The following is a 57,671-nucleotide window of genomic DNA, read 5'->3' as shown; positions in this document are numbered from 1 at the left end:
AGTCAATTCCATATTGATAGCCTCCTCTAAATATTCTTAGTTCAGTATGTTCATAATTTAGTAAATCTGTCCAATCATTTACATTTAGGTTTGTCTAATTATAGCGTTACACCCCTGGTAAGAGGTTAATTAGAGAAGGGAATAATCCCTCATGATGAAAGTCTGCCTTTATCAGTATTATTTTAACCTTCTGTCGTAACCTTTGCGTTTATAAACTCTTCTTCTATTAATTCTTCATGAGTAAAATCATTTATTTTCAATCTCCTTTAAACATTTTCTACTCCATCTGCAGATTATTGAACTTTAACGATTTGTTTATTTATACCCCTTACAAGTCTAAAAATGCGATGAAATGCTTCTTTAGTATCAAATACAGCTTTACTTCCTAAGTTTTCTGTAGAAGGGTCCTCAAGAAAGCTTTGTTCCGCTATTATCATTTCAAGAAGCTGAATTTCCAAGGTTGGCACTCAGCCGATTCCATAAGGTCTGTTGATTTACCATTCGATTCATTAATGCACTTCATCATCCCTTAATTTTCTGTGAAGCCGAGTAATTCAAAGCTGCTTACGTGAGATTCAAGTTCTTTCTCATTACCTCTAGCTCTATCGGAAATTTGGTTGAATAGACTTGTAATTTCATGATGTTCATTGAAAGATTCATTATATGTATTTGCTGATTCTATAACTTTTTATATGGATGCAGTTGTTTGTTCACAATGTTCTTCACTCGGTTCGTAAAAAAGTTTTGTTGGTCTCAGACATTAAATATTTCAAGGCTTCACTTGCAGCCACGGCTTCTTGCACATTTTTACTTTTCTTAGCCACGTCGACTTGCCCATTAAAAAAATAGACTGAAAAACTGATAAGAACTAGAATACTGACTAAAGGTAAGGTGACTATAAAGTGTATTCGATTCTTAATGGTTTCAATAGATACCCCCCAGTAAATGGTGTTTTTAAAAGTTAAGTGCATCTAAAGATCTACTATAAAAGCGGAATTAAAATTAAATAAGTCTAAGGAACGGCAAGATTTATCATTGAAACGCAACTAGTGTATTTACACATGTAAAACTATAATGTAATATGTATACGTCGATAAGGAGGAGAGGTTACGCTATGAGAAGATTTTTAGAAAGAAAAGGAGTACATATTTCCGTACATGCATATTTCATAACTGCGCTTAGTTATATGGCCTTAGGTTTGTTTTCATCTTTGATTATAGGGTTAATTATCGAAACCATCGGAAACCAGACGAATTTAGATCACTTAAAAGAGATGGGCGAATTCGCGATGGATACTAAAATATGGGGCGGGGCGATCGGTGTAGCGATTGCTTATGGGTTGAAAGCTCCTCCGCTCGTCATTTTTGCTGCATTATTCAGTGGCGCTTTCGGTGCGGAATTGGGAGGTCCTGCAGGAAGTTATGTGTCGGCATTAATTGCAACAGAATTCGGAAAAATCATCAGTAAAGAAACGAAAATTGATATCATCCTTACGCCTTTTACAACCATAGTCATTGGTTTTATAGTAGGGTCATTTATCGGGCCTCCTATTAACAGCTTCATGACAGGATTGGGTGAAATTATCAATTGGGCCACTTTTCAACAGCCATTCATTATGGGAGTCATTGTAGCTGTTTTGATGGGACTTGCATTGACAGCTCCAATATCAAGTTTAGCCATAGCATTTATGCTTTCAATAGATGGCATAGCTGCCGGCGCAGCGACAGTAGGCTGTGCGGCACAAATGATCGGGTTCGCAACGATCAGCTACCGGGATAATGGGATTGGAGGCGCCATCGCTCAAGGCATTGGAACTTCTATGCTTCAAGTTGCGAACGTTGTTAGAAAACCGATCATCCTTATTCCTCCTACTGCGGCTGGTGCGATCCTCGCTCCTTTTGCAAGCGTATGGCTTCAGTTAGAAAATAACGCGCCTGGAGCTGGAATGGGGACAAGTGGTCTAGTTGGTCAGATTATGACTTTTGAAACCCTTGGTTTTTCTATGGAAGTAGCGCTGGCTATATTATTCCTTCATTTCATCGGTCCAGCTGTTATTAGTTTTCTTATTGCCTTATGGTTCAGAAATAAAGGGTGGATTCAACCTGGAGACATGAAAATTGATTATGAATAAAGTTGTGCTAAAATAGCAGGCGGAGGTGATTCCATGATTACTTTAGAAACAGATGGCCAATTAAAAGAATTGATTAACGAGAAGAAAACAGTGCTGCTATTTTCGGCACAATGGTGTCCGGATTGCCGGGTTATTGAGCCGATCCTTCCAGAAGTTGAAGGTAAATTCAGCGATTGGACATTTGTATATGTAGATCGAGATCAGTTCATTCACATATGTGCGGAAAATGATATATTCGGAATACCGAGTTTTCTGGCTTTCGACGAAGGTGAAGAAGTAGGGCGGTTTGTAAGTAAAGAAGCAAAAACACAAAAAGAAATAGAAGATTTTATGAATAGCATTAATCTGTAACAAGCTGTGGAACCGCAGCTTGTTTTCTTGTTTCTAATATAAAACACGCTTACTTTTAGTCTCTGTCTTGAAGATGTGCTAAAATAGACAGCGGAATAAACTTCTTCCATTTATAAAGGAGGAACATCAGCAATGAAAATGACTAGTATCAAAATGAAAAAAATGCTTGAGGATCGTCTTCAAAACGATGAATGGAAAACAATCTTCAACCGTGATAAAGATACCTTCCGTATCGAATGGAAGGAATCAGGTAAAGGAATAACGATTACGCTTCCTAACGTAGTAGCTAAATATGAAAATCGCGGTGAACCTGCTTTGGACGAATTGGAAGACCACGTTCAGGAAGCGCTGCGCATTATGAACGAAACTCACCAATTGACTGGCAAAGAGAAAAACATAATCCCTGTCATTCGAGCGGGTTCCTTTCCTACTGAAACAGAGGACGGTAAAAAGCTTGTTCATACGGAGCATACTGCAGAAACAAGAGTTTATTACGCGTTAGATTTAGGTAAGTCTTATCAACTGATTGACGAAAAAATGGTTGAAAAAGAGAACTGGTCCATAGAACGTATGAAGGAAATTGCGAGTTTTAATGTGCGTTCTCTTCCTGTAGATATGAAGAAAGATACGGTGTATGGCAACGATTTTTATTTCCATTCGACTCAAGATGGGTATGACGCCAGCCGAATATTAAACGAAGTACTTCTTGAAAAGCTTAAAGCTGAGTGTGAGGGAGAACTTGCGGTCAGCATTCCTCATCAAGATGTTATTATCTTTGCGGATATCAAAAACCCTGAAGGCTACGATATTTTAGCTCAAATGGCAATGAAGTTTTTTGCGGAGGGTACCGTGCCGGTCACTTCTTTATCCTTCTTATATGAAGACAAAACGTTAGAACCTATATTTATACTTGCTCAGAAAAAACCAAAGGAAAAAGGAAAGGAAGATTAAGAAATGGACGTATTTTATAATCCTCAAGGTGTAGGCGATGTGCTTATCGTACCTGTGAAACAAGGCGACCGTTTGACTACGACTTTTGAAAGAAAAGGCGATATTGTCAGAATTACCGATCAACAAGACGGATCTATTCTTGGTTACAATATTTTTAATGCATCATCTCACTTCCAGCTTGCAGAACATGGGAAGATCCAATTGACCGAAGACTTGTTGAGCAAAGTGAAGCGTTTATTCGAGGAAAACAACTTGGAAGACTCTTTAAACTTTGACCTTACACCTAAATTCGTGGTTGGTTACGTCAAAGAGAAAGAACAGCATGAAAATGCAGATAAACTGAGCGTTTGTCAGGTGGATGTCGGAGAAGAGACATTACAAATCGTTTGTGGCGCGCCTAATATCGATAAAGGACAATATGTGGTCGTAGCAAAAGTTGGTGCCACGATGCCAAGCGGCATGAATATTAAAGACGCTGAATTGAGGGGAGTACCTTCAAGCGGGATGATCTGCTCTGCTAAAGAGCTGGGTCTGGACAATGCCTCTGAGAAGAAAGGGATTCTTGTTTTAGAAGGTAATCAAGAGCCTGGGAAGCCGTTTGAACTTTAGCTGATAGAAGCAAAGAGAACTTATGAACTAAGTCCTTTGCTTCTTTTTATTTATTTTAAATAGAATGTAAACCAATTATTCTGCCAAACCTGTTAAAATGGTATATAACAATACTTATATAGAGATAAAAGGAAAGTGTGAGAAAACATGTGGAATAATTTTAAGAATAAATTCAAAAATCTTTTTGACGATCAGGAAGAAACTAATTCAGACAACCCGAAGAATGTGTCCAAGGAGCAAGAGACTAAAGAGTCCCATGCTAATACAAGAATGACTTATAAATATCCAAAGCAGGGGAATTTCCGTTTCCCTGTCATTCCAGACAGAATCACTCAGGAAGAACAAAGTGATTCGCAGGAGCATGAATCCAGGAGTATAAAACGTGCTCAACCTATGGATGACGATGATCAATTCAAACCATCTTATCGCAGAAAAAGGAACAGGAGTTGGGAGAAGGAAGAAGAGAATCATAAGAAAAAAGAGAAACCGGCCGTTTCTCCTGAACCATTTACACCGTCGGATGTTCCTTCCCCTGTATACGGCTATCATCCAAGAGCTAAGCCTGCTACTAACTTTGAGGAACTTGCAGAAATGAACGATAAGTCTACCCATACTTCAATTATGGAGCAGGCCAGATACGACGAAGAGCATTGGCAGAGAGTACGTCAGCGGGTATTGGGTAAAATTGAGTCGAGCAAGCAAGTCGATAAAGGAAGTCAGCGTGAAGAAAACGAAGATTCAAGTTCTAATTCACAAATGGAAAGCGAAAAAGAAACTTCTATTGAAAAACACCCCTTCGCTAATGAAGCAGTAGAAGAACGGCCTGAAGAATCAGAGGAAGTTACATCTTTTTCTCAAAAAAAAGTTGAACTAGAAGAGGGAAGAGGTGAAAGAGAACTGCCGGCTATGGAGCCGACTGCCGAGGAATATGTAGAAGATGTTGATGCTCAGCCTACTGTGGAGGAAGAGATAACTGCAGAGGGTAAGGCAGCAAATGTTGTCCCGTTACCTGAGCCGGCGGAAGCCTCTACATCAGACCAAGAAAGTAAGACTGCAGTTGAACCTGTAAAGAGAAAAGAGAACAAACCTAACCGACCTTCATTAGGGCGGAATTCGGAAAGGAAAAGTGTTCCGTTTAATGTGGTGATGACACCCCGAGATAAGCGAACGCGCGATCAAAAAAAAACTCTAAATAAGGGTTCTGAAACTGAAAAAAGCAAAATCCATCAACAAGCTGAAGTAAAACGGCAAACTTATGCCACTCCTCTTCATTTGCTGAATGATAAGGCCAAACGATCCAGTGATGACGATCAATGGGTTCAAGAACAGATGGAGAGACTTGAAACTACCCTTCGTCAATTCCATGTAAAAGCAAAAGTAGTGCATGCCATGAAGGGACCATCTGTAACCAGGTTTGAAGTTCAGCCTGAACCGGGCGTGAAGGTGAGTAAAATCACTAATTTGTCTGATGACATAAAACTGAGTATGGCTGCTCGCGATATTCGAATTGAAGCGCCTATTCCAGGGAAGCAGGCGGTAGGTATCGAAGTACCGAACCGTCACCCTGAAATGGTAGGCCTTCAGGAAATTTTTGAATCTGACAAGTTTACGAAAGAGACCTCTCCTCTTTCCGTGGGACTTGGACTTGACATCGGCGGCGATTCCGTCGTGACCAATCTGAAAAAAATGCCTCACGGCCTTATTGCAGGTGCAACGGGATCAGGTAAAAGTGTATGTATAAATACTATTCTTATTAGCATGCTCTATAAAGCTCATCATGATGATGTGAAATTCCTGCTTATAGATCCAAAAATGGTCGAACTGGCTCCTTATAACGGACTGCCGCACCTTGTTTCTCCTGTGATCACAGATGTGAAAGCTGCGACCAGTGCGTTGAAGTGGGCTGTGAAAGAAATGGAAGAACGTTATGAGAAATTCGTAGCTGAAGGCGCAAGAGATGTTGAACGCTTCAACGAAAAAATGATTCAACAAGGAAGATCATCAGAGAAGCTCCCTTATCTCGTCATCGTCATTGATGAACTGGCCGATTTAATGATGGTGTCACCGCAGGATGTGGAAGATGCCATATGCAGGATTGCTCAGAAGGCCAGGGCTTGTGGCATTCACTTACTGCTTGCTACCCAGCGTCCATCAGTTGATGTAATTACAGGGTTAATTAAAGCGAACATTCCTACGCGTATTGCTTTCAGTGTATCTTCTCAAGTCGATTCTCGAACGATTATTGATACGGGCGGTGCAGAAAAACTCTTAGGAAAAGGCGATATGCTCTTTATTGAGAATGGTTCAGGGCAATCTGTGAGAATACAAGGAGCTTTCGTATCGGATGAAGAAATTGAAAGAATTACAGGGTATGTTAAAAAAATAGCTCCGCCTAATTATTTGTTCGAACAGGAAGAGTTACTCCAGCAAGTCTCTAGTGAGGAAGATACGGACGAACTTTTTGATGAAGCGGTCCGCTTTGTCCTTGAGCATAACGGAGCAAGTGCTTCTCTACTTCAACGCCGTTTCAAAGTCGGATACAATCGAGCTGCCCGTTTAATCGATCAAATGGCTGACTACGGTATCATATCCGAATCAAAAGGCAGTAAACCTAGAGATATCCTATTAACGAAGCAGCAAGTTGATGAAATGATGGTGCGTTAAAGCCGAATAGAGGTTAGGGCTTGTTAAATACCTCCCGATTCTATATGATAAACAAAGAATATATTAATGGGCGATTGAACCTAAATGTCTAAGGAGTTACGTCATGAAGGAAATAGAAAGAAAGTTAAATGGAGAAATATCTCGTTTAACGAATACCACTTTCAAATTTGATGAACGAGTAAAGGAAGGCTGGTTCTCAGCGGTTTATTTTTTAAAGACTAAAGAAATCGTTGAGAATCATTTAGAGGACAATATCGTTACAATGCAGTTTTTCCAGAAAGATCATGGAGTGCTGTGTGGTTCTGATGAAGCGATAGCTTTGATTCATGAGTTCTCGGACCATCCCGAGGAACTGGAGATTCATTCTCTTAAAGATGGAGATAAAATCGAACCTTACGAAACCGTATTGACTATAACTGGGCCGTACCAGTATTTCGGTTATTTAGAGGGAATCATAGATGGAATTTTAGCTAGAAGGACTTCTGTTGCTACGAATGTGTATAATGTCGTTAAAGCTGCAAGGGCCTCTGGCAAGCAAAAGCCGATAATTTTTATGGGAGATCGTGACGACCACTTCACCCAGCAGGCTGGCGATGGTTACTCCGCTTTTATAGGAGGTTCTACGGCACAAGCTACTCAAGCTATGAACGAATGGTGGGGAAAACAGGGTATGGGAACGATGCCTCACGCCTTGATCCAAATGTTTAAGGGAGACGTAGTGGCTGCTTCCAAAGCGTATCAAAGCCAATATCCTAATGACAGCTTGATGGCGCTGGTTGATTATAATAACGATGTGATCACAGACTCTTTAAAGGTAGCCAGGGAGTTCGGAGACGAATTAAAAGGCGTTCGACTCGACACGTCACGTAATCTTGTCGATAAATACTTCTTAAGAAACCAGCATCTGATGGGGACTTTCGATCCGAGAGGTGTCAATCCTGAACTTGTATTCGCTTTGCGACGTGCGCTGGATGAAGAAGGGTTTACACATGTAAAGATCGTAGTAAGCGGCGGATTTACAGAAGATCGCATACGTTCTTTTGAAAAGCTCGGTGTACCTGTAGACATGTACGGCGTAGGAGGGAGCCTTCTTAAGATCGGTATCGGCTTTACTGGAGATAACGTGATTATGAACGGAGATCATGAGGCTAAGGAAGGACGACGTTACAAACCGAATCCTCGATTGGAAAAGGTACCTTATCTTAGTGGAAATTAAAGAATGTTATAGAAGAAGCTTGCTCTTTTTGGAATCTTTAAAGGGAGTAAGCTTCATGTCGTTTTGCGCTTTTTCTTGAGCGGAGAACATGGTAAAATAAATTATTGATTGACGAAACTATGAATATGTATAAGAAGCATTCGCATGCTAAGAATCAATACATATAATACGTAAAGTGTTCCACTTTATTTTGGAGGTTCGGTTTTTATGACAACTTACCATTTTGTTGGTATAAAAGGAACAGGAATGAGTGCTTTAGCACAAATATTGAATGATTCTGGAGAACATGTGCAAGGTTCAGATATAGATAAATATTTCTTTACACAGGCTGCTTTAGAGGCTCAGAACATCGAAGTGATGCCTTTTTCCGCCGCAAATATCCAAGAAGGTTTAACGGTCATCGCCGGTAATGCCTTCAAAGACGATCATGAGGAAATTGTTAAGGCGAAGGAATTGGGTCTACCTTATTATCGTTATCATGAATTCCTTGGTGAATGGTTGAAGCAATACACAAGTATTGCTGTAACAGGTGCTCACGGTAAAACATCAACGACCGGCCTGCTTTCTCATGTGCTTAATGAAAATTATCCTACATCCTACTTAATTGGGGACGGAACAGGCAGAGGAAATGAAAATAGTCAATATTTTGTTTTTGAAGCTTGCGAATACCGCAGACATTTTCTTGAGTATTATCCAGATTATGCAATCATGACAAATATTGATTTCGATCACCCTGATTATTTCACGAGCATAGAAGATGTATTCCAGGCTTTTCAGCAGATGGCAAAGCAAGTGAAAAAAGGAATCATAGCTTGCGGCGATGATGAACATTTGCAGCATATTCAGGCGAATGTACCTGTCTTGTATTATGGATTGGCTGATACAAATGATTTCCAGGCACAGAATATTACAGAAGATGAAAATGGCACTACCTTTGATGTATTTGTGAGAAATACGTATTACGCAACCTTCACTATTCCTCAATTTGGAACCCATACTGTGTTGAATGCTTTAAGCGTAGTGGCTATTTGTCACTATGAGGAGATGACGATCGAACAGATCAGTAAATTATCATCTTTCTCTGGTGTGAAACGCCGCTTTACAGAAAAAAATTGGAAAAAACAAGTGTTAGTAGATGATTACGCTCATCACCCTATTGAAATTACAGCCACAATTGACTCTGCCAGAAAAAAATATCCAGGGCGTGAAGTCGTAGCTATTTTTCAACCGCACACTTATACGAGGACTAAAACTTTCTTGAAAGAGTTCGCTGAAAGTTTGAAGCTTGCTGATGCCGTTTACTTATGTGATATTTTCGGCTCTGCACGTGAAGATAGCGGAAAGCTTACGATAGAGAACCTTCAGGAACTTATTCCTCAGGCACAAATTTTGGACGTAGCTGAAACAGATCACCTTTCAGAGCATGAGGAAGGTATCATGTTGTTTATGGGTGCAGGTGATATACAGAAATTCCAGAACGCTTATGAAGAAATAAGCTGAGGAATAGCTGTTAAACGATTATAGTCTATGAAAAAGCGCGAGGATGTTTCCCGTGCTTTTTCTTAATTATTTATAAACGCTGACGTAATGTTCCAATAGAGTGTTATTCTACAGTATGGCAGGATAGCGCAAGACTCGGTTTCGAGATAGTCTGGGTTCGTTGCCGTATTGAGAGTCAGAGGTGGTTGAGAATCTACTCGCTTTCCTGTGGGGGAAGTGGCGAGATTCCTCGGGCTTGCAGCCCTGTGGGATCTCACCTACATCCTTCTCCCACGGGAGTCTCGCAGCTTCCCAATCACCCCATTCGATGAAGATGAGAAACGAACCTCCCGTTAAAAATTGAGCGACTTAACCGATTCCTATCCGATGAAAATATTGTATTCTGCCTCAAGTTTATTAATAATAGACCAATGTTAAGGCAATCAGTATGCCACTATCAAAGTTCACTTATCATGAAGTTGCAAGGACGTAAATAATTGGAACATACGAGGTACTCATCTCTAAAGTTTCCATTTACTGATTATGGCACGCTACATGGACGGAGGGGATGTATCTCACTACCTAGCCATGTTCTGGGTGGAAAACTTCATTATTAATTTTTTCTGTGTTCTTAGGTACTGAATTCCTGTCATAAGAGTTTCCGTTTTACTAATGATGGTAAAGAGCTCCGGGAAATCGCGAGACTCCTGTGGGAAGAGAGTGCTTGGTGAGACCCCGGAGAGCGAAGCTCGAGGATGCTCACCGCTCTCCCACGGAAAGGGAGTGATTTCCCGGAGCTCTTCCCGCTGTTAAAAATAACGGAAACAGTCCAAACATCTCGAAACTGAGTCTTCCGCTAAAGGGAGCTTATATGTGATAAATTACAAAATGGTAAAAAGAGTTAAAAATAAAAAGGATTTCTTCTTTTCTTATCGAATATTAAATTTAATACCCAAATAAGTTTATAATTTACTGTTTTGGGTAAATACTAATGTGGTAAATACATATGTGGAGGAGTGTATTACCATGGATATGGTTATCATCTTGTACGTTTCAGCTTTAATTGCGGCTCTTGCATTTGGTGTCTTAGTTATATTTCTTGCAAGAACGCTCGTGGCGGTCCGCCGCACAATGAATAATGTAGCCGATACTCTTGAAGGGGTGGAAAAGCAAATGGAGGGCATCACCCTGGAAACGACCGCATTACTAAATAAGACGAACAAATTAGCAGAAGATGTTAGTGTAAAGTCACAAAGTTTGAACCCTTTAGTAGACGGTGTGAAAGGAATCGGTGAAACTGTTCAAGAATTTAACCACTCCATACGCTCCATATCAAAAGGTTTAACTCGTTCTGCTCATAATCACACAGATTCGGCGGCTCAAGCCATGAAGTGGGGGCAGGTAGCGATTAACTTGTGGAAAAAAGCTAGGAAAGAAGACGTAAATCAAACAGGAGGTAAGGTATAATGAGTACAACTAATCAAGTAACTAAAGAAAACCAGGAGAACAGTACTGCAGGAAGAGATTTTGTTTTAGGTTCCCTTATTGGAGGTATAGTAGGTGCGGTAGTCGCTCTACTTGTTGCACCTAAATCAGGCCGTGAACTTAGAGGTAATATCAACGAAAGTTCAAGCGAGTGGAAAGCGCGCGCTGGTGAGTGGAAAGACCGCGCGGTTGAATCTTCTTCACAACTTTCTAAAAACGTCGGCGAAAAATCCCAAGAACTTGGTTCTAAGGTGAAAGAATCTACAAAAGGTATACAAGAGAAGGTTAAAAGCTATAAGAGCAATGAAGATGAAGAAGCTGAAAAAGCTGCCCAAGAAGTAGCCGAAGCAATTGAAGAGGCTGCTCAGGAGCTTGAAAAACAACAAAGCTCGACATCATCCTCCAATATTTAATCTTACGTCAGAGGCTTACGGGCCTCTGTCTTTTTTAATATCAGTAAAGGAGCTGGAAAATGAGTATTTTATTAAATAGCAAGGAAGAGTTTAATAAAGTGAATCAATCGGAAGATAAATTTTTTTTGATGAAACATAGTCTCACGTGCCCGATTAGTGCCATGGCGAAAAAAGAGTTCGATCAGTTCAGTGAACAAACCTCTGCTGTCTGTTATGTCCTTCATGTGCAAGAATCGAGAGAACTCAGTCATTTTATTGCTGAAGAGTTTAATGTACGCCATGAATCTCCTCAGGCTCTATATTTTGAAGACAAAGAAGTGAAATGGCATGACAGCCATAACCAAATAAAAACCGATGTATTAAAAGCCGTATCAAGTTAATAGCCGTTCATTTTTGAACGGCTGATCTCTTTTGTAGGGTAGAGCAGAACATCCTGCCAAAGAAAGCTTTTATACTTTTAAAAAAATAAATCTCAATGAATATCCTTTAAAAGGGTGACAACTTCCATTATTTTAGCTATAATTGTCCCTAATTATCTTTGAATTATAAACATAATATTATTACACACATCTTTTAGGAGGACTAAATATGAGTAATCAACAATTAGACGAGCTGCGCGGCCAGCTTGAAGAGGTTAATTTGCAGCTTTTGAATTTAATCAATAAACGCGGTGAACTGGTAAAGGATATCGGTCAGATCAAGGAAAAACAAGGGATGAATCGTTTTGACCCAGTTCGTGAGCGAGTCATGTTTGATCAATTGACAGAGAAAAATGACGGTCCTTTTGAGGACTCTACGATTACTTCTCTATTCAAGGAAATTTTCAAAGCAGGTCTTGAACTTCAAGAAGACGATCATAGAAAAGCATTGCTTGTATCACGTAAGAAAAAGCCTGAAGATACGATCGTTGACATTAAAGGAGATCGTATCGGTGATGGCAACCCTCACTTTGTTATGGGACCTTGTGCGGTTGAGAGCTATGAGCAAGTATCTCAAGTAGCTGAAGCAGTTAAAAAACAGGGAATCAAGCTGCTTCGTGGAGGAGCCTTCAAACCGAGAACTTCTCCTTACGACTTCCAGGGCCTTGGATTAGAGGGCCTCAAGATATTAAAGGAAGCAGCGGATGAACATGACTTAGCAGTAGTGAGTGAGATAGTAAACCCTGCAGATATAGAAAAAGCTGTAGAGTACCTCGATGTTATTCAAATTGGTGCAAGAAATATGCAGAACTTTGAATTATTGAAAGCGGCAGGTTCTGTTAACAAACCCGTGCTTTTAAAGAGAGGACTTTCTGCAACGATTTCTGAATTCATCAACGCAGCAGAGTACATCATTTCAAGAGGTAACGAGAATATCATCCTGTGTGAAAGAGGAATCCGCACTTACGAAAAAGCGACTCGTAACACATTGGATATTTCAGCGGTTCCAATCCTTAAACAAGAAACTCACTTGCCTGTCCTTGTGGATGTAACACATTCTACTGGTAGAAGAGATTTACTGCTTCCGACAGCAAAAGCAGCATTAGCTGTAGGTGCAGATGGTGTAATGGCTGAAGTACATCCTGATCCAGCCGTCGCATTGTCCGATTCAGCTCAGCAAATGGATATCCCAACCTTTGAGAATTTCATGAAAGAGCTTAAGAAATAAGCATTTATTTCAAAGTCAGGCTATTAAATCAGCCTGACTTATTTTTTTGTTGAATGAAAATCCGTTATAATAGGTAAGGTATGCATATAGAAGTATAAATAGTCGAACATTGCGGAACGAGAATAACTATCGTATGATTATTTTATCAAATATGTAGTCTGTCAATCGACGAAGGAGGATGCAGTATGAATGTAACAATATATGATGTAGCAAGAGAAGCAAATGTTTCCATGGCTACTGTTTCTCGTGTAGTAAACGGAAACCCGAATGTAAAGCCTGCTACGAGAAAGAAAGTACACGAAGCCATAGAACGTTTGGGTTATCGACCAAATGCAGTAGCGAGAGGGCTTGCTAGTAAAAAAACTACAACCGTAGGTGTAATAATACCTGATATTTCCAGCATATTCTTTGCCGAACTGGCTCGGGGAATTGAAGATATAGCTACTATGTACAATTACAATATTATTCTGAGTAATTCAGATCAGAATAAAGATAAAGAGCTGCATTTGATTAATGCCATGCTTGGAAAACAAGTGGACGGCCTTGTTTTCATGGGAGGAAAGATAACGGAGGATCACACTCGTGAATTCAAGAACGCCTCAGTACCTTTGGCTTTGGCAGCAACTATCGATGAGTCGGGAGAAACGCCCTCTGTGAATATTGATTATGAAAAAGCTTCTTATGAAGTTACAGAACTTCTGCTTTCCCACGGTCATACCCGCATAGCTTTTGTGTCAGGACCAGAGAATACGGAAATTAATTATCAAAAAGAGGAAGGCTACAAAAAAGCTTTGCGTGATAAAGGCCTGAAGGTTGATGATAATTTGATTACAACAGGAGACTACTCCTATGATTCAGGACTAGAAGCATTTGAACAGCTGTGGAGTGCTGAAGAGAAACCACAGTCTATATTTGTAGCTTCAGATGAAATGGCTCTGGGTGTTATCCATGGTGCTCAGGACCGTGGTTTAAACGTTCCAGAGGATGTCGAAGTATTTGGTTTTGATAATACCCGACTGGCAACGATGATTCGCCCGACATTATCAACGGTGGTGCAGCCGATGTATGATATAGGAGCGGTAGCTATGAGACTGCTGACGAAATTAATGGACAAAGAAGAAGTAGAGGAACAAAATGTGACATTACCTCACCGAATTGTCGAGAGGAACTCAACTCAAAGAAAATAGTGCCGATATAAATACTATCATGGTATTTATTAATCGGGGAGAGAGATAAATGAGGAAACGAGATCTATTGACTCCAATTGGTATAACTCTTGGATTTATTATGGTAATGTTCGGAATCGTAGCTAACGCAGGAGTTGGGGGCGCGGTTTCATTTATAGATATAGCATCAATTTTTATCGTAATAGGCGGTCTTATAGCTGCGCTGTTAGTCAACTTCAACTTTGCAGAATTGAAACTGAGCTTCAAAGTGATCAGAGAGGCCTTTAAGAGAAGTGATGCTAACCTAGTGCAGTTGATCCAATTGTTTGTCAAACTGTCTGAGAGAGCTCGTAGAGAAGGTCTGCTGGCATTAGAAGTTGAAGTAGAAGAAGTAGACGACCCTTTTATTAAAAAAGGTGTACTGCTGGCAGTAGACGGTATAGAGCCGGAAGTTATTAATGAAATTATGTCTGCTGAGATTACTGCAATGGAAGAACGACATTATCGTGGGCGTTCTCTTGTAGAAAAGGCAGGGGAGTATGCACCTGCCTGGGGGATGATCGGAACTTTGATCGGATTGGTATTGATGCTCGAATCATTGACCGACCCCGAGACACTTGGTCCAAAGATGGCAGTAGCTTTGCTTACAACATTATACGGGACGCTGCTGGCTAACCTCGTATTCATTCCGATGGCCGGTAAGCTTGCTAACAAAACGGATAAAGAAATTTTCTCTAAACAAGTCATAATCGAAGGCGTCATTGGAGTCCAATCTGGTCAGAATCCTAAGTTGTTAGAAGAAAAGCTGAGCGCATTTTTATCTGAAAAAGATAAAAGAGAAGCCGCAAAGGAAAAAGAGAAAATCGAAGAAGAGCAGATGAAGGAAACAGCAAATGAAGCTTAGAAGAGGCCAGCCTAAAAATTCAAAGGGGTCTCCTAAGTGGATGACGACATACGCCGACATGATAACTTTAATATTAGTATTTTTCATATTATTGTTTTCGATGTCCCAAATCAACTTAGTTAAATTCGACGCGGTTGCAGAATCCTTTCGAAACCGAATGATCTTCGATTCTTATCCATCCACAGTCGAAAATGACTACCCTACTGAACAAACTAAAATTCAGGAAAATGGCGAAGAAAGTAATGAATTTGAAGAACCAGCTGAAACACCTGATAATGTAGCAGCCGATGAAAATGATGAAGAAGATGAGGAAAAAAATGAATCAGAATCAGAAGCTGATTTAGATGAGTTACTCAACGAGGTTGATGAATTTTTAGAAAATAATGAGCTTCAGGATATTATATCCGCTTCTCGAACAGATAAGGGAGTAGTTCTTGTTTTACAGGAACAACTTCTCTTTGAAACCGGTGAAGCGACTATACTATCTTCAGGTGAGCCCTTTTTAAGTAAGGTGGGGCAGCTTTTAGGAAATGTACCTAATCATGTGGAAGTAGAAGGACATACAGATGATCGACCAATCTCTACCTTCCAATATCCTTCGAATTGGGAATTGTCAGCGGCTCGTGCAGGGAGCGTAATCAGATTTTTGACGAGTGATAATGAATCGCTTCAAGGCAGCAGGTTGTCAGCTGTAGCTTATGCTGATACAAGGCCGGTAGTACCTAATGATTCTCCAGAAAACTTGAGAGAGAATAGAAGAGTTGAAATTGTCATTTTAGACCCTGAATACTCTTCATAGATAAAGAAAGAGACTTCTTCGGAAGTCTCTTTCTTTATGAGTGTGTATCAAATTTTTGTTGATTGTGGATAAGCTTCATACAGCTTTCAAGTACTTTTTTGTTCTTCTCGGTGATTTCCTGTCTCCTGGGGATAGCTTCATAAGCATCAGCTGGGTCGCTCCATTGTTTAGGCAGTTCAACAGGGGATTGAGCTTCCCAATTCTTTATCCAACCCTGTGGCAAGTCTCCTTGAAAAGGCACACCAGAAGACATTACATTCCAAATTTGTGCCCACGCTCTTGGGACTACCCTCCAAATGTCATAGCCACCTCCGCCTAAAGCGACCCATTTACCACCACAGTATTCATGAGCGAATTTATGAGCGATTTCAGGGATCTTTTCATAAATTTTCATAGTTGAACATAAATGGGTTAAGGGGTCTAAGAAATGAGCGTCAGCACCATTTTGTGTAATAATGATGTCCGGTTTGAAAAACTCCATAATTTGTTTGAAAGCGTATTCATATACTTCTAGAAAAGAGTCATCTTCTGTGAACGCATCGATCGGCAAGTTAAAAGAATATCCATAGCCTTCTTTCAGTCCTCGTTCATTGACGTTACCTGTACCCGGGAACAAGTAGCGGCCAGTTTCGTGAATGGAAAATGTGCATACATTCGGGTCATCGTAAAAGGCCCATTGCACTCCGTCGCCGTGATGAGCATCTGTATCGACATATAGTACTTTGTAATCCGTCTTTTCTCGTATATATTTAATGCCTACTGCTCCATCATTATAGATGCAGAAGCCAGAGGCTTTCCTCTCGAAACCGTGATGAAGACCTCCGCCCAGATTAAGTACGTGGTCAGTCTCGCCGTTTAAGACAGAATCAATAGCTGTCAGCGTACTCCCTACTAAAAGAGAAGACGCTTCATGCATCCCTTCAAACATTGGTGTATCCTCAGTACCTATTCCATATTCCAAGCCTTCTTCTTCTGTTAAGTTTTCACTGCCAGCTTTTTTTACGGCTTCGACATATTTACTGCTATGAAAGAGGCATAGCTCCTCTTCTGTGGCAATTCTCGGTGTTAAAATGTGCTCATCTGATAAAGCATGTTCATTTTCAAGAAGATCTTTCGTCATGGCTACTCTCAGTTGGTTAAACGGATGATCGTCCTTGAACTTGTACTTCAATACATCATCCGAGAAAACGAATTTTGAACGGCAGCTCATGAAGTCATCCCCGGCATTTTAGGCCATAGAACTTCGTAACCTGATTCTTTTAAATCCTTAATAGTAGGTAAAGGATTCATGGTTTGAATACGAATCACAATAATTTTATAATTCGCATCAGGTTTATAAGGGTAGATGAGCACAGAACTTATATTTACTTTTCTTTTTCCAAACACTTGCATAACCTGAGGTAACATTCCAGGTTTATTTAGTACTTTGACTTCAATTTGAGAGCTTTGCACATGAGTTCCTGTTAGCTGTATCATAGTGTGCAGCATATCTTTTTCAGTTAAAATTCCGACTAGTTTATCGTTTCTCATAACGGGAACACATGCAATTTCTTGCTCGTAAAAAATGGATGCTACTTCTTCTACGAAATCAAGGGGATGAACCGTGGTGACAGGTGTCGTCATGATGGAATGGATAGGACTTTTCAATTGTTCCGACTCGGAAGGCTCATCAAGAATTGATGGACTCGCATCACGGACGTCCCGATCTGAGACAATCCCAATGACACAATAGCTTTCATCCACAATCGGTATATGACGGATATGATGCTCGTGTAAGAGTTGAAGTGCCTTTATTATGGGGTCGTCAGGTGTCAATGTGTGGACTTTTGTTTTCATGACTTCTTCTACTAACATGGTTAAACCCCCCGTGATTTACGATATTGGTTTCTTGTCAAAAAGCGTAGTTCATCAAACTTTTCAATGGAGGCTTCTGATACGTTAGAACCGATCCTAACCATCAAACAGTTTGCTGGATGAGAAATGATTTCTGGATCATCTGTGGGGGAAGGAGTAAGACCACCAGCGCCCATCATTTTTTCCATAACTTTACGATAATTCCATATACTCAGCTTGGTGCCTTTAAGGTCCCAGTGCCAGTAGTATTCGGTAGAAATAATAATGTAATTTTCCATAAAGGGATCCAACATGGAAAGTTTCAGCAGTCTAGAGCCTACACGAAATCCTCGGAATTCTGGAGCAACTTCTATGGCTCCTAATTCAATTAAATCTTCCATTTTTCCTTCAGACCATCGTTCCATAGGGTCAGGGTGCAAATAAGTAACGTATCCTACGATTGTTTGATCGTGGGTTGCTGCGATAATTCGTCCTTCGTCAAAGTCAGCTATACTTTGAAGCGCTTCAAATTGCTTAGCTGGAGGTCTAAATGCATTCAGTTTTTCATGAAAGCTATACTGAGCCAGTTCTTCTGAAGATAAAGGACCCAGAACTTCCATAGGGCCATATTCTGTGTCAAATGTTTGTTGATTAAAGGTTTTTTCATGTTCCATTGCTTCACCACCTATTGAAGAGATGAGAACTTCGTATAGTCTTCATTATACATGAAGAGAATAGAATTTAAATTATCTAAGGAAAAAAACTCCAGTCTTAATTTGGACTGAAGTTTTCAAGGAATTATTTAATTATTCTAGTGACTATTCTTCAGAGCCGTTATCCTCAGAACCTTCAGTAGAATCGTTTTCTTCATTATTTTCATCTTCGGAGCTTTCATCCTCTGATTCGTTACTATCGCTTGCATCACTGTTAGTGGAGAATGAATCTTCTTCACTCGACTCGTTTTCATTTTCGGACTCCTCATTTGATGAGTCTGAGTTATTTCCGCTCGGTTCGTTTTCATCCCCGGACTCATCGCTGGATGAGTCTGAGTTATTTCCGCTAGAGTCAGTTTCACTCCCGGACTCATCGCTGGATGAGTCTGAGTTACCTCCGCTAGAGTCAGTTTCACTCCCGGACTCATCGCTGGATGAGTCTGAGTTACCTCCGCTTGAGTCAGTTTCACTCCCGGACTCATCGCTGGAAGAACCTGAGTTACCTCCGCTAGAGTCAGTTTCACTCCCGGACTCATCGCTGGAAGAACCTGAGTTACCTCCGCTCGAGTTAGTACCATTCCCGGGCTCACCGCTGGATGAACCTGAGTTACCTCCGCTCGAGTTAGTACCATTCTCGGACTCACCACTGGATGAATCTGAGTTACCTCCGCTCGAGTCAGTTTCATTGTCGGATTCATTACTGGAGGAAACCGATCTTTCTGAATTATTATTCTCAGTTGCGCTGCTATTACTGGACGTGCCAGGACTACTTACCTCTGTTGTAGAGGAAAGACTGGAAGATTCTCCGAAATAATCTACAGCCCTTACAGCATATATGCCGTCTTGACCAGAGAAGGAATAACTTGTACTTCTAGTACTACCCACTCTTGAAAAAGAACCTCCAGGTGAAGAAGCACGGTACACCCTGTAACCCACTACATCATCACTAGATGACTGTGACCAGCTGATTGATGAAGAACCGGCTGAAACAGATCCTGGCGGCGATGGGTTTTCTCCGTCGTTTTCTATTTCACTAGACGATGCGCTCGAATCTAAAGAAGGAAGAGCAACATCGTCCCAAGCGTTTGAATTGGGTATCAAATGTTCTAATTTCTCTTCAGTATCCAAATCATTTTCTTCGAGGAACTCGGGTTTGATGGTCACGCCCGATCCTCCCTCTATGATGAATTCGCTTGGCGTATCATCTCCAGCAGGATATTGATTTCCTTTGATTTTAACAAAGTCACCGCCGTCGGTTAAACTGTCATCTTCTTCAGAAGGTGCAAACTCTGAAATATACAGGTCACTTTTTGTAATACCTACTGATTCACACAAATCGGATGCTAAAAGTCCTGAAGTTGCACAATAAGAGTTCGTCTCGATCCCCTCTGGTTCTTCGAAATCATTCTCAGGAACCATAAGATCCGGACGGATTTCAGAAACAGCATTGACTACATCCGCCCACAGCCCTGTGTTTCTGCTGCTGTAACCGTTGCTATCCAATTGTTCCTCGAAATCATATCCCATCCACATGCTCATAGTGACGTTAGGGTTAGTGGCTACGAACCAGGCATCTTTATACTCCTGGGAAGTACCCGTTTTACCTGCCCAGTCGACATCAGGATTTGATAATTGACCTGGTACACTGGCCGCAGTCCCGGAATCAAGAACATCTCTCATCATGTCCACCGTAAGATAAGAAGCTTGTGGACTGAACACTTCTTCTTTTTCAGATTCGTGCTCATAGAAGGTTTCTCCTTCTTTGGTTTCGATCTTTTCAATCATATACGCATCTACAAAATCCCCGTTGTTGCCAAACGTAGCGTAAGCATTCGTATTTTCTTCGTTTGTCACGTCAGACGTGCCTAAAACGAATGAAGGATTGACATAATCATTCTCATTAAAGGTAGTGAATCCCATTTTGTCCAAATAATTTTCACCTGGGTTTTCATCTAAAATATCCATGTATGCTTCGACGGCTGGTATGTTATACGATTTTTTCAAAGCTTCTCGAGAAGAAGTGAAGCCATTGTATCCATCGCCGTAGTTTTTTAGTTCCTTGCCACCTGTTGATTCTGGGTAGTTAAAAGGAACGTCAGCAAAAACAGAACCAGGATGAATCTCCCCCATATCGATACCTGGACCATATGCAGCCAATGGTTTCATTGTACTACCTGGTGAGCGAGAAGCCCGGGTTGCATGGTTCAACTGCTGCTCCTCGAAATCGCGCCCGCCAATAAAGCCAATAATTTTACCTGTTGTATTTTCGATAAGCGTACTTCCTACTTGGACGGGAATTTCCATATCTACTAGTTCACCTTCTGAATTCTCTACTGAAACAACTTTGTTTCTTCCATAATTATTATAATTATCTTTAACTTCCTGCATTACATCATAAACCTCTTGGTCGATTGTGGTATGGATTTTATATCCACCCGAGCTTAGCTGACGATCAGCTAAAGTACTGTACTCTTCGGCAAGCTCTTCATCTTCATTTAAATCAGAGAGGGAATCGCCATTTTCTTTAGCCAGCTGTTCCACAATAATTTCCTTAGCGCGTTTTTTTACTTCATCTGTTAAGAAAGGGTACTTGTCCCTTGACTTACTTTTCGGCTCTGTCAAACTCTCGGCCAAATCAAATTTTAGTGCTTCTTGATATTCCTCATCTGATATATATTCAGTGTCATGCATACGGCTTAACACTTCGTTCATCCGATCCAAACCCGGCTGGAGCTGTTCTTCAGATTTAGGTTCACCATTATTAAGAAATGGAGTGTAGCTGTATGGGTTTTGAGGAAGACCTGCTATAAAGGCTGCCTGAGGAATTGATAATTCATCAGCACTTACGCCGAATATCCCTTTTGCTGCCGTCTCAGCACCTGCTATGTTATCTCCATTGGCATTACGGCCGAATGGTACAATATTTAAGTATGCTTCTAAGATTTCATCTTTTTCAAAAAAACGTTCAATGCGCATGGCAATAAGCATTTCTTTTGCTTTTCTTTCGAAGGAAACTTCACTTGTCAGGATTTGATTTTTTACAATTTGCTGAGTAAGCGTACTTCCACCAGTTTGAGTCGAAGCGTTGGTTGCTTCTTGTACCATCGCTCGAAGCACAGCTTTTGGTACGATCCCATCATGATTATTGAAGTACTCATCTTCCGTAGCAATCACAGCTTCTTCCAGGTTATCACTGATATCATCGAGGGAAGACTCTTGACGATATAAATCGGTTCGTACATTACCTAGTAATTTTTCGTCTGAAAAATAAACTTGTGAGGTTTCTTCATAATTATAAATTTCTTCTTCCATTTCCTCCTGCGGCCTGGTCGGTTCGTCTTTGACAAGAGAGGCAAAGTATCCAGCACCTACACCCCCGGCAAAAAACAGACCTACTACACCGATGATAATAAAGAATAAAATCACATTCCATACTACATCATAGCCGATTCGCGTGGATCTTTGAATTTTTCCGGTCTGCCATAAAGCTTTCCAATCTATTTTTTTTCTACCATTATTCGGGCTGTTTGCCATTAAAAAACCTCCTAAATTACAGCCTTTATTATAACATAATGCTCGTATAACGGACATGATTCGATGAAAAATTATGTTGCTTTTTCAAAAGGGTTATGATATTAATTGTATACAGTTTAATGAGTGAGCGATGAAGGATTGCAGTAGAAAATTATTCCCTGGCAAAGAGAGCTGACGGATGGTGTGAGTCAGCGTAAAATAATTTTCGAATTACGATCGGGAGCATTCTTCTGGTGTAAATCAGAAGACGGTTGTATAAACCGTTATCAAACAGAGTGGCACATAGTGTGCAACAAGGGTGGTACCGCGAAAAGACCTCGTCCCTTTATAGGGGAGAGGTCTTTTTTGCGTGGAGAAAATAGTAAGGAGTGAAGGAATTTGGATATTTTACAGGATTTAGAAAAAAGAGGACTCGTCAACCAAATGACGGATGAAGAGGGTCTCCGCAAACATTTAAACGAACAACAGGTTACACTGTATTGTGGGTTTGATCCTACAGGAGACAGTCTGCATATAGGACATTTGCTTCCTGTATTAACGCTGAAACGGTTCCAGCAAGCAGGTCATCGTCCCATTGCTTTAGTAGGTGGTGGTACAGGGATGATCGGCGACCCCAGTGGCCGCTCAACAGAACGGCAGTTGAATTCAGCTGAAGTTGTTCTCGGTTACAGTGAAAAACTAAAAGGTCAATTAGCTGAAATTCTTAACTTTGATCAGGGTGAAAATTCCGCAGTAGCAAGGAACAACCATGAATGGTTATCGCAAATGACAGTAATCGACTTTTTAAGAGATACAGGCAAACACTTCGGTATTAACTACATGCTTGCCAAGGATTCCGTCGAGTCAAGAATTGAGAGTGGAATCAGTTTCACTGAATTTACGTACATGATTCTCCAATCGTTGGATTTTCAAAAACTAAATGAGAAGGAAAACTGCACTTTACAAATCGGCGGAAGTGATCAGTGGGGAAATATTACCGCTGGCCTCGAGCTTATCCGTCGCTCGGCAGCCGGAGAAAGAGAAGTTGAAGCTTACGGAATGACTATGCCTTTGATTACGAAGGCGGACGGTTCTAAATTCGGGAAAACCGCTGGAGGGGCTATCTGGCTTGACCGTGATAAAACGTCTCCATATGAGTTTTACCAATTCTGGATCAATACTGATGATCGCGATGTCATTCGCTTCTTGAATTTCTTCACGTTTTTAAGTCACGAAGAAATTGCGCAGCTTGAGGAAGAGGTAAAGAGTCAGCCTGAAAAGCGTGTAGCGCAAAAACGATTGGCGGAAGAGATGACAAAGCTTGTTCATGATGAAGATGCTTTAAAACAAGCAGAAAAAATTTCGGCAGCTCTTTTCAGTGGGGATATTAAGGAATTGACAGGTGAGGAAATAGAACAAGGATTTAAAGATGTTCCTGCTTACCAAACGGATGATAAAGAGCAAACACTTATCGATCTATTAGTGAATGCGGGTATTTCATCTTCAAAACGTCAGGCGAGGGAAGACATAAGTAATGGTGCTGTCTACATCAACGGGGAGCGAAACCAGGACTTAAAGCATCACCTTACGGATGAAGATCGAATTGAAGATAAATTTACAATCATCCGTCGTGGGAAAAAGAAATATTTCTTAATCCGTTACACTGTTTAATCAAACAAAACGAAGTATGTATAGCGTCAAAAAAATAGTATAAATAACAAACAAAAACGCTTGGGATTTTCTTTCCAAGCGTTTTTGTTTGTTGAATGGTCTTTTAAACTAAAGCTCCCTTTAGTGGAAGGCTCAGTTTCGAGACTTATGTATGGGGATATGGTGGCTTTAGAAAACGGATCGCTTTCCGTGGGCATGTGGTGAGCTTCCTCAGGCTTCGCCTTCCGGGATCTCACCTACCATGTACATCCCACAGGAGTCTCACCGTTTTCTAAAGCCACCATCCGATTGGAAGGTGCTCGAAACTATACCAAGCTTAAAAGTATTAGCAATATAATGGAATTATTAGTAAAAACCTTGTATTCCAAGAGTCTATCCTTTCCTCGGAACTTCTTGCCTTTACTAGGATAACGGAAATATTTTTGCGGTGCTTTCACTTAAAAAATAATTGCTCTGGAGTGATGCAAGAAAATATTTGAAACAATCCTAAAATGTAAGTTTATAACTAAAATGCTACTTCCATACCACTGGAGTTTAATGATCCCACTAATATTAAGTAGTTATTTTTAAAACGATTTCGAGAAGCGCATATATAGGGAGGGGCGGCGGGGAATGGGGAGACTCCTGTGGGAAGAGAGTGCTTGGTGAGATCCCGCAGGACGGGACGTCCGAGGAAGCTCACCGCGCTCCCACGTAAAGCGAGTCATTCCCCGCCGCCCTGATCCACTCACCAAATGTCTCGAAATCAAGTCTTCCACTATCCTGCCAGTTAGATTAAGAACAATTCTTCACAAACTCCATATTTATTCAACGTATTACCTAATTGGTCTATATAAATCAAAAGGGCAAATAATATACCAATTAACATGAAAATTAGCATGTGTTTTTTATTAGCTGTAAAAATTGCTAAGATATTTTAACAGTGAATTTTTACTTTTGAAAGTCATGTAAAAGAGCTTTTAAAATAAGTTTTACCAGCGATTGGCTGTTATATTAATTGCAGGTGAGGCAACAATAAGAGAGCTTCAAAAAATTGTTTTTGTGAGGTGGATATGAAGATGAACTATAAAAATATTCAGTGGTTACCGATCGTGGCGTCTGTAGGTATCGGTGCAGCAACCTACAGTATGATGACAGGCCAGTCCAATCAACTTACAAGCATGATTCAAGGAGCAGCCAAAGTGGCAGGCGGTATGCAGCAAAATTCTTAATACTGCTAAAATAAATAAGAACCAGAAACGTTATATGATGTTTCTGGTTCTTTTTAATTTTCTTTTCCGGTATAAAAAGAAAAGCCATTGAAATGTTGTGTTAACAACATTTCAATGGCTTTTTCTGTGTTAACCTGCATAGTGCAGAAATTAACGAGAGTAGAATTCAACGATAAGAGCTTCGTTGATTTCTGCTGGAAGCTCAGAACGTTCAGGATAGCGAGAGTAAGAACCTTCATGCTTTTCAGCATCGAATGCAAGGTATTCAGGTACGAAGTTATTCACTTCAACCGCTTCCTCTACGATATTCAATTTCTGAGATTTTTCACGAAGACCAATAGCTTGGCCTGGCTTCACGCGGTAAGACGGGATGTCTACGCGGCCGCCATCAACAGTAACGTGACCGTGGTTTACTAGCTGACGAGCTTGAGGGCGCGTACGAGCTAGACCTAAACGGTAAACAAGGTTATCCAAACGAGATTCAAGAAGAATCATGAAGTTTTCACCGTGGATCCCTTTCATGTTACCGGCCTCTTCGAACATGCGGCGGAATTGACGCTCAGTCAATCCATACATGAAACGAAGCTTCTGCTTCTCTTGAAGCTGAGTGCCGTATTCAGATAGTTTTTTGCGTTGGTTTGGACCATGTTGTCCAGGAGCGTAAGGGCGTTTTTCTAATTCCTTACCAGTCCCACTTAAAGAAATGCCATATCGACGTGATTTTTTCCAGGTAGATCCTGTAAAACGTGCCATAGGTATTTCCTCCTTTTATTTTATTTTGCATAAAATAAAAACAGTGTGTTCCTTATCACGCTGTACATTTTATTTTCATGCACCATCGCTCCAGCAGCAGAGAGTTACACGATGCACCTCAATTTGAGGAATAAAATGAAACAGTCGCTGGATTCACATAGGCTGCCGTTTATTTTACACAAAGGCTATTATATAAGAAATAGAGAAGAGAAGTCAAGGAGTTTCTTTATAGAATTCATAAAACAAGCCGGCAATATATAGCCGGCTTGTAATTTTGGATATTAAATATGCTTTTGCATTGTTTCCACAAATTGAATAAGATATTTTTCGTCTGTTTCATCAAATCTTCCGATAGAAGGACTGTCAATATCCAACACTCCATAAATCTCTCCATTTTTAATAACTGGTACGACGATTTCTGATTGACTTGCAGCGTCACAAGCGATGTGACCTGGAAATGCGTGAACATCCTCGATTCGCTGGGTTTTTCTCTCAGAAACTGCAGTTCCGCAAACTCCTTTGCCAGAAGGGATTCTCACACAGGCTGGAAGCCCCTGGAAAGGACCGAGAACAAGCTCGTCCTTCCGCCATATATAAAAACCAACCCAATTCACATCCTCTAAAAATTGATTGAGCAGGGCGGAAGCGTTTGAAAGATTAGCGATTTCGTCGGGTTCTCCTTCTAATAACGCGTCCAATTGTTTGATGAGAAGTGTATACTGATCTTCTTTTGTACCTTTATACTGAGTGGATTGAAACATTTCAAGACCCTCCTGAATTAGTTTTTCGACAAATCTTTGAAGGAATTGTCGGGTTTTGATGTACGATTTTAAAAGGATTTACAATATGAGTGCCGAACTATTCCTAGTAGGGAGGAATCCAAAATGAACAGCGAAATGAATACAAGGCAAAGAGTTCTGGATGTTTCTTGTAGTTTGTTTTACAGCAATGGATTTAATGGGACTTCTGTACGTGATATCGCTAAAAAAGCGAAGGTTAATGTTTCTATTATTCATTATTATTTCAAAAGCAAGCAAGGATTGTTTGAGTCCCTGGCAGTCCAATATTTCGAACCCTACTTAGAAATGCTTGAACAGGAAGCGGAAGCGAAAATTCATGCTGACTTATTAGAATTAATTAAAGGAATTCTACATTATAAACAAGTTCATTATCAACTATCTTGTTTGGTTTATCGTGAACTATCTTTAAATACTATATTCGCTAAAGAAATGCTCGTCACTTATCTTGCGAAAGAAAATCACTTACTGTCTCAAATCCTCTTCAAAAAGCACACGAAATTCGATTTGACTTTTAAAGAAAAGCTTTGTTTACTGCAATTCAAAGGGCTGCTTAACGTGCCTCATATGATGCCTCAGGAGTTTGAAGGGTTCTATATGTCAGAGGACTCTGTTCAGTATTTCGTCCAAACGTACGCTGAAATTATGAGCAAACAAAGCACCTTGAAATTACCTAAGGCGATTTCGATATAAGAGAACTTTCAAGCTGACTATACCCTTGTTTTAAACCTTGAGGGTGGTGAGCGTCAGATCCATATATAAGAGGTATTCCTTTTTTAGAAGCAAGGGCAGCGATGGCGGCAGGGGGATAAGATTCTTTACAATACTCTTTCACTAATCCTGCTCCATTGTAATCAAGTGACAGCCCTTGTCTCTTTACTATGTCTAAAAATGATTCAGCCATGTCCGTCCAATTAGCAGGAGGGGCATAAATCTTTTGGAATTTTTTAATTAAAGACATATGACCGATCCGGTTCGGTTTATAGGGGCCGAGATCTTTAAGTGCGGAATCCTCGAGAACTTGGAAATAAATCTTGTATAAGGATTCATTAGTAAGTGCTGCTTGTTTAGCTGATTTATACATCTCTTTACTGAAATCGATGCAGTACCATTTGTTTTTGATTTCCAGGAAATGAACGGAGAGGATGCTATCGTCTAAATAGGGTCCGTACTCGTCCAAAAAACCTGCCGTCTCTTGTTCAAATCCTTTTATATAGTCAACTTCCAGGCCGAGATTGATCTTGATATCAGACTCGTACGTCCGTTTAAGCTGATTGATTTCCTCGATATAACTTTCTATATTATTCATTGACATCGCACTGTCGCGGTCAGGGACAGGGTCCTCAAAGTTAAGCGGAAGAGGTGCATGCTCTGTAAAACACATAGAAGAATATCCTAACTTAATCGCTTGTTCTATATAGGATTCAATAGAGGCATTTGATCCATGTGGACAATATGGAGTATGAATGTGACCATCGTACATGAGGCTTTCTCCTTTTTGTTTGAATTTATTGTAATTCTACTAATAATTTTGAAATATTTTAGCCAAACAGGTATCTATCATGGTATCATAATAGACAACTAATTTTAATTATGGACGATTAAGCTTAGACAAAGATACATATTGTAAGGAGGCTGTCTATGAGGTACGTTATCGGGGGCATTTTAATACTGATAGCACTGATTATTGTTGGGTTGATTTGGCGGAAAAAAATATATGATGAAGTCGACCGGCTTGAAGGCTGGAAAATGGATATCATGCACCGGAATGTTTCGGAAGAATTGTCAAGAGTGAAGGCTTTGAATCTTTCCGGAGAGACGCAGGACAGATTTGAATCTTGGCGCACTCGATGGGAGCAAATTCTTACGAAGGAACTTCCCGATTTAGAAGAAGATCTGTTCGATGCGGAAGAGTCAGCGGATCGATACAGGCTGACTAAGGTGAAAAAAGTTTTAAATCATACTGAACAAAAACTGCAAGCGATTGAGCAAGATATAACAAACATGTATGAAGAGTTAGAGGTTCTACTGGATTCGGAGAAGAGCAGCAGGCAGGAAATTCAAGCGCTTGAACCAGAATTAAAAGAACTTAAGCGAACAATTATACATAGTCGCCATCAATACGGTAAGGCGGCCGCTTTATTCGAGGCAAGGATAATCGATCTGGAAAATAAGCTTAGTGAATATGAAGAGCTAGTTTCAGAAGGGAATTATATAGAGGCCAGTGATCTAGTCCAATCCATTAGGGAGACTTTAGAAACTCTGAAAGTGGAAATCGAGTTATTCCCGGAACGCTTTAAAAAAACTTCCAAGGAATTGCCTGATCAGCTTTCCGATCTTCTCAACGGGATAAAAGAGATGGACGAAGAGGGATATCGAGTAAATCAAATGGGATTTCTTCCTGAGATAGAAAATTATCAGGAACAGTTGAAGAATCATTCAAATCGGATGGAGAAGGGCGATCAAGAGGATGTTCAACAGCTCATTGACGAAGTAGAACCAAGAATTCAAGAGATGTATCAGTCCTTGGAAAGAGAAGCGATTGCCCATAGCTATGTTGATCAACAGCACCCATCTCTTACAACCTTGCTGGAAGAGCTTGAAGAAGTAATGGAAGAGACGAATAAAGAAATTGAAGAATTGCAAATGACCTATCAAATGGAAGAAGAAGATGTAGAAACACATAGGAATATTGTTCAAATGATGACTCAATTGAAGAAGAAATATTTAAGCTTGAACAAAGGGTTAGAAGATGAACAAACACCGCGTACCCAATTGAAAGATGAGTTGGACATAATAAAGGAAGAATTGGAAGAGTTGAAAGCCAATCACCATAACTTCAATGAGAGAATCCAGACGTTGCGCAGAGATGAAATTGAAGCAAAAGCTAAACTCTCTGAAATGGAGCAGTTGATCAATGATACGGATCGTCGTTTAAAGAGAAGCAATCTGCCAGGCATCCCTACCTTATTTTTCGAAGTTATGCAGAGTGCAAGCGAGCATATAGAAGAAGTATTCGTAAGCTTGGAGAAGCAGCCGCTTGATATGCACGAAGTTCACGAGAAATTAGAAAAAGCTGTACATCATACTGTGCATGTTAATAAGCAAGCTAAAGAATTACTTCATCAAGCCGAGATGGCGGAACGCATGATTCAATACGGCAATCGCTACAGAAGCAAGTATCCGTTAATAGCTGCCAGATTAATGGAAGCGGAGAATGATTTCAGGTCTTATCGCTATGAGGAAGCTTTGGAGCGCGCCGCTTCTGCAGTGGAAGAAGTCGATCCTGGGGCTCTAAGCCGTATAGAAGAGAAAAGGGAAGTACCGGTATAGGAAGTGATTGGATGAAAAGATGGCTGTTAACGATATTGGCATTTATGTCCGTTTCCATTTGGACCGTAGTGCTCATAATTTTCTTCAACCTATCCGAAGAAAAAGTTGTTTCTAGTCATAGTCAATCAATTCCTACATCATTGGCTGAACGACAATATGGCGTAGAGCGTATCAATATGCCTGAAGAAGGTAAAGAGGAAGAGCGTAGAATGGATACGGTCATTGGAGAAACGGTAATATCAAAAATATGGGTAGATGATATGAGTGAAGACGGAAGAGTCAGTATCGATACCTTATTGAAAACCCTAGAACTGGATGATTGACTTTAAAGAAAGTTCAAAGCTAGTATCCTATAAAGGATGCTAGTTTTTTTTGCGCGAAGTAGCATAATTTCTTTTATTGGACAAATGTGATAAGATTATGGACTGCGATTCAAAAACTAAAGGAGCTAATCCTATGATATATTTTGATAATAGTGCGACGACCAAGCCATTTGAAGAAGTAATGACTGCGTATCAGAAGGCAGCCATCCAATTCTTTGCTAATCCCTCATCATTACATTACTTAGGCAGTGATGCAGAAAGACTGTTAATGAGAACGAGACAAGCGGTGGCTGAACAGTTGCGAATAGAAACTGAAGAAGTGGTATTTACTTCAGGTGGCACGGAAGGCAACAATTTAGCTATTAAAGGTATTGCTTTTCAGCATCAAACACGAGGTAAACACTTGATTACTTCGTCAGTAGAACATCCCTCTGTTCTCGAAGTATTTAAAGAGCTTGAACAGAATGGTTTTGAAGTTTCATACGCATCTGTGGATCATTCAGGTAAAGTCGATCCAGAAGAGATCAAGTCACTCATCAGAAAAGATACTATTTTAATAAGCATTATGTCTGTGAATAATGAGTTAGGAACAATTCAGCCCATTGAGGAAATCGGGGACATCGCGGGCATGTATCCTAAAGTATTCTTTCATGTGGACCACGTACAAGGGATCGGTAAGGTGCCTCTTTCTCTAAAAAAAGCTAAAGTGGACCTGTGCAGTATATCCGGCCATAAAATACATGGTTTAAAAGGTACTGGAATTTTATACGTGCGAAAAGGGGTCCTGCTTTCTCCTTTATTTCACGGCGGAGGGCATGAATCCAACCGGAGGTCAGGTACTGAAAACCTGCCAGGAATGGTTGCTTTTGCAAAAGCGTTACGAAAGATTAAGGAAAAAGAAAAAAAACAGTTGAACGAGTTAATTCACTTGCGTCACCACTTGATTAATCACCTAAACGTGATGGAGGAAGTAATTATCAACTCGCCTCTATCAGGAGCGCCGCACATTATTAATGTGTCGGTGCCTGGTATTAAACCAGAAGTGATGATTCACGCTTTAGCGAAAAAAGATATATTTGTCTCAGCAAAATCAGCATGCTCTTCTAAACAGCCTGACGTAAGCTCAGTATTAAAAGCATGTAATCTGAAAGAAAATGTGACAAAGTCAGCCATTAGAATAAGCTTATCTTATTCCAGTACGATTGAAGAAGCTGATCTATTTTTGGAAGAATTCAATTCAGCTATACGTTACCTTGAGAAGGGAAGATAAACATGCAGTTCGACTTAATATTAATACGCTATGGTGAGATGGCGATCAAAGGAAAAAACAGAAATTATTTTGAAAGAAAACTTCAAAACCACTTAATAAAAAAACTGGAACCATTCAAGGAAACGCGGGTAAAGAAAAGTAGAGACCGTATGTATGTAGTGCTTAACGGTGAAGACCCTCATGCTGTTATGAAAGAATGTCAAGAGGTCTTCGGGATCCACTCGTTAAGCTTCGCTGTTAAAGTGGAAAAAGAAGAAACTGAAATTAAAAAGGCTTCTTTGTATGCTTTTCAGGATGCCCACAATGCGAAAACCTTCAAAGTATCTTCAAAGAGAGCAGATAAAAGCTTCTCCATCAGATCACAGGATTTGAACCACAAAGTGGGGGGATACGTCCTTGCGAATACCGATGGAGTTACGGTGAACGTTCACGAACCGGATGTAGAGTTGAAGATAGAAGTTCGCAATGACGCTGCTTATATTACAGCTCAAGATTATCCTGGAGCTGGAGGCCTGCCTGTTGGAACGACCGGAAAATCACTATTGCTTTTATCTGGAGGAATCGATAGTCCTGTTTCAGGTTACTTGACGATGAAAAGAGGGGTGCAGCTTGAAGCGATTCACTTTCATTCCCCTCCGTATACAAGTGATCGTGCTAAACAGAAAGTACTTGATTTGGCGAGTGAATTGGCTAAATATGGCCAGACGATCAACGTTCATATCGTACCCTTTACAGCCCTTCAACAAAAAATTCACCAGGAAATCCCTGAAGGTTATGGGATGACCGTGATGCGTAGAATGATGATGAGGGTGAGTGAACAAATTGCGAGGAAAAGAGAAATTCTTTCTCTGACCACTGGAGAAAGTCTAGGTCAAGTAGCGAGTCAAACGATGGAGAGTATGAACGCGATAAATGATGTTACGAATTATCCAGTCATCCGTCCGCTTGTAGCCATGGATAAGCTGGATATTATCGAAATATCAAGAAAAATTAAAACGTATCCGATTTCCAAACTGCCTTATGAAGATTGCTGCACGATTTTCGTTCCTAAGGCTCCTAAGACGAAGCCAACTCGTGAGAATGCTAACTATTACGAATCTAATGTAGATTTTGAAAAAGAACTGACTGAAGCTATTGAACAAACGGAGATGGTGGAGGTTAGAGCCAGGCAAAAAACAACGGGTGAATTCGACGATTTGCTATAATAAGATTAATTAAACTCACTATACTTGTATAGTGGGTTTTATTCTGATTACGGGAAGGGGTATATAAGGTGGAATTATGGTATGGAGGAAAAATTTATACAATGAAAAAAGAAGGCGAATGGGTAGAAGCGGTCATCACTAATAATGGATTGATTCATGCAGCGGGTGATACCCAGGAGCTTTACAGTGAATATAAGAATGAAATTACGCGGGAGAACGATCTGAAAGGCTCCGTCATGTACCCAGGGTTTACAGACAGCCACCTTCATATCATCGGACATGGAGAACGGCTGATGCGATTGGACCTGACCTTTATGAAATCGGCTGAAGAAGTCTTACAGGCACTTAAGCAGCATGCTGAGCAATTAGAGCCTGGAGAATGGATCATTGGTGATGGGTGGAATGAAAACCAATGGCAGGATAAAAGGATCATCCATAAAGATGAGCTCGATGAGATTTCTAAACATCACCCTATGATGCTGACGAGAGTATGTCGACATGCGCTGTTAGCTAATACGAAAGCTATAGAGTCAGCAGGTATAACTTCAGAAACTGAGAACCCTCAGGGAGGCGTTATCGTCCGGGATGAAAACGATCAACTGACAGGGTACTTCCATGATCAGGCCCAGGAATTAATTAAACAAGCGATGCCAGCTGTAACACCAGAATACTTAAATAAGGCGACTGAGCTTGCTGTACGCGATATGCATGCTTATGGGCTTGTAGGCGGTCACACAGAAGACTTGAATTATTACGGTGGATTCAAAAAAACTTTAAACGCTTTCTATGAAGTGATCAATGGGAAGGATATGAAGTTCAGAGCCCATCTTTTGGTTCACCATGGAGTAATCGATTCTATGGACAAAGAAGGTTTAGGCTTTAAAAAAGGAAAGGAATTCGTTCAGCTAGGGGCTATGAAGATTTTCTCCGATGGAGCTCTTGGAGGCAGGACAGCTTGGCTGTCCGAAGATTACGCAGATGATAGGGGAAACAAAGGGGTACCAATGCACTCAAAACAAGAATTGTTTGAACTTGTCAGGAAAGCCAGGAAGCGCAACATGCCCATAGCTGTCCACGCGATCGGAGACGCAGCTGCTGAAGCGGTGGTTGATGCAGTTATGGAGTATCCTTTGCAAACGGGAGATAGGGACAGGTTAATTCATGCTCAAATATTAAGCCAGACGCTTATTGAAAAGTTAAGAAAGTTGAACATCTCATTAGATATACAACCGACATTTGTGTCTTCTGATTTTCCATGGGTAATCAATCGATTAGGGCAGGTGAGGTTAAAGAGTTCCTACTCTTGGAAGACCTTATTGGATGCAGGAATTGCCTGTGCAGGAGGGTCAGACGCTCCGATCGAGGAAGTTAATCCTCTGCTGGGAATAAGAGCAGCCGTCGATCGAAGAGCTGCCTATGATAATGAAGTATATCAAGCGGAAGAAAGGCTTTCTGTATATGAAGCTATTTCGCTATATACGAAAGGAAGTGCCTACGCTATCAGTGAAGAGCATAGGCAAGGCATAATTGCGGAAGGGTATATAGCTGATTTTACAATACTTGATCGAGATTTATTTACTTTAAAACCATATGAGCTTGCTGATGCAACGGTTAACATGACGGTAGTTGATGGAGAGGTCATGTATCAGAGGACGTAAGGAAAAAGCCAGCCAGGATAAGGCTGGCTTTTTGGGCTTTTATAAAAAGGTCCGTTGTACTCGTTCCCAGTATGAATTATTTTTTAGTTTAACTGTTTTGACTTCTTTATCGCTCAAGCGAATAGTTACATCGCGAATATTTCTGATGGAGTATGCTTCATTATCCATTCCGACTAACGGAAAGTCATTCCCATCCTGTAAAACGTGCAGCTTTAATTTACGATTTGGCCCAAGGATAAAGGAAGATCCCAATGTACGATAACGATTATTGTTCAAAGAGGCCAGCTCACTTACCTGAAAGCATGGAAGCTTTGGATCGACGACAGCTCCTTTAGTCGATTTATTATAGCCCGTGCTTCCTGTAGGAGTTGCTACAATCAGTCCATCTCCTCGGAACGTTTCAAAGTGGATATCATCTATATAAACATCGATCACTATCGACTTGATCAACGTTGAGCGGACACTGCATTCATTCAGGCAGTAGAAGCTTGATTCGTCATTGATCGTCGTTTCAATCACAGGAAAGCGGCGGACTTCAAGCTCTGCATTAAGCATAGAATCAACCATTTCGTTAAAGTTAGTTAAATCAAAATCACAGTATAAACCGGCTTCATCTTTACTGCGGATTCCGACATAAAGACAGTCCTGGCGAAAACCTGTTTTTCTTACAGCTTGGAGAAAGGTGCCATCTCCTCCGACGGAAATGATGATATTGGCATCACTGGGATTTCCTACGATTTCAAAGTCATTTTCTTTTGCTAATTCAAACAAAGGTTGTAATTGCTCGTTTAAGTATTCATTAGGGTGATAGTAAAAATAAAGATTTCTACGTTGATTTGACATCATAATTCCTCCTAATAACGGTTTCTGTTTGTATTTTATCATCTAGCATATGTAATAGATAGCATCTGCCTCTTGCCTTTACATTTGTTTTTATTTCAAATATAGTGAAATGTTGTATAAGCCTGCGTTATCCGTTAAGGTAAAAGAAGAAAAGATCGTAAATAAAAGACTGATGGGGCGCAAGTTGTGTTGTTGACAATAGCGTCCTTTTCAATGAAATAGGAGGACCACGATGAATCAGGAAAAGGTTGAAAAATTATTTACTTGGATTGATGGAACAGCCACAATCGTAGAGCAGGATATGAACGTCACTTATCTAGAAGCCTTAGCAGAAACTTTAGATACACTGTTTAATGGGCAGCCTTTTGATGATATTGAAGAATCCCTTCAAACGAAGCTCACTAATGAACTTGTTAAAGTGAACCGGGAAGATTATGAAAAAGAAGAGATAAGAAAAGCCGTTCAGCTATCTATTCTTAAAGGGATGAAGGGTGCTACCCAGCAGCAGCACTTAATAACCCCCGATTCCGTTGCTATGTTTATGGGATATGTCGCATCAAAACTATTAGAAGGCAGCGATGCTATCAAAATCTTTGACCCTGCAGCTGGAACCGGAAACCTTATGACTTCGGTTATGAATCAGCTGGACATGGAAGTCGCGGCATTTGGCAGTGAAGTGGATCAAACATTGATACAGCTGGCCGTGGCCAATGCCAACCTCCAAAAAAATGAAATAGAATTTTTCCACCAAGACAGTCTGAGGCCATTTTTGATGGAACCTGTCGATTTTGTTTTTTCCGATCTCCCTGTTGGCTATTATCCTGATGAAGTGCAAGCGGCTGATTATAAACTGAAAGCAGAGCAAGAGCATTCTTACGCACATCATCTGTTTATTGAACAGGGATTGAATTACACAAAAGAAGGCGGCTACCTTATGTTTATCGTCCCTAATTTCTTGTTCGATAGTGATCAGTCACAAAAACTGAACGAGTACCTGCGGGAAGAAGCTCATATTGTAGGGATGCTGCAATTGTCCGATTCTTTATTTAAAGACGAGAAACACGGCAAAAGCATCTTGATCCTGCAGAAAAAAGGGAAAGAAACGAAGCCGCCTAAACAAGCCTTGCTTGTAAAGCTTCCATCCTTTAAAAATCCGAATGCCATGTCTGATATTCTAGCTCAGATGAATCAATGGTTTGAAGATTATAAAACGACAAAATTGTGAGAAAATAAAAAATATAACAAGTAAACGTTATCAAATGGGTTAGACCTTGAAATTGGCTGGTGCGGGTGATTAAATGGTAATGGTAGAAAGATGCGAACCTATAATTAAGGGGATGAACAACGTTGAATAATATTCTTGCAATCAATGCAGGCAGTTCTTCTTTGAAGTTTCAATTAATTGAAATGCCTGAAGAGACCGTCGTTACTAAAGGATTAGTTGAACGAATCGGTATACAAGATTCTGTATTTACTATTGAGTTTGATGAAGAAAAAGATAAAACGGTCACAAATATCGAAGACCACGCGGTAGCTGTTAAAATGCTTCTAGAAAAGCTTACAGCTCATGGGATTATTCAATCACTGGATGAAATTGATGGAGTGGGCCACCGTGTCGTCCACGGCGGTGAAAAGTTCAGTGAGTCAGTTTTGATTACGGATGAAGTCATCCAGGAAATAGAGGATGTTTCTGACCTGGCCCCTCTTCATAACCCTGCTAACTTGACAGGAATCCGTGCGTTCCGTGAAGTACTTCCAAACGTTCCGCATGTTGCAATTTTCGATACAGCCTTTCACCAAACAATGCCGGAGCAATCTTATTTGTATAGTCTTCCATACGAATATTATGAAGACTACGGAATCCGTAAATACGGTTTTCACGGTACTTCTCACAAATATGTCTCTGAACGTGCAGCTGAAATGCTCGGTCGTCCAGTAGATCAACTGCGTCTGCTTTCTTGTCACCTGGGTAATGGAGCAAGTATCGCTGCCATCGAAGGCGGAAAATCGATTGATACTTCCATGGGCTTCACTCCATTGGCTGGGGTTACGATGGGAACTCGTTCTGGTAACATTGATCCAGCCTTGATTCCTTTCATTATGGAGAAGACAGGTAAATCAGCAGCGGAAGTCATGAACGTTCTAAATAAAGAAAGTGGTATGCTTGCTCTTTCTGGTTTCTCAAGTGATCTTCGTGACATACAGGAGAAAGCAGGAGAAGGGGACGAGCGTGCAGAATTAGCTTTGGAAGTGTTTGCTAATCGTATCCACAAATATATCGGTTCTTACGCATCCCGTATGCATGGAATTGACGGAATTATTTTCACGGCGGGTGTAGGTGAAAATAGTATTTCTATTCGTGAACGTGTCCTTAAAGGACTTGAATTCATGGGAGTTTACTGGGATCCTTCTCTTAACCAGGTTCGTGGAAAAGAAGCTTTCGTCAACTATCCGCACTCTCCTGTTAAAGTTATGATTATTCCTACAAATGAGGAAGTTATGATAGCACGTGATACAGTAGAAAAAGGATTGTAATCCTAAAACAGGTCAGCTCATCGAAGCTGACCTGTTTTTTTATAGAAGCTTTCTTATATTTAAGACGTAGTTTGGAGACATAGTGCGAGTTTAGGGGCGGAAGGAAAGCGAGTAGATTCCCACCCCCCTGACTCCTAATACGGCAACGAACCTCGTTTATCTTGAAATCCTGTCATCCAGTTGAATAACTATCTTGTAACAAATTTAAGATTTCAATTAACATAGATTTAGATTTTAAGTTAAAGAAACCCTTCACTCCATGTTCAACTTTTCATATTATGGATACAATAGGAATAAGTGAAAGAATAAAGGAGTGGTTCCTTTGTCTACAAAAAGAGTACTTGAAAATATCGAGAAATGGCGCAAACGTCAGATCAGTTATGAGGCGAATGATTTCGAGATGGTTTATTCAGACTGGGTTCAAGATTCTTTTAATCAAATCAGTCCTGAATGGCAGGAGAAATTCTTTTCGAAACTTGATGATTGGTTATTTCATACACATGCTTTTCTGCAGGGGACTAACTTTCAAATGGATGCAAGAGAACGGATATTAACTGTTGGCCGGATTTTTCAAGAGGATATGAAACAGATGGAAGATATGAAAAAGCTGACAATTGATCAATTGACTTACATAGCTGATCAACAAACAGCGCGCAGCCGGCTTTATTCATTTGCCCAAGGAGGATTGACAGGTACAGGAGGGCTCGTACTACTGGGGGTTGACTTCCCTCTGATGATGGGGATGAATCTCCGGACGATTCAATTAGTTGGGCTTACTTTCGGTTATGAGATGAACCACCCTTACGAAATGATGATTTCACTGAAAGTATTTCATGCGGCGACGTTGCCAAAGAGAATGCAAGCAAAGGCATGGGATGAATTAATCGAAGAAATTGGAACAAATAGTCTTCCATTCATTTATGAAGGAGATGACCGGCTCACAGAATCAACCTGGATTGAACAGCCTTTGAAACAAGTATTCAAGTCGTTGTTCATTTTAATGTTTAGAAAGAAGCTCTTTCAAGGAATACCTTTAGTGAGTGTTGCGATTGGAGCTCAGTCTAATTATAATCTTACGAAAAGAGTTTCGGAATTCGCTACGAAGTTTTATCAGTACCGACACCTTATGGAGAAGGGGGAAGTATAGTGTCTGTAGAAGAGCATAAAAAAGAAGCACCGGATATTGTGCAGTGTATGGTTATTACGGTAAGTGACACACGAACGAAGGAAACGGATAAAAGCGGGGCTTACATCAGCGACGCCCTTCAAGAAGATAACCACGTCGTCAAGGATCATATGATTGTAATCGATGATAAATTAAAAATCAAAGCTGCTGTCCGCCATGGAATGGAACGGAATGATGTAGATGCCATTTTAATCAACGGGGGGACTGGAGTAGCCGCGAGGGATGTTACTATAGAAAGTGTCACCCCCTTATTTGATAAGGGGCTGCCGGGGTTCGGAGAAATATTCCGAATGCTGAGCTACACCGAGGATATTGGGTCAGCCGCGATTTTGTCTAGAGCGGAAGCAGGCGTAGCAGCCAATACAATAATATTTGCCATGCCAGGGTCAAGTGGTGCGGTGAAGCTTGCCATGAATAAACTGATTATCCCTGAAATTCAGCATCTTGTAAGAGAAGTTCGAAAGGATTTATAAAACAACAACTCCACTTATGCTGTGGAGTTGTTGCTTTATGTTTTGGCTATGTTAAAGGTGGTAGTTGATATTGATAAGTGAGTTATTCAACAATATGGCAGGATAGTGGAAGACTTGATTTTGAGATAATCTCGGTTCGTTATGATAAAGAGTGCTGGGATTGCTGTGAAGCTACTCGCTTTCCTGTGGGGGAAGTGGCGAGCTTCCTCGGGCTTTTCAGCCCTGTGGGATCTCGCCTACATCCTTCTCCCACGGGAGTCTCGCAGCTTCCCATCAACCCCATACGAAATGGAATGAACGAACCCCCTTGGCATTTGACATAAAAAGACTTTCGAGCTCTCATCTAAGCCGCGTACTTCAGCTATAGCGATTAGCGACTAATGAGTTTGTAAGTCGGCATCGAATCACTATGTACTTCGTGTTTCTTTTATCTCCGGCAGCTCAGAACTAAGCGCTTTCGCTTTTATAAAAAGGTAGATCGCTCCAATCACCAATGCGAAGTACGTTACGTGAGAAAAAGAACTACTTTCACTCAGAAGAAGCGTGTTTTACCCCTTCATTCTTTCGGTTATAGAGCTTTATAAAAAGGGCTCGCAACATTTGAAAATTGGGATGCGAGTCAGGGTACTAACAGAAATGTGTGCTTTTTCTTGAAGCGGTTTCGAGATACTTATATAGCAATGGGGCGGAGGGAAACGGTGAGACTCCTGGGGGAGGAGGATCAGCGCCCGCCCCCCGGAAAGCGATCCGTTTCCCGGAGCCGCAAAATTCTCCTTATGTCTCGAAACTGAGTCTTCAACATAAGGAGCATATATGAATATCAACACGGAACTTTAACAAAGCCTATGTCTTAAGACTTGTTTTCTCGTACTACGAGTACGTCACATAAAGCATATCTAGTGATATGTTCAGATACACTGCCGATGAAGAAGCGTTCCATTAGATTCAAACCTGTGGCGCCACATATGATAAGATCGGCATTGAATTTAGGTGCTACGTCTTTTGCGATTTTTACTTTAGGAGAACCATATTCAATGCTTACGGTCACATTTTTCACGCCTGCGTTTTCGGCTTTCAGCTGATATTCCTCTAGAAGTTCTTTTGCATATTTCTCCGCACGTACAGCAAGTGACCGATCATAAGCTTCCACCGTAGAGAAAGCTCTAGTATCAACAACATGAGATAAAACAAGCTGGGCGTCGTTACGATTAGAGATATCAATAGCCTTTTTAAAAGCTACCTCAGCAGTTTCAGAACCATCTACAGCTACCACAATGTTTTTATATTCAAATGTCATCACGAACACTCCCTTCCTTTTCTTACCTTTATTATATCATGACTACTTTCAAACAATTTCAACTTTTTTTTGAACGTTTCCGTAACTTTTCCCTTTCATGACAATTGGGTAAAGGACAAACAAAATGACGAATGTGAGAAAACCAGGTGAAGCGGATTGGGGTAGTAAGAAGTATGTGATTCCGCCGCACATGATCAATAAGAAAGCATAAGGATTTAAGCTTTGTGAATCTTTTAAAAGGAGCAAACTTTCACTTGTCAACCGCATTCGTTTAACGACTAAGAAGTCACTTGAAATGATAGCTGAAATCGGTATAATCATTCCGCCTAGGATTGATATGAATGATTCTGCCTCACTTACAAGAGTGGGAAATCCGCTGCAAATCACCCCGAAGGTTCCAAACAGTACGGCGCTCTGTATTCTCGTTAATCGGCTGAACGTATTAAGAAGACTATAGCCTCCTGTATAGGCATTACTAATGTTAATTGAAATCATAGAAACAATGGCGGTGGCTGTAATGATCGATATTAACATCGGCGAGGTTGTTTGGTTAGTTGAAGAAATATAAGGATTGATGTGATTGAATAAAGATGCTGAGGCGCAGCCGATGACAGCGGTTATTATGAAACCTATGGTGTTACCAGTGAGCAGCCCAAAAAAACCATGCTTAGGAGATTTAGCATACCTTGTCATGTCAGCAGCCGCATTGACTCCAGATACGTATTGAACGAAAGCTAGACTTGCGTAAAGAAGCATCATAGATCCACTTGCGGATATGTTCATTTCAAGCGTCTCCTGTGAAAGAGTGCGCCCACTTGTAGTAAAGTATATGTATAAAATGGTTCCTTCTCCAATCAATAATAGAGGAAGAAAAAAAGTTGTCGCTTTTTTAACGGCTTCAAATCCTATAATGGCTAAAATCACCATAAGCATGGCAAAAGGCACAGAAAAGAAATGAAATGGGATGTCTATTCCTGTTAATCGAAGCATCAAGTGTTGAATGACCATAGTTCCACCGATGGTTTGTACACTGAACCAGTATAAAGAAGTCAAAGTTCTAATCGGAGACGAAATGTACCTCGCACCTTTAGAGCCGAGCATCGTACGTACGGCATATTGTGCAGGAACTCCAAGCCTTGCCCCGGGTAAGGAAAGTAAAGAAACGAGTATAAAACCTGCTATTGCCCCGAAACTAGTGGCTAGCACCCCTTCTGAAAAAGTGAGCCCTCCTTCCATGACGGCGAGGGCAGGAATAAGAAAATTACCAGCATTAGCCGCTATCGCAATTTGAATGATGGCGAACTGGTACCATGGCGTTGCCCTTTGCTCTTTGGGCGCGGCTTCCACACCGATGGTTTCTAATAAGCGCTTACGATGTTTGGAGGAAGTATTCAACGTTTTTTTCACTACCTTTCTAACGAATTAATTCTACATAAACAACCTACTAAAGTAAACACACAAAAGGTTCTGATAAAGGAGGACTTTCAATGCGGCACGCTATCATTACAGCAGGAGCAAAAGGGTTAGGAAGAAAAGTCACAGAGGATTTCTTAGAAAGAGGAAATTCAGTTACGATCACTTATTTGACAGATCGTACTAAAGTGGAAGATCTCATATCAAGTTATGAAGATATAAAGGAACGTATTCATGCCGTTCAAGTCGACGTTACTGAGGCGGACGATTTAGAGCGATTGGTCAACGAGACGATAGAACGATTCGGAAGAGTGGATTACTTGATCAACAATGCAGGTCCTTACATTTTTGAAAGGAAAAAGCTTGCCGACTATTCTACAGGCGAATGGAATTCGATGATTCGTGGAAACCTAGACTCAGCGTTCCATTTATTGAGACTAACTCTCCCTTATATGAGAAAACAAAAATTCGGACGTATTATTAATTATGGTTTTCAAGGTGCTGACTCAGCGTCTGGATGGATTTATCGTTCGGCGTTCGCTGCGGCCAAAGTTGGTTTAGTCTCATTAACTAAGAGCATTGCATTTGAAGAAGCTGAATTCGGAATTACTTCCAATATGATCTGTCCTGGCAATATTACAGGTGAAATGAAAGAAGCATCAATTGATATAGGAAAAACATTAAAAGATCCCGATACGCCTATAGGCCGTCCTGGTACAGGGGGAGATATTGCGCGGACTATATCCTTCCTTTGTGAAGAAGATTCGGACATGATTACAGGAACGATCTATGAAGTGACTGGTGGTTTGGACGTCATTCATCGTCACAGGTAGAAGCAGATGTGAAGAGATAGAACAAAGTACAGTTTTCTTCTGTGGATGGGAACTTTTATAGTTTGGTGGTATAGTTGAACTATAAGGACTAAAGTATAATACCGGTGTTTATTTGGAGGGTGTAAGCATATGAAAATCGGAATACCTATCGAAGTGAAAAATAATGAAAATCGTGTCGCTATGACCCCTGCAGGAGTAATGACTTTAACGAAGGCAGGCCATGAGGTGTTCATAGAAAAAGGAGCGGGACTCGGTTCGGGTTTCGCAGACGTACACTACGAAGAAGCAGGCGCAGTAATTGTCGGTACTGCGAAAGAAGCGTGGGGTCAGGAAATGGTCATGAAAGTAAAAGAACCTCTCCCCCAGGAATATGATTATTTTTACGAAGGGCTTATTTTGTTTACTTACTTGCACCTGGCGCCGGAGCCAGAGTTGACAAAAGCGCTGATTGACCGTAAAGTTGCAGCCATTGCTTATGAAACAGTCCAGCTTTCAAATGGTTCTCTTCCTTTATTGACTCCAATGAGTGAAGTTGCTGGTAAGATGGCTTCTCAAATCGGAGCGCAAATTCTTGAAAAACCTCATGGAGGACGCGGGGTATTATTAGCGGGGATTCCTGGAGTTCAGAGAGGTAAAGTGACCGTTCTCGGAGGAGGAGTAGTAGGAACGAATGCTGCAAAAATCGCCGTCGGATTAGGTGCCGACGTGACCATTATCGACTTGAATCCAGAGCGGCTGCGTCAATTGGATGACCTTTTCGGGAAAGATATAAATACGCTGATGTCTAACCCTATGAACATTCAAGAGTCACTAAAGGCTTCCGACCTTGTCATAGGGGCCGTACTTATACCTGGAGCTAAAGCTCCTAAAATCGTTACGGAAGAAATGGTAAAAGAAATGCCTGAAGGGGCGGTCATAGTCGATGTGGCTATTGATCAAGGAGGCATTTTCGAAACAACTGACCGGATTACGACTCATGATAATCCCACATATGAAAAACATGGGGTTCTTCACTATTCCGTAGCCAATATGCCTGGCGCTGTACCTAGAACTTCCACGATCGGTTTAACGAATGTAACTGTACCATATGCCTTGCAGTTAGCTGATAAAGGGCTGAAACGCTCTTGTTTAGAAAATGAGGCTTTACTAAAAGGAATCAATACTTTAGACGGTTTCGTCACTTATCAAGCCGTAGCCGACGCTCATCAGTTGGATTATGCAGCAGCTGCAGATCTTCTGAAAAAATAATAAAACAGCAGAATGTTGAGTGTTCTGCTGTTTTTCTCTTTTGTTTTTTTGTTAAAATAAAAAAAATGAAACAAATCAGATGAATAATCCGTATAAACAGGTACACAGGATCAAGAGAAAGGAGAGGTGGACACTTGGGATTTTTTTCGAAGCTGTTTTCAAATAAAGATGCTAAACAACCTGAAGTGCAAGAACGAACAGCACTTAATATTCAGGTAGGAGATATCATCACATATGATCTTGTGGATTATGAGGTGGTTGGAAAAATCACATATCGCGACGGAGGGTACGAGTGGTTCTCCTACCAGCTGCTAGAGGGAAGCAATATTAAATGGCTGGCTTCTGAGATGGACGAGGAGTTAGAACTCGGTATCTATGAAACCGTCAAGCTGCCTATGAATACTTTTCCTGCTCAAATCGTTTATAATGAAAGTACGTACCATAAAGATGAGGAGGGTGAAGCGTATGTAGTCGGGGAAGGCCGAAGTCAGAATGTTAACGGCCGTACTATACGCTATGCCGAGTATATCGCAGATGATGAAGAAACTTATCTGTCGCTGGAGTCATGGGGCAGTGAGATTGAAGTAAGTTACGGATATGATATTGACGAGTTTGAGCTCAAAATAATAGCAGGTTCCAAATAATAAGGAGGAATGAATCATGTTTAAATTTTTTAACCGAGTAAAAACTGTAGTAGGTGCAGAATTGAATTCAATGCTGGATAAAGCGGAAGACCCGGTGAAAATGCTGGAACAATTCATGAGGGATATGGAGAACGATATACGTGACGCCGAAACAGCCGTGGCGAAGCAGATTGCCAACGAGAAAATGCTGAAACGCAAGTATGATGATGCGCAAGCGCTGGCGGACAAGCGGATGAAACAAGCTGAGAAAGCCATGGAAGCAGGTAATGAGGATCTGGCCCGTCGTGCACTAGAAGACAAAAACAGTCAGCAGCAGCAGGCAGACCAATTTAAAACTTCTTATGAGCGTGCTGAACAAGATTCGGCTAATCTTCGTAAAAAACTGGATGAGATGAAGAAAGAATACCAGGAAATGAAATTGAAGAAGGATTCTCTTAAAGCAAGAGCAGAATCTGCTCAAACACGCACGAAGATGAATCGTACCATGTCCAGCATCGGAAGTGATGAATCACGCCAAGGATTTGATCGTATGGAAGAGCGAGTGATGCAGTATGAAGCGGAAGCTGAGACTAGCGAAGATCTATCGCAGTCGAACCGTTCTTTAGACGATGAATTTGAAGAAATAGATAAAAAAGATAGTGTGGATGATGAGTTGGCAGAACTTAAAAAGAAAATGAATAAAGAGTAACGGCTTCGGTTGTGCCTGACGATTGTTCAGGCACAATTCATTTTTTTAATGAAAGGAGGAGCTGAAGTTGAAGGATTATGTTGGATTGTTCATAGTCATCATCATCGCGATTGTCGTTGCTTATAATTCCTTCGGCAACTTCGGGAATGGTTCAAGAGGAATGTCAGGTTCAAATGCGCAAGATACATATCAAGAATTGCCCGATGAACCGTCAAGGAGCGAAGTGCTGGCTGCAATCGATGATTCAGAGGCTACATCGATTCGTTCCGTTATTAGAGACAGCTTCCCGCTTCTTGATACGGTGGAAACCGATGAAGGAGATTCCGAAATTTATATGACTCAGGAGCTGACGCTCCCGGAAACCGCAGAGCAATTAGAGAATAAAATTAACCCAGAAGACATCAGTGATCGCGAGGAAGGAAAGCAAGTATTGTTTTATCCTAACGAGTTTGTGATTTTACAAGAAAGTGATGAGGAACCTGGGCTGGTTTTGATCGAAGTTGCGAGTGATGAATTTGTGAGAAATAATTATTCACCGAGCTTTTTCCAGGGGCTTGTGGCCTATTCACTACTGAATAGTATGTTAGGTTCGAACAATTGGGCCAGCCAAAGAGAATCTAGCTGTCGGGCAAGCGGTGATTGTTACGGTGGTTACGGGATGTATGGAGGATCTAATTCAGGATCCGGTTCATTCAGAGGGTCAACTAATCGAGGCGGAGGTCCCGGCTCAGGAAAATAGAGGAGGCTATATTTATGGAACCACTTTTAGCTACAGTTGGGTATTTTGCAGTTGGAATATTAGTAGTTGTTATCGGATTATTTATATTTGAGTTACTAACAAGGCAGTACAAAGATTGGGACGAAGTGAAAGCCGGAAATCAAGCAGTGGCTATGTCGATTGCTGGTAAAATAATCGGGATATGTATTGTTCTTTCCTTCGCGATTTATCACAGCTATACTATTATGGATACTCTTTTGTGGGGAATTTGCGGGGTAGTATTGCAAATGGTTGCATACTTGCTGTTTGAATTATTTACGAGAAAGTTTTCAGTAGAGACTCAATTGAAGAGTAACAATACAGCTGTAGGTATAATATCTATGGGTGTATCCATAGGATTAGCTTTTGTTATAGGTGCATCCATTACATAAGCTTCTTATCGAAAAGCCACTATGCCTATTACATAGTGGCTTTTCAAGTGTATGTGTGAGATATAGAGTGACTAACGGAGTGAAAGCAATGGAAACAGAAGGAATTAAAAAAAGCCATCTCATTTATTGGGCATCCGGGATTGTGTCAATCTGCGGAATTATATTTGAGGTATTGTTTGGAGCATTAGGCTCTTATATATTAGGGGACGGAGTCAAACAGTACACTATAACCATCAGTCTGTTCTTAACAGGTATGGGTATAGGTGCAAGCATCAGCGAAAAAGTAATGAAACAACTGATCGTTACTTTCATTTGGATCGAATTCATGGTGGCTTTTATCGGAGGTTTTTCAAGCTTTATGATGTTTGGGATGACTGCCTACGCCCCTGATGGAACGGACGCTTTATTCTTATACATGGTCACCTTCACCATCGGGGCGCTTACAGGATTGGAACTGCCCATTCTAATTAGAAAAGCGAACGAAATAGGGGTAGAGCTTAGCCGCAGTACGGCAAGAGTTCTTTTCTCAGATTATGCTGGCGGTTTAATCGGTGGATTGCTATTTGCCTTTTATTTACGTCCGCAAATGGGTATGGTGAAAAGTGCATTCCTTGTCGGGTGTATTAATCTGGCTGTCGCCGCTATTGTACTTTATTTATTTCGCTCTGAAATAAAGCGTATGGCTGTTCACGTTTCTGCGGCAGTTTTTATCGGGGTTTTACTTATTGGAGGTCTTTTCTTTGGAGAAGAAGTGGCCTTTTCATTCGAACAGAAACTTTATAAGGATCCAATTGTTCATAGCGAAGAAAGTAATTATCAGAAAGTGATATTAACCCGTGACGAAGGTGATACCAGGCTGTTTCTGGATGGTTCTCTTCAGTTCAGCTCAATAGATGAACACCGGTACCATGAAACACTGGTCCTGCCAGCTATGGAAGCAGCTGAAAAAAAGGAAAGCGTACTGATTCTTGGAGGGGGAGACGGAATTGCTGCTCATGAAGTGCTGCGTTACGACGAAGTTGATCACGTAGCGCTTGTAGACTTGGACCCTGCGGTCACGGATCTGGCAGCTAATAATCGTCACTTAAGAGAGCTCAATCATGGGGCTTTAGATGATGAACGGGTGGAAGTGATCAATGATGATGCTTTTCAGTTTTTAGAAGACTCCAATGAGTTGTACGATGTCGTCATTATAGACCTGCCCGATCCTAATAATGAAAGCCTGAATAAGCTCTATACCCGGGAATTCTATTCATTAGTAAGAAATCATCTCACGCCTCAAGGCGTTTCGATGATTCAGGGGACGAGTCCGGTATTTGCAAGAGAAGTTTATTGGACGATCGATACTACGATCAGAGATACAGGGCTGTCCGTCGAGAATTTCCACGTGGATATTCCGAGCTTCGGCAATTGGGGGTTTCTGATGGCGAGTCGTGAACCTGTTGCAGTGGAAGATATCGAAATCACTAAAGATACAGAATTTTTAACAGCTGATCTGCTTCAGTCCATGACTGTGTTTGGAAAAGACGAAGATAGGGAAATTGTTAATCGTAACGGCGAGTCTGTTTCTTTATCACCTAATACATTGATTCATCCTAACCTTATTCAAAAATATGAACAGGCTTGGCAAAATTATTAATATTTTGAAGGAGTGGTAGAGTGCAAGTATCATTTCACGGGCATTCAGTAGTAAAGGTTGAAGCAAATGGAAAAACGATTTTAATCGATCCGTTCATTTCGGATAATGGAAACACTGATTTAAGTGCAGATGATGTACATGCGGATGTTATTTTATTGACTCATGGTCATAACGATCATGTGGGTGATACATTTGATATAGCTAAACGCTGTGATTCTCAAATAGTAGCCCCTTTTGAATTAGCAACTTATTTAGGGAATAAGGGGTTGAATGCTCACCCTATGTATATCGGGGGGAGCCATTCATTCGACTTTGGTACAGTTAAATTAACTCAGGCTTTTCATGGTTCTTCTTACGAGGAGGAAGATGGCACGACTATCTATACAGGAATGCCCACGGGGATTTTACTGACAATCGACGGAAAGACCATTTATCATGCAGGGGATACGGGTCTCTTTAGTGACTTGAAAATGATCGGGGAACAAAACTCCATCGACCTTGCCTTCTTGCCGATAGGAGATAACTTCACGATGGGTCCAGAGGATGCTCTTCTTGCAGCTGAATGGGTTAGAGCGAAACAGGTAGTCCCAATCCACTACAACACCTTTGATTTAATTAAACAAGACGGAGAAGCCTTTGCAGAAAAAGTTACTCCAGGCGAAGGGAAAGCGTTACAGCCCGGAGATGTGATAGAACTATAATCAGCGTAAAAAGTCCACGACGTACTCGTGGGCTTTTTTTATGCTTTGTTTTTATTTAGAGGAATAATTGCAGGATAACTGTATCACTTGTATAATAACAATAATAGCGGAAATTACTAGTACAGTTGGAAAGAATGGTGAATTTAATTGGCTACCAAACATGAACAGATCCTCGAGCACATTGATTTATTATCTGTTGGAAGCAAAATTTCAGTCAGAGGAATCGCGAAAGCCTTAAATGTGAGTGAAGGGACGGCCTACAGAGCGATAAAGGAAGCTGAGAATCAGCATTTAGTAAGCACGATTGAACGTGTAGGAACGATTCGTATCGAAAAAAAGAAAAAAGAGAATATCGAACGGCTGACTTTTGCTGAAATCACAAAAGTGGTAGACGGGCAAGTTATGGGAGGAAGAGAAGGTCTGCACAAGACACTTAATAAGTTCGTTGTCGGAGCAATGAAGCTTGAAGCGATGATGCGTTATACGGAAGCGGGATCTTTACTAATTGTAGGTAACCGAACCAATGCTCACGAACTGGCAGTGAAAGAAGGAGCTGCCGTGTTAGTGACTGGGGGGTTCGACACTACTGATAAAGTGAAGAAGCTGGCCGATGAAAAGAAGCTGCCTGTAATCTCAACTAGTTACGATACATTTACTGTAGCAACGATGATCAACCGTGCGATTTACGATCAATTGATCAAGAAGGAGATTGTTCTGGTTGACGACATTTACACCCCATTAGAAGAAGCGAGTTTTTTAAAGACGAGTGAAGATGTGTCTCGCTGGCATGAATTAAATGAAGAAACACAGCATAGTCGTTATCCGGTAATAGATGCCAATAAACGTGTAGTAGGAATGGTGACGTCAAAAGATGTTATCAATCAAGAACCAAACATTAGAATAGAAAAAGTGATGACGAAAAACCCGATGACCGTCCAGACTCGAACCTCCCTTACAAATGCAGCGCACATGATGGTTTGGGAAGGTATTGAACTGATGCCTGTCGTCGATCAGGCCCACAAGCTGCAAGGTATCGTCTCGCGGCAGGATGTATTAAAAGCATTACAGAATTTGCAGAGGCAGCCGCAAATCGGGGAAACAATCGATGATTTAGTCTCTAACCAACTTCAATTAAGTGAAGAAGACATAGAAGATTTCACATTGGAAACAACCGTTACGCCACAAATGACGAATCAATTAGGAACCCTTTCATATGGAGTGTTTACTTCTCTCATAACGGAAGCGTCCAGCCGTTTACTTAGTAAACACAAAAAAGGAAATTTAGTAGTTGAAAACATATCTTTATTGTTCATTAAACCTGTCCAGCTCGAAAGTGTAATTGAAATCAAACCACAATTGCTGGAGATTGGAAGGAAGTTCGCCAAGGTAGACGTAGAAGTTCACCACAATAAATCGATTGTTGGCAAAGCTTTGTTGATGGCCCAATTAATTGACCGATAAGGAGAAACAAAAAAACCGCTGAAATCAGCGGCTTTTTTGACGGAGTTTTGCATATTCGTTCTTATAATGTCTGCTCGCTTTAAATCCTAGACGAAATTGAAAAACACCTAGTATTAAGAATAAAATACCTATGAATAGGGACAATCTAGTTTCATAAAAAAGGTACTGATTGATGCCGAATACGAAAATGAAAACACCTAAGAATATCTTAGCCTTGCTGTTCAAATATTCTTGCGTTAAAGGATCTTTCGTCCTGAGAACCATGACTTTATAGTAGATATAAAGAACGAAAGAAACAAGTATAGCAACTGGGAAAAGTATCATATGTATCTGCTCCTGCTTAAAAAATATTGTACGCTGTCCATTGTAGCTTGTTTTATTATGTTTTACTACCTGTACTTCTTAAATTGTGTGATAATGGTAAGAAGATTTGTAAAAGAGAGGGATCGTTATCAAATGTCTATAGCACAAATAGGTGAAGCAATTAATAATTTCGACACAATTATTATCCATCGCCATGTTAGGCCTGATCCTGATGCATATGGATCGCAGGGCGGACTGGCAGAATTGATTCGCCACAACTATCCGCATAAAAAAGTCTATGTTACGGGCAAAAGTGAAGAGTCTCTGAGATTCTTATTAGAGATGGATGAATTGGAAGACGATCATTACCGGGGAGCGTTAGTCATTGTCTGTGACACAGCGAACCAAGCCCGGATTGATGATCAACGTTATTCTGAAGGATCTCTGTTAATCAAAATCGATCACCACCCTGATGTTGATGGGTATGGGGATATTAATTGGGTAGATACAACTTCCAGTTCTACTTGTGAAATGATTTTTCAGTTGTTTAAACAGAACAAGAAACTTGAGTTGAACAACAAAGCAGCGCGTCTCCTGTACGCAGGGATTGTCGGAGACACGGGAAGATTTTTGTTTCCTAGTACTACAAAAGCAACACTGAAAGCAGCTGCCGAACTTGTCACCTATGATTTTAACCGGCCCGACTTATATGACAATATGTACAGCACGCCTTTGAAAGTTGCTAAATTAAAGGGGTATGTATTGCAGAACTTTACCGTAAACCCAGAAGGGTACAGTACCATCAGACTCTCTAAAGAAGTCCTTGAGGAATATGATGTGACTTCCACTGAAACAAGTGCACTGGTAGGTCTGCTTGGTGATATAGAAGGAATACTTGCATGGGCGTTTTTTGTAGAGGAAGAGGATACGATTCGGGTGCGTCTTCGCTCAAAAGGACCAGTGATCAATGGTATTGCTGCTAACCACAATGGAGGGGGGCATCCTATGGCGTCGGGAGCTTCGGCGGAAACATGGGAGGAAACCGAAGTGATTGCCAATGAATTGAGGGAAGTTTGTGTAAAGTATTCAGAAGAAGCATTGAATTAATCACAGTAAACTCCCCCTTAAGAATCCAACGATATAGATAAAAGCAGAGTGACCTGAGTCGTAATGATTAACCGTTCAACAGTAAGTTTATATTTAAAATCTTCTACTTCAAAGGATTTATTCTCTAATGTAGAAATGATAAGGTCACTTTGCTGTGCTATATCTTCAATATTTTCGCCTGTAATGCTTTGCAACTGGTCTTTGACCATAGAGGAGAGCTGATGTTGAGTCAATTTATCGATTTGAAGTTCTTTGGCATTGGAGAAATTCGGCCGGACTTCCTGAATCGTCAACACTTGCTTCTTTTCTTTATCAGCTTCTTTCTCCGAGTCCAGCAGGCCTTCATATTTAGCTTCCAATGCACTCAATTCAGAAGACAATTGGATGTTTTCTTCTTCGAAATGTTCATGAAGCTGATCGTTCATAAAAACAAAAAGCACATACCCTGCGATAGCTCCTAAAATGAACCCCGCATAAAAACGCCTCCACTCTATCCTTCGTAATTGCGGAGGAATGTACAATTAAACTACCTCCTCACCTAGCAGCAATTCAAATATGAAAAGGGCGGCTTGTACTCCTCCCATGGCTGCTACTATGATCATAACCTGCTTGAATAGATCGAAAGTCGAGCCCTCGAATATCCCACGTTCAAAATTGCTTATGGCATCGAACGTCCCGCCAATCGCAGCCACAATAGCCCAAATTCTTAATCCTTTAGCTATTCGAAACATGGAAGTCAATGGAGCTTCTCCAGTTAAGAAACTTCCAATACTGCCGATCAATGTACCACCCATAATGACACCGAAAGCGATAAAGAAGCAGTGAATCATTGAAACCACTAATCGTTCTTCCATTTTGTCCCTCTTTTCTATGAATGTGGACACCTATATATTAACCAAGCTATTCGGAATGTAGTGGTTATATGCAGGAGGCTTTTATCCACTGTAAGAATTCCATATAATGATATACAAGAAAGAGGTGATTGATATGTCTTATACTCACTTACAAGTACATAGCGGCTATAGTTTGATGAAAAGCACCATTCAAATCCCTTCTCTCGTCAAAAAAGCAAAGTCACTAGGCTTTACATCTCTTGCGTTGACAGATGAAGGAGTGATGAGTGGAGCTGTTTCATTTTATCAAGCGTGCAGGGAGGAAGGGATCAAGCCTATTATAGGTATGAGACTTTCAGTTACATATAAAAATGAAGAATTTCCTCTCACATTATTGGCAAAAAATAAACAAGGCTACCAGGCCCTCTTGCAATTGAGCAGCCAGCTTCAATTGCAGAGTGAGCCATTAGAGATGAACAATATAAAAGATGCGGCTCCTCATGTAGCTGCTGTTCTTACGGTTTCGGACACGTCGTGGGCGAGTTCGATTCTTCATCAGACATTTGAACGAATGGAAGAAGAATTGAAAGATTGGACGTCTGTTTTTCAAGATTTTTACTTAGGAGTAAAAGATTACGGGGTCCAATTTGAAAGGCAGCTTCATAAGCCTTTAAAAGAGTGGAGTGAAAGACACAGCATACCTGTGACAGTAATGAACGATGTCAGGTATTTGCTTCAAGAAGATGCGGCGGCCTATCGGGCACTGCGTGCGATAGATCAAAGTACCCAAAGTGATTGGAAAGATGACTCATTTGAACATCATCAATATTTGAAATCACCGGAAGAAATGAAGGTCTATTTTAATGATTTCTGGCCTGAAGTTTTAAAAGCCAACGAGCGGATTGTAGGCCTCTGTAATGTGTCTATTGATATTGATCAGCAGTTACTTCCTAATTTCCCTTTAAATGGTGGTCAAAATGCAGATGAGTTTTTAAAGAAAATATGTTTTGAGAAATTGAATGAAAAATACAGTGACCGATTTTACGAAGCCAAATCCAGACTTGAAGATGAATTAGCTGTCATTATGAATATGAAGTTCAGTGATTATTTCCTGATCGTCTGGGACTTTGTAGAATACGCGAGAAATAAGGGTATAAAGGCTGGTCCTGGACGAGGGTCTGCTGCAGGTTCCATTGTCAGTTATTTGCTCGGCATCACCCGGATCGATCCGTTAGCATATGGTCTTCTATTCGAAAGGTTTCTTAATCCTGAGAGGATAACGATGCCGGATATAGATATCGATTTTCCGGATGACCGTAGAGACGAAGTAATTGAATATGTTGCCGGTAAGTATGGTAAAGAGCATGTTGCGCAGATTTGTACGTTCGGTACTTTCGCTACAAGAAGTGTATTACGGGAATTATTTAAAGTATTTCAGGTAGAAGAAAGCGATAGGGAGTTTATTTTAAAAAATATCCCGAGTGGTGCATCTCAACCTTTAAAAGAAGTCGTCAAAAACTCCCACCCCCTCAAGGAATACATCCGCTCTTCAGCGCAGCTTCAAAAAGTATTTCAAGTAGCGGCTAAGCTTGAAGGCCTGCCAAGGCATGTCTCCACACATGCTGCAGGGGTAGTCATCAGTGAACAGCCATTATCCTATTATACAGCTTTGATGCAGGGCCAGGATCACGTTCATCTTACTCAGATGGCTATGGGCGATTTAGAGGCAATCGGATTGTTGAAAATGGATTTCTTAGGACTGAGAAATTTATCTCTGATTCGAAAAATCGAAGATAAAATCAGAAAATATAAAGATAAAAGCTTTACTAGTGAGGCCATTACGTTAAATGACCAAAAAACGTTTACCTTATTGCAAAAAGGCTGGAGTAACGGAGTCTTTCAACTGGAATCTCAGGGTATGAAAGGTGTTCTGAAAAGGTTGAAGCCTACCCATTTTGAAGATGTAGTCGCAGTTAATGCCTTATACAGACCCGGACCTATGGAGTATATCCCGTTGTATATTAAAAGAAAACATGGAGAAGAAGCCGTTCAATATCCTCATCCTGATGTGAAACCGATTTTAGAGAAGACGTTCGGTGTCCTTGTATATCAGGAACAGATTATGCAGGTGGCTCAGAAAATAGCTGGTTATTCTTTAGGAGAAGCTGATTTATTAAGAAGAGCAGTGAGCAAAAAACAAAAGAGCATTTTAGAACATCAGCAACAGCAATTCGTGCAACGGTCGATTAAGAACGGGTACGAAGAGCAGGTGGCAGATCAGCTTTTTGAATGGATCGTGAGGTTTTCAAATTACGGTTTTAATAGAAGTCACGCAGTAGCATACAGTGTAATTTCTTACCAGCTTGCTTATTTAAAAGCTCATTTTCCTGCCATTTTTATCGCGGAACTTATGAACTCCACGTTAGGGGATCGTGAAAAATTAGCTGTTTTTATTAGAGAAGCAAAGGAATTTGGCTTAAAGGTAAAGTCTCCTTCAGTCAATCAAAGTTTTTCTTATGCTATTGATGAGAGCGGAAGTATAAGAATCGGTTTCCTTTCTATTAAAGGTGTAGGTTACCAAGCCTCTCAAGCCATTATAGAAGAACGCATTAACGGACCATACAAACATTTGAACGATTTTTGTTTGCGAGTACCATCCAAAGAGATTTCAAGAGCAACGATTGAATCCTTGATCATGGCAGGTGCCTTTGATGAATTACAGCAAAACCGGGCCAGTTTGCTGGCCAGTATCGACCAGGCCTTAGAACAAGGAGAACTTTTCAAAGAATTCCAAGATCAGCCTGGATTGTTCAGCTCAGACTTAGAGTTAGAGGGAGAGGTGACGGTCATGGATCCGTTCCCAGCCTTAAAGCAGCTATCGATGGAAAAGGATGTTCTTGGAACATATCTCTCAAGTCATCCTTTAGAAGAACATCGAAAAGAATTGAATACACAAGGCTACATGACGCTTTCGGAAAGTTTGAAAAAAGGCTCGTTTCCTCGAGCGAAAACAGCGGCTGTGGTGAATGAAATGAAAGAAATCAGAACGAAGCGCGGCGACCCCATGTCATTTTTGACGCTGAGTGATGAAACGAATGAGGTCGATGCTGTTTTATTTCCAGAGGCTCACAGAGAAGCGAAAAAATGGCTTAACGAAAATCAACTGGCATTGATTGAAGGAAAAGTAGAAGATAGAAATGGTAAAAAACAATGGGTTATCAATAAGATTTATCCGTTCAATGAAGAAGACTTTCCGACTCAAGACGAAAAAAGGTTGTTTATAAAAACTTCAATAGCGGAAAAGCAAGAAGTTATTGCAAGGCTCAGGAAGTTAGCTGCGTATTTCCCGGGTAATACACCGGTCATCATTTTCACTTCTGAAGATCGTAAGACTGTCCAGTTAGATGAATTATTTGCTTTATCGGCTTCTGAAAGCTGTCTAGATAAACTTTATGAATTTTTCGGTGAGGCATCTGTAGTACTAAGGGATGCGCGACAAAATCACTAGTTTTCGAAATTCTAAGACCAGTTTTTTGATAATCTTTACACAGCTTTTTCATCTGTTATAATTAAGAAGTTAATGGTGGTCAGACCACCGATATCGGCCTATTTCAACCGTTTTAAAGGAGCGTGGACCTGTGTCAAATTTGCGAGATGAAGCACTGCATATACATCGTGCCAATAAAGGAAAACTAGAAACAGTTTCAAAAGTACCTGTAAGAAATGCCAAAGATCTAAGTCTGGCTTATTCTCCAGGAGTAGCTGAACCTTGTAAGGAAATATACGATCACAAAGATACAGTCTATGATTACACAATGAAAGGGAATATGGTGGCAGTAGTCAGCGATGGCTCAGCCGTACTGGGTCTTGGAAACATAGGTCCTGAAGCTGCTTTACCTGTCATGGAGGGCAAGGCCGCGCTATTTAAAAGTTTTGCGGGAGTGGATGCTTTTCCTATCTGTTTGAATACGAGGGATATCGATCAAATTGTACAAACTGTAAAGTTGATGGAGCCTACTTTCGGAGGCGTAAATCTAGAAGACATTGCTGCCCCTAACTGTTTTATCATAGAAGATCGTTTGAAAAAAGAAACGAACATCCCTATTTTTCACGACGATCAGCATGGCACAGCGATTGTAACAGTTGCAGGCTTGATGAATGCTCTTAAAGTGACTGGGAAATCTTTCTCTGAAATCAAAGTAGTAGCCAATGGGGCCGGAGCCGCTGGAATAGCTATTATAAAGCTTCTTTACCACTTCGGGGTCAGGGACATTATTATGTGTGATTCAAAAGGCGCAATTTATGAAGGACGTCCTTCAGGAATGAACGATGTCAAAGACGAAATTGCTAAAATCACTAATAAACATAAACAAGAAGGGAACCTGCAGGAAGTGATGGAAGGAACCGACGTATTCATAGGTGTTTCTGTAGGGGGGCTGTTGTCAAAAGAGATGGTGTCAAGTATGAATAAGGATTCCATCATATTCGCAATGGCAAATCCTGAACCAGAGATCATGCCTGAGGATGCTAAAGAAGCCGGCGCACGGGTCGTTGGGACTGGCCGCTCGGATTTTCCTAACCAGGTGAACAATGTTCTCGCGTTTCCGGGAATTTTCCGCGGGGCACTTGACGTTAGAGCTACGCGCATCAATGAGAAGATGAAAATCGCAGCTGCAGAAGCGATTGCTGAGCTCGTAAGTGAAGAGGAATTAAATGAAGATTATGTGATTCCAGCACCTTTTGATACGAGAGTGGCTCCAGCTGTGGCTGCTGCTGTAGCTAAAGCTGCTATGGAATCAGGAGTGGCAAGACACCACGTTGATCCTGAAGAAGTTGCTGAAAGAACTAGAAATCTTACTTTAATAGATGAACAATGAAGAAGCTTAGAGAAAAGCCTTGATAAGGCTTTTCTCTTTAGTGTTTAGTCAGTTCAAAGGGGGGACTCTATGACCCATACTTTCAATGAAAAGGTATATGAAAGTGTGTTAGAGCAAATAAAAGCTTATATTGAAGATAAAAGGTTGAAACCAGGTGATAAGCTTCCTTCAGAGAGAATGCTCAGCGAACTGCTTCAAGTAGGGAGATCTTCGATTCGCGAAGCACTGCGTGCTCTCGAACTGCTAGGTTTAATAGAGACGAGGCGTGGTGAAGGGACGTATATGAGAGCCTACCGCCCTTACCATATGGTTGGATTACTTTCCAAATTCTTACTAAACGATACGA

54 protein-coding genes and 1 other annotated feature (2 of these 55 only partly in view) are annotated in these 57,671 nt (G+C 40.8%); of the genes, 39 read left to right on the top strand and 15 right to left on the bottom strand.

Features of this window, described 5'->3' with window-relative positions; all coding sequences use genetic code 11:
- Positions 1–12 carry the 5' portion of a YtoQ family protein gene (locus O2Q26_RS04295; RefSeq protein ID WP_289214699.1) on the bottom strand. The gene continues 429 nt to the left of window position 1, outside the view, so only the first 12 of its 441 coding nucleotides appear in the window; it begins with the start codon at positions 10–12; its stop codon lies beyond the left edge, outside the window.
- Positions 13–722: 710 nt separating this feature from the next.
- Entirely contained in the window at positions 723–971 is a 249-nt protein-coding gene (locus O2Q26_RS04290) for a hypothetical protein (protein WP_289214698.1), read from the bottom strand.
- Positions 972–1,114: 143 nt separating this feature from the next.
- On the opposite strand from O2Q26_RS04290, the gene O2Q26_RS04285 reads away from it, so the two are divergent.
- From O2Q26_RS04285 to motS, 14 genes are all read left to right on the top strand, one after another.
- Positions 1,115–2,131 (top strand): PTS sugar transporter subunit IIC, encoded by a 1,017-nt coding sequence (locus O2Q26_RS04285; protein ID WP_289214697.1) that lies wholly within the window; start codon positions 1,115–1,117, stop codon positions 2,129–2,131.
- 33 nt (positions 2,132–2,164) lie between these two features.
- Positions 2,165–2,482, top strand: coding sequence for a thioredoxin family protein (locus O2Q26_RS04280; protein ID WP_289214696.1), 318 nt, complete (start codon positions 2,165–2,167; stop codon positions 2,480–2,482).
- Between the two features lie 132 nt (positions 2,483–2,614).
- Positions 2,615–3,433, top strand: coding sequence for a DUF1444 domain-containing protein (locus tag O2Q26_RS04275; RefSeq protein WP_253937088.1), 819 nt, complete (start codon positions 2,615–2,617; stop codon positions 3,431–3,433).
- A gap of 3 nt (positions 3,434–3,436) precedes the next feature.
- The gene (ytpR, locus tag O2Q26_RS04270; protein ID WP_289214695.1) at positions 3,437–4,042 is read left to right on the top strand and encodes a YtpR family tRNA-binding protein; all 606 of its coding nucleotides are present in this window, start codon (positions 3,437–3,439) and stop codon (positions 4,040–4,042) included.
- A 147-nt stretch (positions 4,043–4,189) separates the two neighbouring features.
- Positions 4,190–6,706 carry a DNA translocase FtsK gene (locus O2Q26_RS04265; RefSeq protein ID WP_289214694.1) on the top strand — a complete coding sequence of 839 codons (2,517 nt, stop codon included), beginning with the start codon at positions 4,190–4,192 and terminating at the stop codon, positions 6,704–6,706.
- 103 nt (positions 6,707–6,809) lie between these two features.
- Positions 6,810–7,922, top strand: a complete 1,113-nt coding sequence (locus O2Q26_RS04260; RefSeq protein WP_289214693.1) for a nicotinate phosphoribosyltransferase — start codon at positions 6,810–6,812, stop codon at positions 7,920–7,922.
- Between the two features lie 207 nt (positions 7,923–8,129).
- A complete protein-coding gene (gene murC / locus O2Q26_RS04255; RefSeq protein ID WP_289214692.1) occupies positions 8,130–9,422 on the top strand; it encodes a UDP-N-acetylmuramate--L-alanine ligase in 1,293 nt (430 codons plus the stop codon).
- A gap of 1,005 nt (positions 9,423–10,427) precedes the next feature.
- Complete coding sequence (locus tag O2Q26_RS04250; protein WP_352232205.1) at positions 10,428–10,868, top strand: DUF948 domain-containing protein; 441 nt, start codon at positions 10,428–10,430, stop codon at positions 10,866–10,868.
- Positions 10,868–11,299: a YtxH domain-containing protein gene (locus tag O2Q26_RS04245; RefSeq protein WP_253937093.1), complete on the top strand. Its 432-nt coding sequence runs from the start codon at positions 10,868–10,870 to the stop codon at positions 11,297–11,299. The genes O2Q26_RS04250 and O2Q26_RS04245 overlap by 1 nt, the downstream gene beginning before the upstream one ends.
- A 59-nt stretch (positions 11,300–11,358) precedes the next feature.
- Positions 11,359–11,679, top strand: coding sequence for a bacillithiol system redox-active protein YtxJ (ytxJ, locus tag O2Q26_RS04240; protein ID WP_289214691.1), 321 nt, complete (start codon positions 11,359–11,361; stop codon positions 11,677–11,679).
- 208 nt (positions 11,680–11,887) lie between these two features.
- On the top strand, positions 11,888–12,946 hold the full coding sequence (locus O2Q26_RS04235) for a bifunctional 3-deoxy-7-phosphoheptulonate synthase/chorismate mutase (RefSeq protein WP_253937095.1): 1,059 nt from the start codon (positions 11,888–11,890) through the stop codon (positions 12,944–12,946).
- Between the two features lie 185 nt (positions 12,947–13,131).
- Positions 13,132–14,133, top strand: a complete 1,002-nt coding sequence (gene ccpA, locus O2Q26_RS04230; protein WP_289214690.1) for a catabolite control protein A — start codon at positions 13,132–13,134, stop codon at positions 14,131–14,133.
- 49 nt (positions 14,134–14,182) lie between these two features.
- Entirely contained in the window at positions 14,183–15,016 is an 834-nt protein-coding gene (gene motP, locus O2Q26_RS04225; RefSeq protein WP_289214689.1) for a flagellar motor protein MotP, read from the top strand.
- Positions 15,006–15,815: a flagellar motor protein MotS gene (motS, locus tag O2Q26_RS04220; RefSeq protein WP_289214688.1), complete on the top strand. Its 810-nt coding sequence runs from the start codon at positions 15,006–15,008 to the stop codon at positions 15,813–15,815. Before motP ends, motS begins: the two co-directional genes overlap by 11 nt.
- A gap of 34 nt (positions 15,816–15,849) precedes the next feature.
- Here motS and O2Q26_RS04215 read toward each other — a convergent pair whose 3' ends face one another.
- The 4 genes from O2Q26_RS04215 to O2Q26_RS04200 all read right to left on the bottom strand — a co-directional run bounded on the left by O2Q26_RS04215 (position 15,850) and on the right by O2Q26_RS04200 (position 21,895).
- Positions 15,850–17,025 carry an acetoin utilization protein AcuC gene (locus O2Q26_RS04215; protein WP_289214687.1) on the bottom strand — a complete coding sequence of 392 codons (1,176 nt, stop codon included), beginning with the start codon at positions 17,023–17,025 and terminating at the stop codon, positions 15,850–15,852.
- A complete protein-coding gene (locus O2Q26_RS04210) occupies positions 17,022–17,669 on the bottom strand; it encodes an acetoin utilization AcuB family protein (RefSeq protein ID WP_289214686.1) in 648 nt (215 codons plus the stop codon). The genes O2Q26_RS04215 and O2Q26_RS04210 overlap by 4 nt, the downstream gene beginning before the upstream one ends.
- Before the next feature lie 2 nt (positions 17,670–17,671).
- The gene (locus O2Q26_RS04205) at positions 17,672–18,322 is read right to left on the bottom strand and encodes a GNAT family N-acetyltransferase (RefSeq protein ID WP_289214685.1); all 651 of its coding nucleotides are present in this window, start codon (positions 18,320–18,322) and stop codon (positions 17,672–17,674) included.
- A 144-nt stretch (positions 18,323–18,466) separates the two neighbouring features.
- Positions 18,467–21,895, bottom strand: a complete 3,429-nt coding sequence (locus O2Q26_RS04200) for a transglycosylase domain-containing protein (RefSeq protein ID WP_289214684.1) — start codon at positions 21,893–21,895, stop codon at positions 18,467–18,469.
- A gap of 121 nt (positions 21,896–22,016) precedes the next feature.
- Positions 22,017–22,223, top strand: a binding site (T-box leader).
- A gap of 50 nt (positions 22,224–22,273) precedes the next feature.
- Here O2Q26_RS04200 and tyrS point away from each other — a divergent pair.
- The gene (gene tyrS, locus O2Q26_RS04195) at positions 22,274–23,545 is read left to right on the top strand and encodes a tyrosine--tRNA ligase (RefSeq protein ID WP_289214683.1); all 1,272 of its coding nucleotides are present in this window, start codon (positions 22,274–22,276) and stop codon (positions 23,543–23,545) included.
- Positions 23,546–24,603: 1,058 nt separating this feature from the next.
- Entirely contained in the window at positions 24,604–24,756 is a 153-nt protein-coding gene (locus O2Q26_RS04190; protein WP_253937479.1) for a hypothetical protein, read from the top strand.
- A gap of 150 nt (positions 24,757–24,906) precedes the next feature.
- Here the strand turns inward: O2Q26_RS04190 and rpsD are convergent, their stop codons facing one another.
- Entirely contained in the window at positions 24,907–25,509 is a 603-nt protein-coding gene (rpsD, locus tag O2Q26_RS04185; RefSeq protein ID WP_253937480.1) for a 30S ribosomal protein S4, read from the bottom strand.
- A gap of 281 nt (positions 25,510–25,790) precedes the next feature.
- Complete coding sequence (locus tag O2Q26_RS04180; protein WP_289214682.1) at positions 25,791–26,270, bottom strand: GAF domain-containing protein; 480 nt, start codon at positions 26,268–26,270, stop codon at positions 25,791–25,793.
- A 123-nt stretch (positions 26,271–26,393) separates the two neighbouring features.
- Here O2Q26_RS04180 and refZ point away from each other — a divergent pair, with 123 nt between their 5' ends.
- The gene (gene refZ / locus O2Q26_RS04175) at positions 26,394–26,999 is read left to right on the top strand and encodes a forespore capture DNA-binding protein RefZ (RefSeq protein ID WP_289214681.1); all 606 of its coding nucleotides are present in this window, start codon (positions 26,394–26,396) and stop codon (positions 26,997–26,999) included.
- Here the strand turns inward: refZ and hisJ are convergent.
- Positions 26,980–27,789 (bottom strand): histidinol-phosphatase HisJ, encoded by an 810-nt coding sequence (gene hisJ / locus O2Q26_RS04170; RefSeq protein WP_289214680.1) that lies wholly within the window; start codon positions 27,787–27,789, stop codon positions 26,980–26,982. The genes refZ and hisJ overlap by 20 nt on opposite strands.
- A 158-nt stretch (positions 27,790–27,947) precedes the next feature.
- Here hisJ and ezrA point away from each other — a divergent pair, with 158 nt between their 5' ends.
- From ezrA to O2Q26_RS04145, 5 genes are all read left to right on the top strand, one after another.
- Positions 27,948–29,639, top strand: coding sequence for a septation ring formation regulator EzrA (gene ezrA / locus O2Q26_RS04165; protein ID WP_289214679.1), 1,692 nt, complete (start codon positions 27,948–27,950; stop codon positions 29,637–29,639).
- 11 nt (positions 29,640–29,650) lie between these two features.
- Positions 29,651–29,962 (top strand): hypothetical protein, encoded by a 312-nt coding sequence (locus O2Q26_RS04160; protein ID WP_289214678.1) that lies wholly within the window; start codon positions 29,651–29,653, stop codon positions 29,960–29,962.
- A gap of 133 nt (positions 29,963–30,095) precedes the next feature.
- Positions 30,096–31,232 carry a cysteine desulfurase family protein gene (locus tag O2Q26_RS04155; RefSeq protein ID WP_289214677.1) on the top strand — a complete coding sequence of 379 codons (1,137 nt, stop codon included), beginning with the start codon at positions 30,096–30,098 and terminating at the stop codon, positions 31,230–31,232.
- Positions 31,233–31,234: 2 nt separating this feature from the next.
- A complete protein-coding gene (gene thiI, locus O2Q26_RS04150; protein ID WP_289214676.1) occupies positions 31,235–32,437 on the top strand; it encodes a tRNA uracil 4-sulfurtransferase ThiI in 1,203 nt (400 codons plus the stop codon).
- A 68-nt stretch (positions 32,438–32,505) separates the two neighbouring features.
- On the top strand, positions 32,506–34,095 hold the full coding sequence (locus tag O2Q26_RS04145; protein WP_289214675.1) for an amidohydrolase: 1,590 nt from the start codon (positions 32,506–32,508) through the stop codon (positions 34,093–34,095).
- Between the two features lie 39 nt (positions 34,096–34,134).
- On the opposite strand, the gene O2Q26_RS04140 is transcribed toward O2Q26_RS04145, so the two are convergent.
- Positions 34,135–34,938: an NAD kinase gene (locus O2Q26_RS04140; RefSeq protein WP_289214674.1), complete on the bottom strand. Its 804-nt coding sequence runs from the start codon at positions 34,936–34,938 to the stop codon at positions 34,135–34,137.
- Positions 34,939–35,170: 232 nt separating this feature from the next.
- Here O2Q26_RS04140 and O2Q26_RS04135 point away from each other — a divergent pair, with 232 nt between their 5' ends.
- The 4 genes from O2Q26_RS04135 (at position 35,171) to O2Q26_RS04120 (ending at position 39,132) form a co-directional block, all read left to right on the top strand.
- Positions 35,171–36,163 carry a class I SAM-dependent methyltransferase gene (locus O2Q26_RS04135; RefSeq protein ID WP_289214673.1) on the top strand — a complete coding sequence of 331 codons (993 nt, stop codon included), beginning with the start codon at positions 35,171–35,173 and terminating at the stop codon, positions 36,161–36,163.
- Positions 36,164–36,285: 122 nt separating this feature from the next.
- The gene (locus O2Q26_RS04130; RefSeq protein WP_253937491.1) at positions 36,286–37,473 is read left to right on the top strand and encodes an acetate kinase; all 1,188 of its coding nucleotides are present in this window, start codon (positions 36,286–36,288) and stop codon (positions 37,471–37,473) included.
- A gap of 313 nt (positions 37,474–37,786) precedes the next feature.
- Entirely contained in the window at positions 37,787–38,620 is an 834-nt protein-coding gene (locus O2Q26_RS04125; protein ID WP_352232203.1) for an EcsC family protein, read from the top strand.
- Positions 38,620–39,132, top strand: a complete 513-nt coding sequence (locus tag O2Q26_RS04120) for a MogA/MoaB family molybdenum cofactor biosynthesis protein (protein ID WP_289214671.1) — start codon at positions 38,620–38,622, stop codon at positions 39,130–39,132. The genes O2Q26_RS04125 and O2Q26_RS04120 overlap by 1 nt, the downstream gene beginning before the upstream one ends.
- A gap of 850 nt (positions 39,133–39,982) precedes the next feature.
- Here the strand turns inward: O2Q26_RS04120 and O2Q26_RS04115 are convergent.
- Together O2Q26_RS04115 and O2Q26_RS04110 are read right to left on the bottom strand one after the other, a co-directional pair.
- A complete protein-coding gene (locus tag O2Q26_RS04115) occupies positions 39,983–40,429 on the bottom strand; it encodes a universal stress protein (protein WP_289214670.1) in 447 nt (148 codons plus the stop codon).
- Between the two features lie 48 nt (positions 40,430–40,477).
- Positions 40,478–41,824, bottom strand: a complete 1,347-nt coding sequence (locus tag O2Q26_RS04110) for a cytosine permease (protein WP_289214669.1) — start codon at positions 41,822–41,824, stop codon at positions 40,478–40,480.
- 92 nt (positions 41,825–41,916) lie between these two features.
- Here O2Q26_RS04110 and O2Q26_RS04105 point away from each other — a divergent pair, with 92 nt between their 5' ends.
- The 9 genes from O2Q26_RS04105 (at position 41,917) to O2Q26_RS04065 (ending at position 50,205) form a co-directional block, all read left to right on the top strand.
- A complete protein-coding gene (locus O2Q26_RS04105; RefSeq protein WP_289214668.1) occupies positions 41,917–42,675 on the top strand; it encodes an SDR family oxidoreductase in 759 nt (252 codons plus the stop codon).
- Positions 42,676–42,804: 129 nt separating this feature from the next.
- Positions 42,805–43,923 carry an alanine dehydrogenase gene (gene ald / locus O2Q26_RS04100; protein WP_289214667.1) on the top strand — a complete coding sequence of 373 codons (1,119 nt, stop codon included), beginning with the start codon at positions 42,805–42,807 and terminating at the stop codon, positions 43,921–43,923.
- 134 nt (positions 43,924–44,057) lie between these two features.
- Positions 44,058–44,567: a DUF4178 domain-containing protein gene (locus O2Q26_RS04095; RefSeq protein WP_289214666.1), complete on the top strand. Its 510-nt coding sequence runs from the start codon at positions 44,058–44,060 to the stop codon at positions 44,565–44,567.
- Positions 44,568–44,583: 16 nt separating this feature from the next.
- The gene (locus O2Q26_RS04090; protein WP_289214665.1) at positions 44,584–45,255 is read left to right on the top strand and encodes a PspA/IM30 family protein; all 672 of its coding nucleotides are present in this window, start codon (positions 44,584–44,586) and stop codon (positions 45,253–45,255) included.
- Positions 45,256–45,322: 67 nt separating this feature from the next.
- Entirely contained in the window at positions 45,323–45,994 is a 672-nt protein-coding gene (locus O2Q26_RS04085; RefSeq protein WP_289214664.1) for a DUF4247 domain-containing protein, read from the top strand.
- 14 nt (positions 45,995–46,008) lie between these two features.
- Positions 46,009–46,404, top strand: a complete 396-nt coding sequence (locus tag O2Q26_RS04080; RefSeq protein ID WP_289214663.1) for a DUF350 domain-containing protein — start codon at positions 46,009–46,011, stop codon at positions 46,402–46,404.
- Positions 46,405–46,492: 88 nt separating this feature from the next.
- The gene (locus tag O2Q26_RS04075; RefSeq protein WP_289214662.1) at positions 46,493–48,043 is read left to right on the top strand and encodes a polyamine aminopropyltransferase; all 1,551 of its coding nucleotides are present in this window, start codon (positions 46,493–46,495) and stop codon (positions 48,041–48,043) included.
- Positions 48,044–48,063: 20 nt separating this feature from the next.
- Complete coding sequence (locus tag O2Q26_RS04070; RefSeq protein WP_253934540.1) at positions 48,064–48,744, top strand: metal-dependent hydrolase; 681 nt, start codon at positions 48,064–48,066, stop codon at positions 48,742–48,744.
- A gap of 147 nt (positions 48,745–48,891) precedes the next feature.
- Positions 48,892–50,205 (top strand): DRTGG domain-containing protein, encoded by a 1,314-nt coding sequence (locus tag O2Q26_RS04065; protein WP_289214661.1) that lies wholly within the window; start codon positions 48,892–48,894, stop codon positions 50,203–50,205.
- A 24-nt stretch (positions 50,206–50,229) separates the two neighbouring features.
- On the opposite strand, the gene O2Q26_RS04060 is transcribed toward O2Q26_RS04065, so the two are convergent.
- The gene (locus O2Q26_RS04060) at positions 50,230–50,529 is read right to left on the bottom strand and encodes a YtpI family protein (protein WP_289214660.1); all 300 of its coding nucleotides are present in this window, start codon (positions 50,527–50,529) and stop codon (positions 50,230–50,232) included.
- Between the two features lie 132 nt (positions 50,530–50,661).
- Between O2Q26_RS04060 and O2Q26_RS04055 the strand changes: the two genes are divergently transcribed.
- A complete protein-coding gene (locus O2Q26_RS04055) occupies positions 50,662–51,615 on the top strand; it encodes a DHH family phosphoesterase (protein WP_289214659.1) in 954 nt (317 codons plus the stop codon).
- Between the two features lie 17 nt (positions 51,616–51,632).
- Here O2Q26_RS04055 and ytrI read toward each other — a convergent pair whose 3' ends face one another.
- Both ytrI and ytrH read right to left on the bottom strand, forming a co-directional pair.
- Positions 51,633–52,136 carry a sporulation membrane protein YtrI gene (ytrI, locus tag O2Q26_RS04050; protein ID WP_289214658.1) on the bottom strand — a complete coding sequence of 168 codons (504 nt, stop codon included), beginning with the start codon at positions 52,134–52,136 and terminating at the stop codon, positions 51,633–51,635.
- Positions 52,137–52,469 carry a sporulation membrane protein YtrH gene (gene ytrH / locus O2Q26_RS04045; RefSeq protein WP_253934535.1) on the bottom strand — a complete coding sequence of 111 codons (333 nt, stop codon included), beginning with the start codon at positions 52,467–52,469 and terminating at the stop codon, positions 52,137–52,139.
- A gap of 133 nt (positions 52,470–52,602) precedes the next feature.
- Between ytrH and dnaE the strand changes: the two genes are divergently transcribed.
- The 3 genes from dnaE to O2Q26_RS04030 form a co-directional block, all read left to right on the top strand.
- Positions 52,603–55,956, top strand: coding sequence for a DNA polymerase III subunit alpha (dnaE, locus tag O2Q26_RS04040; RefSeq protein WP_289214657.1), 3,354 nt, complete (start codon positions 52,603–52,605; stop codon positions 55,954–55,956).
- Positions 55,957–56,086: 130 nt separating this feature from the next.
- Positions 56,087–57,325 carry an NADP-dependent malic enzyme gene (gene ystJ, locus O2Q26_RS04035; protein WP_289214656.1) on the top strand — a complete coding sequence of 413 codons (1,239 nt, stop codon included), beginning with the start codon at positions 56,087–56,089 and terminating at the stop codon, positions 57,323–57,325.
- A gap of 69 nt (positions 57,326–57,394) precedes the next feature.
- Positions 57,395–57,671: the start of a FadR/GntR family transcriptional regulator gene (locus O2Q26_RS04030; RefSeq protein WP_289214655.1), read on the top strand. The gene runs 338 nt beyond the window's last position; the window shows 277 of its 615 coding nt (coding positions 1–277); the start codon lies at positions 57,395–57,397; its stop codon lies beyond the right edge, outside the window.

The sequence above is a fragment of the Halobacillus campisalis genome (assembly GCF_030345335.1).
Taxonomy (GTDB): Bacteria; Bacillota; Bacilli; order Bacillales; family Halobacillaceae; genus Halobacillus_A; species Halobacillus_A campisalis.
This window is presented reverse-complemented; position numbering and strand designations above follow the sequence as displayed.

Coding starts and splice junctions, on each gene's coding strand:
- O2Q26_RS04290 (WP_289214698.1), bottom strand. CDS start 971: ATGCACTTAACTTTTAAAAACACCATTTACTGGGGGGTATCTATTGAA.
- O2Q26_RS04285 (WP_289214697.1), top strand. CDS start 1,115: ATGAGAAGATTTTTAGAAAGAAAAGGAGTACATATTTCCGTACATGCA.
- O2Q26_RS04280 (WP_289214696.1), top strand. CDS start 2,165: ATGATTACTTTAGAAACAGATGGCCAATTAAAAGAATTGATTAACGAG.
- O2Q26_RS04275 (WP_253937088.1), top strand. CDS start 2,615: ATGAAAATGACTAGTATCAAAATGAAAAAAATGCTTGAGGATCGTCTT.
- ytpR (WP_289214695.1), top strand. CDS start 3,437: ATGGACGTATTTTATAATCCTCAAGGTGTAGGCGATGTGCTTATCGTA.
- O2Q26_RS04265 (WP_289214694.1), top strand. CDS start 4,190: ATGTGGAATAATTTTAAGAATAAATTCAAAAATCTTTTTGACGATCAG.
- O2Q26_RS04260 (WP_289214693.1), top strand. CDS start 6,810: ATGAAGGAAATAGAAAGAAAGTTAAATGGAGAAATATCTCGTTTAACG.
- murC (WP_289214692.1), top strand. CDS start 8,130: ATGACAACTTACCATTTTGTTGGTATAAAAGGAACAGGAATGAGTGCT.
- O2Q26_RS04250 (WP_352232205.1), top strand. CDS start 10,428: ATGGATATGGTTATCATCTTGTACGTTTCAGCTTTAATTGCGGCTCTT.
- O2Q26_RS04245 (WP_253937093.1), top strand. CDS start 10,868: ATGAGTACAACTAATCAAGTAACTAAAGAAAACCAGGAGAACAGTACT.
- ytxJ (WP_289214691.1), top strand. CDS start 11,359: ATGAGTATTTTATTAAATAGCAAGGAAGAGTTTAATAAAGTGAATCAA.
- O2Q26_RS04235 (WP_253937095.1), top strand. CDS start 11,888: ATGAGTAATCAACAATTAGACGAGCTGCGCGGCCAGCTTGAAGAGGTT.
- ccpA (WP_289214690.1), top strand. CDS start 13,132: ATGAATGTAACAATATATGATGTAGCAAGAGAAGCAAATGTTTCCATG.
- motP (WP_289214689.1), top strand. CDS start 14,183: ATGAGGAAACGAGATCTATTGACTCCAATTGGTATAACTCTTGGATTT.
- motS (WP_289214688.1), top strand. CDS start 15,006: ATGAAGCTTAGAAGAGGCCAGCCTAAAAATTCAAAGGGGTCTCCTAAG.
- O2Q26_RS04215 (WP_289214687.1), bottom strand. CDS start 17,025: ATGAGCTGCCGTTCAAAATTCGTTTTCTCGGATGATGTATTGAAGTAC.
- O2Q26_RS04210 (WP_289214686.1), bottom strand. CDS start 17,669: ATGTTAGTAGAAGAAGTCATGAAAACAAAAGTCCACACATTGACACCT.
- O2Q26_RS04205 (WP_289214685.1), bottom strand. CDS start 18,322: ATGGAACATGAAAAAACCTTTAATCAACAAACATTTGACACAGAATAT.
- O2Q26_RS04200 (WP_289214684.1), bottom strand. CDS start 21,895: ATGGCAAACAGCCCGAATAATGGTAGAAAAAAAATAGATTGGAAAGCT.
- O2Q26_RS04190 (WP_253937479.1), top strand. CDS start 24,604: ATGAACTATAAAAATATTCAGTGGTTACCGATCGTGGCGTCTGTAGGT.
- rpsD (WP_253937480.1), bottom strand. CDS start 25,509: ATGGCACGTTTTACAGGATCTACCTGGAAAAAATCACGTCGATATGGC.
- O2Q26_RS04180 (WP_289214682.1), bottom strand. CDS start 26,270: ATGTTTCAATCCACTCAGTATAAAGGTACAAAAGAAGATCAGTATACA.
- refZ (WP_289214681.1), top strand. CDS start 26,394: ATGAACAGCGAAATGAATACAAGGCAAAGAGTTCTGGATGTTTCTTGT.
- hisJ (WP_289214680.1), bottom strand. CDS start 27,789: ATGTACGATGGTCACATTCATACTCCATATTGTCCACATGGATCAAAT.
- ezrA (WP_289214679.1), top strand. CDS start 27,948: ATGAGGTACGTTATCGGGGGCATTTTAATACTGATAGCACTGATTATT.
- O2Q26_RS04160 (WP_289214678.1), top strand. CDS start 29,651: ATGAAAAGATGGCTGTTAACGATATTGGCATTTATGTCCGTTTCCATT.
- O2Q26_RS04155 (WP_289214677.1), top strand. CDS start 30,096: ATGATATATTTTGATAATAGTGCGACGACCAAGCCATTTGAAGAAGTA.
- thiI (WP_289214676.1), top strand. CDS start 31,235: ATGCAGTTCGACTTAATATTAATACGCTATGGTGAGATGGCGATCAAA.
- O2Q26_RS04140 (WP_289214674.1), bottom strand. CDS start 34,938: ATGTCAAATCAACGTAGAAATCTTTATTTTTACTATCACCCTAATGAA.
- O2Q26_RS04135 (WP_289214673.1), top strand. CDS start 35,171: ATGAATCAGGAAAAGGTTGAAAAATTATTTACTTGGATTGATGGAACA.
- O2Q26_RS04115 (WP_289214670.1), bottom strand. CDS start 40,429: ATGACATTTGAATATAAAAACATTGTGGTAGCTGTAGATGGTTCTGAA.
- O2Q26_RS04105 (WP_289214668.1), top strand. CDS start 41,917: ATGCGGCACGCTATCATTACAGCAGGAGCAAAAGGGTTAGGAAGAAAA.
- ald (WP_289214667.1), top strand. CDS start 42,805: ATGAAAATCGGAATACCTATCGAAGTGAAAAATAATGAAAATCGTGTC.
- O2Q26_RS04090 (WP_289214665.1), top strand. CDS start 44,584: ATGTTTAAATTTTTTAACCGAGTAAAAACTGTAGTAGGTGCAGAATTG.
- O2Q26_RS04080 (WP_289214663.1), top strand. CDS start 46,009: ATGGAACCACTTTTAGCTACAGTTGGGTATTTTGCAGTTGGAATATTA.
- O2Q26_RS04075 (WP_289214662.1), top strand. CDS start 46,493: ATGGAAACAGAAGGAATTAAAAAAAGCCATCTCATTTATTGGGCATCC.
- O2Q26_RS04060 (WP_289214660.1), bottom strand. CDS start 50,529: ATGATACTTTTCCCAGTTGCTATACTTGTTTCTTTCGTTCTTTATATC.
- O2Q26_RS04055 (WP_289214659.1), top strand. CDS start 50,662: ATGTCTATAGCACAAATAGGTGAAGCAATTAATAATTTCGACACAATT.
- ytrH (WP_253934535.1), bottom strand. CDS start 52,469: ATGGAAGAACGATTAGTGGTTTCAATGATTCACTGCTTCTTTATCGCT.
- dnaE (WP_289214657.1), top strand. CDS start 52,603: ATGTCTTATACTCACTTACAAGTACATAGCGGCTATAGTTTGATGAAA.